49 protein-coding genes and 1 riboswitch are annotated in these 52,285 nt (G+C 71.2%); of the genes, 18 read left to right on the forward strand and 31 right to left on the reverse strand.

What is annotated here, in order from left to right; genetic code table 11:
• Positions 1 to 57 precede the first annotated feature (57 nt).
• The 6 genes from M5362_RS19290 to M5362_RS19315 all read right to left on the reverse strand — a co-directional run bounded on the left by M5362_RS19290 (position 58) and on the right by M5362_RS19315 (position 4,843).
• On the reverse strand, positions 58 to 801 hold the full coding sequence (locus M5362_RS19290; RefSeq protein WP_260228837.1) for an endonuclease/exonuclease/phosphatase family protein: 744 nt from the start codon (positions 799 to 801) through the stop codon (positions 58 to 60).
• Between the two features lie 72 nt (positions 802 to 873).
• A complete protein-coding gene (locus M5362_RS19295) occupies positions 874 to 1,815 on the reverse strand; it encodes an ROK family glucokinase (protein WP_260228838.1) in 942 nt (313 codons plus the stop codon).
• A gap of 66 nt (positions 1,816 to 1,881) precedes the next feature.
• Entirely contained in the window at positions 1,882 to 2,325 is a 444-nt protein-coding gene (locus tag M5362_RS19300; protein ID WP_260228840.1) for a DUF5304 domain-containing protein, read from the reverse strand.
• A 41-nt stretch (positions 2,326 to 2,366) separates the two neighbouring features.
• A complete protein-coding gene (locus tag M5362_RS19305) occupies positions 2,367 to 3,509 on the reverse strand; it encodes an ArsA-related P-loop ATPase (RefSeq protein WP_260228841.1) in 1,143 nt (380 codons plus the stop codon).
• A gap of 32 nt (positions 3,510 to 3,541) precedes the next feature.
• Positions 3,542 to 3,985 (reverse strand): SRPBCC family protein, encoded by a 444-nt coding sequence (locus tag M5362_RS19310; protein ID WP_260228842.1) that lies wholly within the window; start codon positions 3,983 to 3,985, stop codon positions 3,542 to 3,544.
• A gap of 90 nt (positions 3,986 to 4,075) precedes the next feature.
• Positions 4,076 to 4,843: a metallophosphoesterase gene (locus tag M5362_RS19315; protein WP_260228843.1), complete on the reverse strand. Its 768-nt coding sequence runs from the start codon at positions 4,841 to 4,843 to the stop codon at positions 4,076 to 4,078.
• A 256-nt stretch (positions 4,844 to 5,099) separates the two neighbouring features.
• Here M5362_RS19315 and M5362_RS19320 point away from each other — a divergent pair, with 256 nt between their 5' ends.
• Complete coding sequence (locus tag M5362_RS19320) at positions 5,100 to 6,896, forward strand: long-chain fatty acid--CoA ligase (protein ID WP_260228844.1); 1,797 nt, start codon at positions 5,100 to 5,102, stop codon at positions 6,894 to 6,896.
• Positions 6,897 to 6,986: 90 nt separating this feature from the next.
• On the opposite strand, the gene M5362_RS19325 is transcribed toward M5362_RS19320, so the two are convergent.
• Positions 6,987 to 8,129, reverse strand: coding sequence for a glycosyltransferase family 4 protein (locus tag M5362_RS19325; RefSeq protein WP_260228845.1), 1,143 nt, complete (start codon positions 8,127 to 8,129; stop codon positions 6,987 to 6,989).
• A gap of 95 nt (positions 8,130 to 8,224) precedes the next feature.
• Here M5362_RS19325 and M5362_RS19330 point away from each other — a divergent pair, with 95 nt between their 5' ends.
• A complete protein-coding gene (locus tag M5362_RS19330; RefSeq protein WP_260228846.1) occupies positions 8,225 to 9,496 on the forward strand; it encodes a glycosyltransferase family 87 protein in 1,272 nt (423 codons plus the stop codon).
• 41 nt (positions 9,497 to 9,537) lie between these two features.
• On the opposite strand, the gene M5362_RS19335 is transcribed toward M5362_RS19330, so the two are convergent.
• The 5 genes from M5362_RS19335 to M5362_RS19355 form a co-directional block, all read right to left on the reverse strand.
• Positions 9,538 to 10,767: a hypothetical protein gene (locus M5362_RS19335; RefSeq protein ID WP_260228847.1), complete on the reverse strand. Its 1,230-nt coding sequence runs from the start codon at positions 10,765 to 10,767 to the stop codon at positions 9,538 to 9,540.
• A 40-nt stretch (positions 10,768 to 10,807) separates the two neighbouring features.
• On the reverse strand, positions 10,808 to 11,827 hold the full coding sequence (locus tag M5362_RS19340; RefSeq protein ID WP_260228848.1) for an NlpC/P60 family protein: 1,020 nt from the start codon (positions 11,825 to 11,827) through the stop codon (positions 10,808 to 10,810).
• 194 nt (positions 11,828 to 12,021) lie between these two features.
• Complete coding sequence (locus M5362_RS19345) at positions 12,022 to 13,050, reverse strand: C40 family peptidase (protein WP_260228849.1); 1,029 nt, start codon at positions 13,048 to 13,050, stop codon at positions 12,022 to 12,024.
• 256 nt (positions 13,051 to 13,306) lie between these two features.
• Entirely contained in the window at positions 13,307 to 14,671 is a 1,365-nt protein-coding gene (locus M5362_RS19350) for an NYN domain-containing protein (protein ID WP_260228850.1), read from the reverse strand.
• Positions 14,672 to 14,706: 35 nt separating this feature from the next.
• Positions 14,707 to 14,949 (reverse strand): hypothetical protein, encoded by a 243-nt coding sequence (locus M5362_RS19355; RefSeq protein WP_260228851.1) that lies wholly within the window; start codon positions 14,947 to 14,949, stop codon positions 14,707 to 14,709.
• A gap of 157 nt (positions 14,950 to 15,106) precedes the next feature.
• On the opposite strand from M5362_RS19355, the gene M5362_RS19360 reads away from it, so the two are divergent.
• Entirely contained in the window at positions 15,107 to 15,856 is a 750-nt protein-coding gene (locus tag M5362_RS19360; protein ID WP_260228852.1) for a rhomboid family intramembrane serine protease, read from the forward strand.
• Positions 15,853 to 16,134, forward strand: a complete 282-nt coding sequence (locus M5362_RS19365) for an Lrp/AsnC family transcriptional regulator (protein WP_260228853.1) — start codon at positions 15,853 to 15,855, stop codon at positions 16,132 to 16,134. Before M5362_RS19360 ends, M5362_RS19365 begins: the two co-directional genes overlap by 4 nt.
• A gap of 48 nt (positions 16,135 to 16,182) precedes the next feature.
• On the opposite strand, the gene M5362_RS19370 is transcribed toward M5362_RS19365, so the two are convergent.
• From M5362_RS19370 to M5362_RS19395, 6 genes are all read right to left on the reverse strand, one after another.
• Positions 16,183 to 17,577, reverse strand: a complete 1,395-nt coding sequence (locus M5362_RS19370) for an aminotransferase class V-fold PLP-dependent enzyme (protein WP_260228854.1) — start codon at positions 17,575 to 17,577, stop codon at positions 16,183 to 16,185.
• Positions 17,578 to 17,765: 188 nt separating this feature from the next.
• A riboswitch (SAM riboswitch) is annotated at positions 17,766 to 17,882 on the reverse strand.
• A 109-nt stretch (positions 17,883 to 17,991) separates the two neighbouring features.
• Positions 17,992 to 19,056, reverse strand: coding sequence for an anthranilate phosphoribosyltransferase (gene trpD / locus M5362_RS19375; protein WP_260228855.1), 1,065 nt, complete (start codon positions 19,054 to 19,056; stop codon positions 17,992 to 17,994).
• 129 nt (positions 19,057 to 19,185) lie between these two features.
• Complete coding sequence (locus M5362_RS19380) at positions 19,186 to 20,811, reverse strand: cytochrome bc complex cytochrome b subunit (RefSeq protein ID WP_260228856.1); 1,626 nt, start codon at positions 20,809 to 20,811, stop codon at positions 19,186 to 19,188.
• A complete protein-coding gene (locus tag M5362_RS19385; protein WP_260228857.1) occupies positions 20,808 to 21,860 on the reverse strand; it encodes a Rieske (2Fe-2S) protein in 1,053 nt (350 codons plus the stop codon). The genes M5362_RS19380 and M5362_RS19385 overlap by 4 nt, the downstream gene beginning before the upstream one ends.
• Positions 21,857 to 22,666: a c-type cytochrome gene (locus tag M5362_RS19390; protein ID WP_260228858.1), complete on the reverse strand. Its 810-nt coding sequence runs from the start codon at positions 22,664 to 22,666 to the stop codon at positions 21,857 to 21,859. The genes M5362_RS19385 and M5362_RS19390 overlap by 4 nt, the downstream gene beginning before the upstream one ends.
• A 67-nt stretch (positions 22,667 to 22,733) precedes the next feature.
• Positions 22,734 to 23,354 carry a heme-copper oxidase subunit III gene (locus M5362_RS19395; RefSeq protein ID WP_260228859.1) on the reverse strand — a complete coding sequence of 207 codons (621 nt, stop codon included), beginning with the start codon at positions 23,352 to 23,354 and terminating at the stop codon, positions 22,734 to 22,736.
• 177 nt (positions 23,355 to 23,531) lie between these two features.
• Here M5362_RS19395 and M5362_RS19400 point away from each other — a divergent pair, with 177 nt between their 5' ends.
• Entirely contained in the window at positions 23,532 to 23,933 is a 402-nt protein-coding gene (locus M5362_RS19400) for a hypothetical protein (protein WP_260228860.1), read from the forward strand.
• 3 nt (positions 23,934 to 23,936) lie between these two features.
• On the opposite strand, the gene M5362_RS19405 is transcribed toward M5362_RS19400, so the two are convergent.
• The 4 genes from M5362_RS19405 to coxB form a co-directional block, all read right to left on the reverse strand.
• A complete protein-coding gene (locus tag M5362_RS19405) occupies positions 23,937 to 25,190 on the reverse strand; it encodes an Ig-like domain-containing protein (protein ID WP_260228861.1) in 1,254 nt (417 codons plus the stop codon).
• Positions 25,191 to 25,303: 113 nt separating this feature from the next.
• Positions 25,304 to 25,702, reverse strand: a complete 399-nt coding sequence (locus tag M5362_RS19410) for a cytochrome c oxidase subunit 4 (protein ID WP_260228862.1) — start codon at positions 25,700 to 25,702, stop codon at positions 25,304 to 25,306.
• The gene (gene ctaD / locus M5362_RS19415) at positions 25,699 to 27,435 is read right to left on the reverse strand and encodes a cytochrome c oxidase subunit I (RefSeq protein WP_260228863.1); all 1,737 of its coding nucleotides are present in this window, start codon (positions 27,433 to 27,435) and stop codon (positions 25,699 to 25,701) included. Before ctaD ends, M5362_RS19410 begins: the two co-directional genes overlap by 4 nt.
• Complete coding sequence (gene coxB, locus M5362_RS19420) at positions 27,432 to 28,427, reverse strand: cytochrome c oxidase subunit II (protein ID WP_374214492.1); 996 nt, start codon at positions 28,425 to 28,427, stop codon at positions 27,432 to 27,434. Before coxB ends, ctaD begins: the two co-directional genes overlap by 4 nt.
• Positions 28,428 to 28,712: 285 nt before the next feature.
• Between coxB and M5362_RS19425 the strand changes: the two genes are divergently transcribed.
• Positions 28,713 to 30,095: a cysteine desulfurase/sulfurtransferase TusA family protein gene (locus M5362_RS19425; RefSeq protein WP_260228865.1), complete on the forward strand. Its 1,383-nt coding sequence runs from the start codon at positions 28,713 to 28,715 to the stop codon at positions 30,093 to 30,095.
• A gap of 30 nt (positions 30,096 to 30,125) precedes the next feature.
• Here the strand turns inward: M5362_RS19425 and M5362_RS19430 are convergent, their stop codons facing one another.
• Positions 30,126 to 31,100 (reverse strand): carbohydrate kinase family protein, encoded by a 975-nt coding sequence (locus tag M5362_RS19430; RefSeq protein ID WP_260228866.1) that lies wholly within the window; start codon positions 31,098 to 31,100, stop codon positions 30,126 to 30,128.
• A 133-nt stretch (positions 31,101 to 31,233) separates the two neighbouring features.
• Between M5362_RS19430 and M5362_RS19435 the strand changes: the two genes are divergently transcribed.
• Positions 31,234 to 31,440, forward strand: coding sequence for a hypothetical protein (locus tag M5362_RS19435; RefSeq protein ID WP_260228867.1), 207 nt, complete (start codon positions 31,234 to 31,236; stop codon positions 31,438 to 31,440).
• An 86-nt stretch (positions 31,441 to 31,526) separates the two neighbouring features.
• A complete protein-coding gene (locus tag M5362_RS19440; RefSeq protein ID WP_260228868.1) occupies positions 31,527 to 32,978 on the forward strand; it encodes a hypothetical protein in 1,452 nt (483 codons plus the stop codon).
• A gap of 82 nt (positions 32,979 to 33,060) precedes the next feature.
• On the opposite strand, the gene M5362_RS19445 is transcribed toward M5362_RS19440, so the two are convergent.
• Positions 33,061 to 33,417 carry an iron-sulfur cluster assembly accessory protein gene (locus tag M5362_RS19445; protein ID WP_018848827.1) on the reverse strand — a complete coding sequence of 119 codons (357 nt, stop codon included), beginning with the start codon at positions 33,415 to 33,417 and terminating at the stop codon, positions 33,061 to 33,063.
• Between the two features lie 261 nt (positions 33,418 to 33,678).
• On the opposite strand from M5362_RS19445, the gene nadA reads away from it, so the two are divergent.
• On the forward strand, positions 33,679 to 34,860 hold the full coding sequence (gene nadA, locus M5362_RS19450) for a quinolinate synthase NadA (protein WP_260228870.1): 1,182 nt from the start codon (positions 33,679 to 33,681) through the stop codon (positions 34,858 to 34,860).
• A 67-nt stretch (positions 34,861 to 34,927) separates the two neighbouring features.
• Here nadA and M5362_RS19455 read toward each other — a convergent pair whose 3' ends face one another.
• The 5 genes from M5362_RS19455 to M5362_RS19475 form a co-directional block, all read right to left on the reverse strand.
• The gene (locus tag M5362_RS19455) at positions 34,928 to 38,086 is read right to left on the reverse strand and encodes an efflux RND transporter permease subunit (protein ID WP_260228871.1); all 3,159 of its coding nucleotides are present in this window, start codon (positions 38,084 to 38,086) and stop codon (positions 34,928 to 34,930) included.
• Positions 38,087 to 38,234: 148 nt separating this feature from the next.
• Complete coding sequence (locus tag M5362_RS19460) at positions 38,235 to 38,927, reverse strand: response regulator transcription factor (RefSeq protein WP_260228872.1); 693 nt, start codon at positions 38,925 to 38,927, stop codon at positions 38,235 to 38,237.
• Positions 38,924 to 40,150, reverse strand: a complete 1,227-nt coding sequence (locus M5362_RS19465) for a sensor histidine kinase (RefSeq protein WP_260228873.1) — start codon at positions 40,148 to 40,150, stop codon at positions 38,924 to 38,926. The genes M5362_RS19460 and M5362_RS19465 overlap by 4 nt, the downstream gene beginning before the upstream one ends.
• A gap of 87 nt (positions 40,151 to 40,237) precedes the next feature.
• Positions 40,238 to 40,516 (reverse strand): hypothetical protein, encoded by a 279-nt coding sequence (locus tag M5362_RS19470; RefSeq protein ID WP_260228874.1) that lies wholly within the window; start codon positions 40,514 to 40,516, stop codon positions 40,238 to 40,240.
• A gap of 28 nt (positions 40,517 to 40,544) precedes the next feature.
• Positions 40,545 to 41,342, reverse strand: a complete 798-nt coding sequence (locus tag M5362_RS19475; protein WP_260228875.1) for a PspA/IM30 family protein — start codon at positions 41,340 to 41,342, stop codon at positions 40,545 to 40,547.
• 269 nt (positions 41,343 to 41,611) lie between these two features.
• On the opposite strand from M5362_RS19475, the gene M5362_RS19480 reads away from it, so the two are divergent.
• The 3 genes from M5362_RS19480 to M5362_RS19490 all read left to right on the forward strand — a co-directional run bounded on the left by M5362_RS19480 (position 41,612) and on the right by M5362_RS19490 (position 44,164).
• Complete coding sequence (locus tag M5362_RS19480) at positions 41,612 to 42,208, forward strand: DUF3043 domain-containing protein (RefSeq protein ID WP_260228876.1); 597 nt, start codon at positions 41,612 to 41,614, stop codon at positions 42,206 to 42,208.
• Between the two features lie 44 nt (positions 42,209 to 42,252).
• Entirely contained in the window at positions 42,253 to 43,029 is a 777-nt protein-coding gene (locus tag M5362_RS19485) for a methyltransferase domain-containing protein (protein WP_260228877.1), read from the forward strand.
• Between the two features lie 76 nt (positions 43,030 to 43,105).
• On the forward strand, positions 43,106 to 44,164 hold the full coding sequence (locus M5362_RS19490) for a S1C family serine protease (RefSeq protein WP_260228879.1): 1,059 nt from the start codon (positions 43,106 to 43,108) through the stop codon (positions 44,162 to 44,164).
• 51 nt (positions 44,165 to 44,215) lie between these two features.
• On the opposite strand, the gene M5362_RS19495 is transcribed toward M5362_RS19490, so the two are convergent.
• Positions 44,216 to 44,425 carry a hypothetical protein gene (locus tag M5362_RS19495; RefSeq protein WP_260228880.1) on the reverse strand — a complete coding sequence of 70 codons (210 nt, stop codon included), beginning with the start codon at positions 44,423 to 44,425 and terminating at the stop codon, positions 44,216 to 44,218.
• 91 nt (positions 44,426 to 44,516) lie between these two features.
• Here M5362_RS19495 and M5362_RS19500 point away from each other — a divergent pair, with 91 nt between their 5' ends.
• From M5362_RS19500 to M5362_RS19515, 4 genes are all read left to right on the forward strand, one after another.
• Positions 44,517 to 45,722 carry a bifunctional adenosylcobinamide kinase/adenosylcobinamide-phosphate guanylyltransferase gene (locus M5362_RS19500; RefSeq protein ID WP_260228881.1) on the forward strand — a complete coding sequence of 402 codons (1,206 nt, stop codon included), beginning with the start codon at positions 44,517 to 44,519 and terminating at the stop codon, positions 45,720 to 45,722.
• Between the two features lie 42 nt (positions 45,723 to 45,764).
• Positions 45,765 to 46,853, forward strand: a complete 1,089-nt coding sequence (gene cobT, locus M5362_RS19505; protein ID WP_260228882.1) for a nicotinate-nucleotide--dimethylbenzimidazole phosphoribosyltransferase — start codon at positions 45,765 to 45,767, stop codon at positions 46,851 to 46,853.
• Positions 46,854 to 46,970: 117 nt separating this feature from the next.
• Positions 46,971 to 48,746, forward strand: a complete 1,776-nt coding sequence (locus tag M5362_RS19510; RefSeq protein WP_260228883.1) for a phosphatidylglycerol lysyltransferase domain-containing protein — start codon at positions 46,971 to 46,973, stop codon at positions 48,744 to 48,746.
• On the forward strand, positions 48,743 to 49,468 hold the full coding sequence (locus tag M5362_RS19515) for a hypothetical protein (protein ID WP_260228884.1): 726 nt from the start codon (positions 48,743 to 48,745) through the stop codon (positions 49,466 to 49,468). Before M5362_RS19510 ends, M5362_RS19515 begins: the two co-directional genes overlap by 4 nt.
• On the opposite strand, the gene M5362_RS19520 is transcribed toward M5362_RS19515, so the two are convergent.
• Positions 49,393 to 50,175 carry a hypothetical protein gene (locus tag M5362_RS19520; protein ID WP_260228885.1) on the reverse strand — a complete coding sequence of 261 codons (783 nt, stop codon included), beginning with the start codon at positions 50,173 to 50,175 and terminating at the stop codon, positions 49,393 to 49,395. The genes M5362_RS19515 and M5362_RS19520 overlap by 76 nt on opposite strands.
• A 67-nt stretch (positions 50,176 to 50,242) precedes the next feature.
• Between M5362_RS19520 and cobS the strand changes: the two genes are divergently transcribed.
• Together cobS and M5362_RS33180 are read left to right on the forward strand one after the other, a co-directional pair.
• Positions 50,243 to 51,007 (forward strand): adenosylcobinamide-GDP ribazoletransferase, encoded by a 765-nt coding sequence (gene cobS / locus M5362_RS19525; protein WP_260228886.1) that lies wholly within the window; start codon positions 50,243 to 50,245, stop codon positions 51,005 to 51,007.
• 56 nt (positions 51,008 to 51,063) lie between these two features.
• Positions 51,064 to 52,284: a septum formation family protein gene (locus M5362_RS33180; protein ID WP_260228887.1), complete on the forward strand. Its 1,221-nt coding sequence runs from the start codon at positions 51,064 to 51,066 to the stop codon at positions 52,282 to 52,284.
• The last annotated feature ends 1 nt before the right edge of the window (position 52,285 follow it).

The following is a 52,285-nucleotide window of genomic DNA, read 5'->3' on the forward strand; positions in this document are numbered from 1 at the left end:
GCCGCGGCGCGGTGGTGTAGGCACCCCTGCGCGTGCCGCGGCGCGGTGGTGAGCCGTTCAGGTCGCCGGGATCCTGACGGCCGCGAGGACCGGCAGGTGGTCCGTCGCCGCTCTCAGGTCCGCCGGGTCGAGGTCCTGCGGTACGCCGCAGCCCAGGAACTCCACCCCCTGCGTGGCCAGGATCGCGTCGATGCGCTGGTGCGGGTCGGCGGGCGTCGAGGTGTACTCGCCGCCCCAGGGGCTGACCGCCCAGCCGTCCTGGAGCTCCTTCGCCAGCCGGGTGAAACTCCGGCCGCCGGGGCGCTCGTTGAGGTCTCCGGCCACGATGGTGTGCGGGGCGTCCAGGCCGGCCACCCGGTCGAGGACCATCCCGGCCTGGGCGTACCGCTCCTCGCTCCGCAGGCTCAGGTGACAGCTGATCAGGCCGACCCGGGCGCCCCTGAACCGTACGACGGCGGTGGCGAGACCCCGCCGGTGGAGGCCGGGGCTCAGGGGCAGGAGCACGTCCTCCGTGCGCTCCACGGTCGCCCGCAGCGAGCACATCAGCAGCGGCCCGGCCGCCGTCGCGCCGCCGCTGAGCATGACGAGCTCGCTCTTGGCGGCGAGCCGTGCGGCGTGCTTGCGCCAGCGGAAGAACCGCGGCGCCTCCTGGACGAAGACGAGGTCGGGCGCGCACGCCCGGATGACCCGGGCGAGGGCGTCCTCGTCGTCCCGCATCGAGCGGACGTTGTAGCAGAGGACCCGGACGACGGCCGAACCGTCCGCCTCGGTGCGGGAGTTGGGCAGCGGAGTGATCGCCATGCCAGCAACATACGACACCCGCCCGCCGGTCCCGGAAGGACGCGGCGGGCGGGTGGCGGTGTGCTGTGAAAGCTAGCCCTGGCGGGCCAGGTCGGCCGCGCCGACCAGGCCGGCCTTGCCGCCGAGCTGGGCGGCGAGGACCTGGGCGTGCGGTCGCCACTGGCCGCCGATCAGCCAGCGGCGGAAGGACTTCCGGATCGGCTCCAGGACCAGTTCGCCCTCGTCGGAGACTCCGCCGCCGACGATGAAGGCGGAGGGGTCGAAGAGGGATGCCAGGTCGGCGAGACCGGCGCCGGCCCAGCGGGCCAGCTCGCGGAACGAGTCCACGGCCACCGGGTCCCCGGCGCGCGCCGCCTGGCTGATGTGCTTGCCCTCGATGCCCCCGACGGTGCCGTCGCCGAGACCGAGGAGGACCTCGGCACGCTCGGGCGTGGCGTTGGCGCGCTGCTTGGCGTACCGGACGAGCGCCCGACCGGAGGCGTACTGCTCCCAGCAGCCCTGGCTGCCGCAGCCGCACAGCAGACCGTCCGGGACGACCCGGATGTGGCCGAACTCCGCCGCCACGCCGAAGCGTCCGCGGCGCAGCTTGTTGCCGATGATGATGCCGCCGCCGAGGCCGGTGCCCAGCGTGATGCAGATGACGTCCTCGTGGCCCTTGCCCGCGCCGAACTTGTACTCGCCCCAGGCCGCCGCGTTCGCGTCGTTCTCGACGACGACGGGCAGGCCGACCCGCTGCTCGACCTTGTCCTTCAGCGGCTCGTGCCGCCAGTCGATGTTCGGCGCGAAGAGGACGGTGGCGCGCTTGTCGTCGACGTAGCCCGCGGCACCGATGCCGACAGCCTCGATCTCGTGTCCCTTGCCGGCCTCGGAGACCGCGGCGCAGATCGCGTCGACGATGCCTTCGGGGGTCGGCGGGGTGGGCACCTTGTGCGTGTCGAGGATGTTGCCCTCCTCGTCGACCACGCCGGCCGCGATCTTCGTGCCGCCGATGTCGACGCCGATGGTGAGTCCCATGTGTCCCTCAGTTTTCGGTCGAGCCCCGCTAGGGCCAACCGTACCCGAGGGGGGCGGCCGTCCTGGTCAGTCCAGGTCGATGTGCTGCCCGGTTCCGGGCCCCTCGTCGTCCCTCTTCGGGTCCTCCGGCCGGTCCCGCCGGGCTTCCTTGCGCGGGTCGTCCGGCTCGTCGCGCGTCCAGCGCGTCTCGTGGCCCTCGACCGCGGAGCGGTACGCGGCGAGCAGCTCGTTCCCGGCCGCCGCGAGGTGGTCGAAGACCTGCGGGTTGCGCTCGACGATCGGCTCGACGGCCGCCTTCGCCTGGTTGACGAACTGCTGCACGGTGCCCTGGGCGGCCATGCCCATCAGCGGGTTCCGCAGCGTGGAGACCTTCTCGGCGACGGCGTCGAAGAGCTTGCGGAACTCCTCGGCGGCCGACCCGGGCTCGGCTCCGGCATCGGCGCGGCGGCGGGCCTTCTCGGCCTCCAGGTCCTCGGCGCACGCCTTGGCCCAGGCATCCGAATCGCTCATGGCGTACTCCTTACGGCTTATACCGTCGACGGTACACGCCGTCACGGGGTCTTCGGGGGCTTCGCCGTCTTCGACGCCTTCGGCCAGAGACCGGAGTCCGGGGCGAACCTGACCCGGAGGTCGCCGTCGACGAGGGCGGCGCCGGCGACCGTGCAGCGGCGCAGGGCCGGCGGCAGGGGGACGTTGCGGCGGAACGGTCCGACGGCGAGCAGGAGTTCGTCGCCGCGGCGGACGAGGGACAGCTCGTTCTTGACGGCGCCGGGCAGGGGGATGTGCCAGACGAGGATGCCGTCCTCGGCGCGGCGGTCCTCGACGGTCCACTCGGGGGCGGCCGCGGGCTTCGCGTCGACCGCGAGCAGGGCGAGGTCCTCGGGGCCGCGCGGGTCCCGGCCGAGGTGCGGGAGTGCGTGGACGGCTCCGTCGTGCCCGGTGCGGAGCAGGGTCAGGTGTTCGTGCTGCTGGGCGGTGAGCGCGGCGAACCAGGGGTCGCGCGACTCGGCGGGGAGCAGCTTGTTGGCGACGACGCTCTCGAGGACGAGACCGTGGAGCGCGAGCCCGAGGCGGGCGGTGCGCAGGGTCTCGGCGGCGGCGGGTCCCGGCTCGACGACGAGGGCCACGCCGGTGGTGGGGGCGTCGACGACGGCCTGGACGGCGGCGAGCTCGGCCTCCCAGCGGGCGGTCGTCTCGTAGAGCCACTGCGCGGGCATGGGCACGCCGGCGAGCTGGGCCAGCATGGGGCGCAGGGCGCGGGCGGCCTGCCGTTCGGGCGGCAGAACCCGGCGGAGGTAGCGGCGCAGCTGCTCGGGCAGGGCGAGGAGCGCGAGCGCGTCGGCGAGCGGGGGCAGGTCGACGACGACGAGGTCCCGGTCCTGCGCGGCGGCGTCGCGCAGGGCGCGGAGCAGGGCGAAGGGGGCGCTGCCGGGGAGCTCGGTGAGCTCGGCTTCCTCGAAGGGGGTGGCGCCGAGGAGGTCGAGGGCGGTGGCGGAGCGCTCCTGCAGGGCGAGGAACTCCCGCCGGAAGTCGGCGGCGGGGGTCGGCCGGAGGACGTCCACCCCGAGTCCCTCGTCGGCCTCGCCGGAGACGAGCAGTACGTTCCGCCCCGCCCGGGCCTGGGCGAGGGCGGCGGCGGTGGCGACGGTGGTCCGGCCGGCACCACCGGCGCCGGTGACAAGCATGATCCCCATGGCCGGGAACGTTACCCCCCGCCGCGGGGCGGCTACGCGCCCGATTCGACGCGCTTCTTCAGGCCGGCGAGGGCCCGGTCGATGATGACCTTCTCCGCCTTGCGCTTGATCATGCCGAGCATCGGGATCTTGACGTCCACCGTCAGCTGGTACGTCACCTCGGTGCGGTCGCCGCCGGCCGCGGGGGCCAGTCGGTAGGAGCCGTCGAGCGAGCGGAGCATCTGGGACTTGACCAGCGTCCAGGAGACCTCGTCGTCGCCGGTCCAGGTGTACGCCAGCGTGTGGTCGTCCTTGATCGCGCCCGCGTCGAGCAGCAGCCGGACCTTCTCGGCGCGGCCGGCCTCGTCCTTCTCCAGGACCTCGGCCTCCTTCACCTCGCCCGTCCACTCCGGGTAGCGCGCGAAGTCGGCGATGACGCTCATGACGTCGGCCGGTGCCGCCTCGATGGTGATGCTCGAGCTGGTGTGTTCGGCCATCGTGGTGGTTCCTCCACTGTGCGGTCCGGCGGAAGTCGTGACGGCACGAACGTGCCGACCGAAGGCTATCGCGCCCTCACCGGGGCCCCGTCACCACTCCAGCGTCCACGGCCTGCCCGTCGACGCGGAGTGGCCCACGTTCACGCATTCCGTGGCGCCGATCCGCATGCGCCGGGCCAGCGGCTGGTGGACGTGACCGAAGAGGGCGTACCGCGGCCTCGTGCGCCGGACGGCGTCGAGCAGGGCCCGGCTGCCGCGCTCGAAGCGCCGAGCGACCGTGTCGTACGTCAGCTCCGGCACGTCCGGCGGGATGTGACTGCACAGCACGTCGACCTCGCCGAGCGCCTCGACCTTCGCCGCGTACTCCTCGTCGGAGATCTCGTACGGCGTCCGCATCGGGCTCCGCAGCCCGCCGCCCACGAAGCCGAAGACCAGTCCGCCGAGTTCGACCCGCTCACCGTCCAGGACCGTCGTGCCGGGGCGGGCGTACTCGCTCCACAGCCCCGGGATGTCGACGTTCCCGTAGGTCGCGTACGTCGGGGTCGGGAAGGCCGCGAAGAGCTCTTCGTACTGGCGCCGTACCGCGGACTCGATCGCGGTGTCGCGGTCGACCGCGAGCTCGGCCCAGAGGCGTCGTCCCAGGTCACGGGCTTCGTCGAAGCGGCGGGCGGTGCGCAGTTCGACGATTCTGTCGGCGTTCTCGACGCCGAAGAGGTCGGGGAAGATGCCGCGGCTGTGGTCGGCGTAGTCGAGGAAGAGCACCAGGTCACCGAGACAGACGAGGGCGTCGGCACCCTGTCCCGCCTTGGCGAGGGCCCCGCTGTTCCCGTGTACGTCGCTGACCACGTTGATCCTCATGCGGTTCAGCGTAGGGCGTCGGACCTGCGGTTACTTCCGAGTCCTGAAAGCTGTGGACTACTGTGCGCGAAGCATCGCCACAGCTGTGTGACGCATGGAACATCTGACCAGGACCCCCTATCGGGAACCCAGTACTGATGGGTAACGTCCGGGCAGTCCAGTTGTGCTCACCCCACTGAGCACCTGCCCGATCTTGGACCGCACCGGTGCATTCACACAGAGCCGTGGCGCCGGCGCCCGATGAGGAGCAGCAGTCTTGCGCGAGTTCAGCCTTCCGGCCCTGTACGAGGTCCCCTCGGACGGCAACCTGACGGATCTCATCCGCCGCAACGCCACTCAGCACCCAGACACCGCCGTGATGGGACGCAAGGTGGCCGGCGTCTGGACGGACGTCACCGCCAAGCAGTTCCTCGCCGAGGTCCGCGGGGCCGCGAAGGGTCTGATCGCCGCGGGCGTGGAGCCGGGCGACCGGGTCGCCCTGCTGTCCCGGACGCGGTACGAGTGGGTGCTCCTCGACTTCGCGATCTGGAGCGCGGGCGCCGTGACGGTGCCGGTGTACGAGACGAGCTCGCCGGAGCAGATCCAGTGGATCCTCGGTGACTCGGGCGCCTCCCTCGTCCTCGTCGAGTCCGCGGCCCACCAGGAGTCGGTGGAGTCGGTACGGGCGAACCTGCCGGGCCTCAAGGGCATCCGGCAGATCGAGGCGGACGCCGTCGCGCAGCTCACCGCGGCCGGCGAGGACGTCTCGGACGAGCTCCTCGACGAGCGGATGTCGACCGCGCACGCCGACGACCCGGCGACGATCGTCTACACCTCGGGCACCACCGGCCGCCCCAAGGGCTGTGTGCTGACGCACCGGGCGTTCTTCGCGGAGTGCGGCAACGTGGTGGAGCGCCTGAAGCCGCTCTTCCGTACCGGCGAGTGCTCGGTCCTGCTGTTCCTCCCCGCCGCGCACGTCTTCGGGCGGCTTGTCGAGGTGGCGTCGGTGATGGCGCCGATCAAGCTGGGCTGTGTCCCGGACATCAAGAACCTCACGGACGAGCTGGCGTCGTTCCGGCCCACGCTGATCCTGGGTGTGCCGCGGGTCTTCGAGAAGGTCTACAACTCGGCGCGTGCGAAGGCCCAGGCCGACGGCAAGGGCAAGGTCTTCGACAAGGCGGCGCACACGGCGATCGCGTACAGCCGGGCGATCGGCACGCCGCAGGGTCCGTCCCTCGGTCTGAAGCTCAAGCACAAGGTCTTCGACAAGCTGGTCTTCTCCAAGCTGCGCGCGGTGCTCGGCGGGCGCGGCGAGTACGCGATCTCGGGCGGCGCGCCGCTGGGTGAGCGTCTGGGCCACTTCTTCCGCGGCATCGGCTTCACGGTGCTGGAGGGCTACGGCCTGACGGAGTCGTGCGCGGCGACCGCGTTCAACCCGTGGGACCGGCAGAAGATCGGCACGGTCGGTCAGCCGCTGCCGGGCTCGGTGGTGCGGATCGCCGACGACGGCGAGGTGCTGCTGCACGGCGAGCACATCTTCTCGGGCTACTGGCAGAACGAGGCGGCGACGGCCGAGGCGCTGGCGGACGGCTGGTTCCACACCGGCGACATCGGCACCCTCGACGAGGACGGCTATCTCGCGATCACCGGCCGGAAGAAGGAGATCCTGGTGACGGCGGGCGGCAAGAACGTCGCCCCAGCGGTCATCGAGGACCGGATCCGGGCGCACGCGCTGGTCGCGGAGTGCATGGTGGTGGGCGACGGCCGGCCGTTCGTGGGCGCGCTGGTCACGCTGGACGAGGAGTTCCTCGGCCGCTGGGCGAGCGAGCACGGCAAGCCGGCGGACTCGACCGCGGCGACGCTGCGTGACGACGCGGAGCTGCTCGCGGAGGTCCAGCGGGCGGTGGACGACGGCAACGCGGCGGTGTCCAAGGCCGAGTCGGTCCGGAAGTTCCGCGTCCTGCCGGCCCAGTTCACCGAGGAGGCGGGCCACATCACGCCGTCGCTGAAGCTGAAGCGGAACGTGGTGGCGAAGGACTTCGCGGACGAGATCGAGGCGATCTACCGCGCCTAGGCGGCGCGGTCGTCACCATGGCCTTCTGTGGTTCGGGCCCCTCACCGCGTGCGGTGAGGGGCCCGAACCGCGGGTGCCGGTGGGCGGCCTCTACAGCAGTTCCCTGAGGCGCTCCGCGAGGAGGTCCCAGCGCCAGCGCTCCTCGACCCAGTCGCGGCCACGGGCCCCCATGCGGGCGCGCAGCTCGGGGTCGAGCAGGAGGGTCGCGATGCGGTCGGCCGACTCCTCGGGGGCGTCGCCCCGCACCACCCAGCCCGTCTCGCCGTCCAGGACGGCGTCCGGCGCACCGCCCGAGTCGCCCGCGACGACCGGGAGGCCGGTCGCCGAGGCCTCCAGGTACACGATGCCGAGGCCCTCGACGTCCAGGCCCCCGCGGCGGGTGCGGCAGGGCATCGCGAAGACGTCTCCGGCGCCGTAGTGGGCCGGCAGCTCCTCCCACGGCACGGCGCCGGTGAAGCGTACGGAATCGGCCACCCCGGTCGTCGCCGCGAGCCGCCGCAGGTCCTTCTCGTACGGTCCGCCGCCGACGATCAGCAGCACCGTGCCGGGCACCCGGCGGAGGATCTCCGGCAGGGCGCGGATCAGCGTGTCCTGGCCCTTGCGCGGGACGAGCCGCGAGACGCACACCACCACGGGCCGGTCGGTGAGCCCGAGCCGTTCCCGTACGGCGTCGCCGCCCGAGCCCGGATGGAAGGTCTTCTCGTCCACACCCGGCGGGAGCTGCACCATCCGCCCGGCCGCGGCCGGGGTCAGCGCGGCGGCGATCCGCGAACGCGTGTACTCGCCGAGGTATGTGATCGTGTCCGTGCCCTCGCCGATCCGGCGCAGCAGCTGCCGGGAGCCGGGGAGCTGGGCCCATCCCGCCTCGTGCCCGTGCGTCGTCGCGACGAGCCGTCGCGCGCCGGCCCGGCGCAGAGCGGGCGCCATCAGGCCGAGGGGCGCCGCGGCCCCGAACCAGACCGCTTCGCAGCCGTGCTCGCGCAGCAGCGAGGTCGCCCGCGCGGTGACCCGAGGTGTGGGCAACAGCATGGTGGTGCTGTCCCGCACGACCGTGAAAGGCTGCTCGGCGTCGAACGCGGCGGTCGCCTCGATCCCCTCGCGGCTGCGCTTCCACGTGGAGGCGTAGACCACGATCCGCTCGGGATCGAGACGCAGCGCCATGTTGTGCAGGAACGCCTGGATTCCACCGGGCCGGGGCGGGAAGTCGTTGGTTACGATCAGGGTCTTGTGCATCGTCGCCGAATGTACGTGACGGCACCCCCCGCCCGGCAACACCACCCGTCCGCGGACGCGGACCGAACAGACCGACAGGATGGGACGAGGTAGGCATGACGGGCGTACTGGGTACGGCTGCCGAGCGCGCGAGACGAAACCCCATACTCCTCTGGGGACTCACCCGGATCGTTCTGCTCCTGTGTGTCTTCAAGGTCGTCACGGTCCCGGGGCCGGACATCACCAGTGACATCGAGCAGATCTACCAGGGCTGGTTCGAGGTCCTGAAGACCGGCACGTACCCGCTGGACGACGTGACCTGGCAGTACCCGCCGCTCGCCGCCCTCGCGATCCTCTCCCCCGCGGTCCTGCCGTTCCTGGAGTACTCCGCGGCCTTCTTCGTCCTCGCCTTCCTGTGCGACGCGCTCGTCTTCGGCCTGCTGATGCGCACGGGGCGGCGGCGCGGCCGGCGTCCGCACGGCGCCTGGATCTGGATCGCGGGCGTGCCGCTGCTCGGCCCGACCGCGTACGCCCGCTACGACCTGATGGTCACGGCGGTCGCGGTGGCCGGGCTGCTCGCCGGGGTGACCCGGCCGCGCGTGCTCGGTGCCCTGGCGGGCTTCGGGGCGATGCTGAAGGTCTGGCCGGCGCTGCTGCTCGTCGGCACCCCCCGCGGCCGTGCCACGTTCCGCTCGTGGTCGACGGCGGCCGGCGCGGCGGCCGGGCTGCTGCTGCTGTGTGTGCTCGCGGCCCCCGGGGCGCTGGCGTTCCTGACGTACCAGCGCGACCGGGGCCTGGAGCTCGAGTCCCTGGGAGCGATGGTCTTCCATGTGGCCCGGCACCTCGGCTGGGACGGCGTGGCCCAGATGAACTACGGCTCGATCGAGTTCCTCGGCCCGTACGTCTCCACCGTCGCCACGGCCGCGATGGCCCTGACCATCGGCGCGTTCTGCTGGCTGCTGGTGTGGCGGATCCGCGCCCGGGCGTTCACGACCTCGACCCCGGCGGACGCGGCGTTCGTGGCGGTGCTGCTGTTCACCACCACGAGCCGGGTGATCAGCCCCCAGTACATGCTCTGGCTCGTCGGGCTGGCGGCCGTCTGCATGGCCTACCGGACGAGCCGGATGCGCCGGCCGGCGCACCTGGTGGTGTGGGCGACCGCGGTGACGCAGTTCGAGTTCCCGGTGTGGTTCTCGCATGTGACGGACAGCGACCCGCTGGGCATCGCGCTGCTGCTCATACGGAACGGGCTGCTGGTCGTCGCGTCGGTCTCGGCCTGCCGCGTCCTCTGGCAGCAGACGGTGACCGAGCCGCGGCTCACCCCGGTCAGGATCCCGGCCCAGGCGGAGCCGGAGCGGGAGCGCGCACGGAGCCTGCCGGTCGGCTGAGCAGCGCCCGTACGGCAGTGCGGGGGCCCAAGGGGCCTCCCCTACGCCAGCCGTCCCCGCAAGTGGTCCCGCCAGTCCGCGGTGAACGCCTCCGGGGTCGTGGAGAGGACCTCGGCGAGCGCCTTCTCCACCGCGCCCTCGCGCTGCGGATGGGCCCCCACCGCGCGGTAGAACGCGATGAGCTTCGGCTCGCCCCAGCGCTCCGCGATCAGGCCGCAAGCCAGCCAGCCGCCCTCGTACGCGCGGGCCAGGGCTTCCGCGTCGCTGCCGAAGGCGAAGGCCTTGTCGTCCGGGAGGGCCCAGGGGACGTCGCCCTCACGGACCGCGCGGCGCAGCTCCGGGGCCGCCTGGGCGGCGGTACGGCCGGTGTCGCGGTACGCCACCCAGTCGGCGAAGCCCTCGGACAGCCAGACCGGGGTGGAGGCGGAGGTGGCGGCGCGGGTCGCCACATGGGTGGTCTCGTGGGTGAGGACGATCTGCTGCCCGAACTCCCCGAGGACTCCGTACGCCTCGGGGTTGACGATCACCCGGTCCGCGGGCGCGTCCGGCCCGCCGCCGACCTCCCCGGTCGTGACGGCCGCTATCCCCCGGTACGAGGCCGCCGGCGCCCCGAGCAGCCCGCCCATCCCCTTCAGCGAGGCGGGGACGAGGACGACGACCCGGTCCGCCCACTTCTCCGGCCAGGCCGCCGAGACCGCGGGGACCGCCCGGTCCGCCGCCGCGGCGATCGCCTTCAGCCGCTCCTCCGGCTGCCCGACGCCGAGGACGAGGCTGCGCCCTCCCCGTACCGCCTCCACCTCGCCCTGCTCCCACAGCTGCTGGGCGGCGCCCTCGGCCGGCCGGTCGCCGGTCACGTACCACCGGCCGTCCCGCTCGGCCAGCTCCAGGACGCGTTCGGTGGTGACGGGTCCGGAGTCGTGGCCGGCGACCCGGTGGCTCAGTTCGGCGCGGACGGTCGCCCGGCCTTCGCCGCCCCCGTCCCCGCCCTGCCGCTCGACGGCCTTGAGCCGGTAGCCCCACGAGGCGAGCGGCACCTCGGCCAGCCGGTCGAACTCCCGGAGCGCGGTGGGCGCGAACGCGGGATCGAGCCCCACGGCGTAGGCCGCCTCGTCGCGGGCGAGCAGCGCCCGCGCGTGCCTGTCGAGGAGCGTCCGGATCTCCTGGGGCGCGGGATCGACCGGTCCCGGAGCCGCGCACCCGGCGAGGGCGAGCAGCGCGAGCAGCAGACAGGCCGCCGCCCTCCGCACCGCTCCGCACCCCTGACCTGCCACGCTCCCGATCGTACGGGCAGTCGAGCGGACAGGTGTCCGGTCAGACCCGCGTCACCGTCACGTGGGACATCATCCCGACCGGGTCGTAGCGCACCCGCGCGCCGGGATAGGGGGCGTGGATGACCTGTCCGCCGCCCGCGTAGATCCCGACATGGCTGGCGTCGCCGCGGTACGTCACGAGGTCGCCCGGCTGCGCCTGTGAGAGCGGCACCTGCCGTCCCGCGTACCGCTGCGCCGCCGAGGTACGCGGCAGGCTGATCCCGGCCTGCCGGTACGACCAGACCATGAGGCCCGAGCAGTCGAAGGCGGACGGTCCGGTCGCGCCCCACACGTAGGGCTTGCCGATGGCGCTGCGCGCGGCGATCACCGCGGCGGCGGCCCGCGAGGAGGCCGGGCCGAGGTCGGCGAGGGGCGGCAGCTCCGCGTCGAGTCCGCCACGGTCCGAACGGGAGGCCCGGCCCTCGAAGTCCGCCCGCTCCTCGTCGGTCAGCGACTGCAGCAGCCGGCGGGCCTCGGCGAGCTTCCGCTCGACGGTGCGCTTGTGGCGGGCGACCTGGGTCCGGCTCCGCTCCAGCTCGACGAGGAGCCGGCCGGCCTCGGTCCGCTCCTGGTGCAGCCGGCGCTGCTCGTGCTGGAGTTGGCCGAGGGCGACACCCTGCCGGGCGGCCACCCGGTCGAGGACGGACGCCCGGTCGAGGTACGTGTCGGGGTCGGAGGAGAGCAGCAGCGCGAGGGCCGGGTCGATCCCGCCGGAGCGGTACTGGGCGCCGGCCACCGAACCGAGCGCGCCCCGCATGCGGTTGATGCGCTCCTGGCCGCGCGCCACGCTGTCCTTCGCCCGGGAGACCGTGACCCGGAGCTCGTCCGCCCGCTCGTCGGCCTTGTTGTAGCCCTCCGTGGCCCGTTCGGCCTCCTCGAAGAGCCGGTCGACCGTGGCGCGGGTCGTCTCCGGGGTGCCGCTCGGGTCGGCGCTCGCGGGGACGGCGCCGAAGGCCGCGGCCGCGGTGGCCGCGGCGGCGGTCAGGACGGTGACCCTCGCAGGTCGTCGGTGGGACGCCACGTATCGCGCTCCGTTCGGTGTTACCCAGACTGGCGCGGCAGACAGTAGCGGGTGATCACTCCCCGTCCAACGAAGCTGTCGGCCACGCAAAGTGACGCCCCGCCGGAGACCACAGGTCACCAGCGGGGCGTCACGTCAGCGAAGGATGCGACATTCCACCCGATTGGGCGTCATGTCGGAGCGCGGCGGATACGTCAGATGCGCACGCCGAACTGGAAGGTGCCCATGTAGCTCATCGACTCGTAGCGGACCGAGGCGCCCGGCTTGGGGGCGTGCAGGATCGTGTTGTTGCCCGCGTACAGACCCACGTGCGAAAGGCCGTTGAAGAAGACCAGGTCGCCCGGCTTGAGCTGGCTGCGGCCGATCTTCACACCGTCGTTCTGCTGCGTGTAGGTGGTGCGGGTGAGCCTGACGCCGGCCTGGCGGTACGCCCACTGCGTCAGACCGGAGCAGTCGTACGAGTTGGGGCCCTCGGCGCCGGAGACGTACGGCTTGCCGATCTGGGTGGCGGCGGCGCTGAGCGCGGCGGCACCGCGCTGCGAGGCCGGGACCTCGTTGCCGAGGTCGACGCGGTCGCCGGCGGCGCGGCTGGCGCGCTGCTCCTCGTCCTGCATCTTGGCGCGCTCGGCGGCGGTGAGGGTGTTGAGCAGCTTCCGCGCCTCGGCGAGCTTGCCCTGGAAGGTCTTCTTCTTCTCACCGAGGGTCTTGCGGACGTCCTCGAGGTCGGAGAGCTTCGTCGTCGCCTCGGCGCGCTGCTGGGCGAGGGTCCGCTGCTTGGCCTGGATCGACTGGAGCACGTCGGCCTGCTTGGCGCCGAGCTGGTCGATCGCGGACGCCTTGTCGAGGTAGGTGTCCGGGTCGGCGGAGAGGAAGAGCTGGAGGGCGGGGTCGATGCCACCGGAGCGGTACTGCGCGCTGGCGACCGAACCGATGTTGTTCCGCAGGGTGTTGAGCTCCTGCTGGCCGCGCGCCACCTTGTCCTGGAGGGTGCCGATCTCCTCCTGCAGCTTGCCGCGGCGCTCCTCGGCCAGGTTGTACTGCTCCGTGGCCTCCTCGGCCTCGTGGTGCAGCTTGTCGACCTTCGACTTCACGTCGTCGATCTTCGGCTTCGGAGCCGCCTGGGCGCCGGACTGGACGGAGAGCGCGACGGCCGCGGCGGCGGTCGCGGTGAGCACGGTCACACGGGTGCGGCTCGGCTGCTTGGGACGACGGTGGGACGCCACGAAGGCGAGCTCCTTCTTCCTCGAGCCGCCCAACCAGGCTGCGGCAGGCGGTTCCTCCGCTGCCATCCCGGATGGATGATCAACCGTGCGAAGGTTCGAGGCCTGACCCTAGTGACCATCTTGTGATCAGTTCAAATCCTCATGAGCAAAATCTCGCGCACACGGCACTTTATTTACACACATCACACGGGCAGTGACCGGCACTTGACCGTGCGCCCTCCAGGATTCGGGCATTACGCCCAGGAGTTGCAAGCCGTCACGACATGCGCGAAAGCCGCTTGAGCAACAATGCGGACGCGACCGGCCGCGCACCCGCCTTGGCGACTCCGTCGGCCACCTCGCGGTCGGTGGAGACCACGACGACCGGGCGGCCCGGCGGCTCGGCGCGCACCAGCTGACGGATCAACTCGTCGGCCGTCACACCGGGCTTGGAGAACAGCACCCGCACACCGCGCGGCGGTGCGAGGAGCACCGGCGCGGCGAGCTCCGCCCCGTCGAAGACACAGGTGACCTCGGCGCCCGAGCGGGCCGCCAGCGCGGAGAGCCCGCCGAGCAGCCGCAGCCGCTGCTTCTCCAGCGGCATCGTCGGATAGCCGGTCTTGGTGACGTTGTAGCCGTCCACGACCAGATGCGTCTGCGGCAGCGCCAGGAGCTGGTCCAGGAGCGCGGGGTCGGTCTCGGAGAGCGCGCGGGCCGCGATGTCCTTCGGCGACATCCGGCCGGGCTCCACCGCGTCGACGGTGTCGGCGGGGTGGACGGAGACGGGCGGCAGGGCCAGTTCGCGCCGCAGCCCCTGCGCGGCGTCGAGCACCGTGTCGAGCAGCAGCCGCAGCCGCATGTCCTCCACCGAGCGCCCCTCACGGGCGGCGCGACGGCTGGTCTCCAGCGCGGCCTCGACCTCGCCGAGCCGGGCCTTCAGACGGCGGGTCTCGCTCTCGGCGGCCGAAACCTGCGCCGCCGCCTCCGCCTTGACCGTGTCGATCTCGGCGTGGCTGCGGCGCAGCGCGGCCTCCCCGCGCTTCACGTCGCTCTGCGCGCTGCGCAGTTTGCGGTGAAGCGATTCCGCTTCCTTGCGGGCCGCCTCCAGGTCGTGGCGCAGCTCCTCGGTCTCCGCGCGGCCGCGCTCCCTGGCGGTGGCGACCTCCTCGCGCAACCGCTCGAGCTCGCGACGGCCGGCCTCGTCGGCCCGCTCGGCGTCCGCCCGCTGGGCCTCCTCGCCCGCGGCGGCGACCAGCTTCACCCAGCCGGCCGGGCGCAGCACGTAGGCGGCCGCGGCGACGTCGACGGGGTCGGCCGCGGCGGGTGGGGCGCCGGACTCGACGGCGCCCGCCAGCTCCGGCTCCGCCTCCTTGAACCGCTCGCCGATCCGCTGCCGGAACAGCGGATCGCTCTCCAGGGCGGCGGCCATGGCGTTGCCCGCGAACTTGGCCCGCCGGCTCGCGGTGAAGCGGGCGTACTGCCTCAGAGGTGCCGGAAGCTCGGCGACGGTGAGCCCGCCGAAGGCGTCAGAGACCAGCGCGACGACCCTGCGCCGCACACCGTCCGGCAGCGGGCGGTCGAGCGCCTCGGCAGCGTCACCTGCCGCGCCGGCCGGTTCACCACCGTGCGCGGGCTGCTCCACGTTGCGTCACCCCATCGTGTTGCGCACCGCCGCCGTCAGGAAGCGGTGCCGGGCCTGTCCACCAGTTCGATCTGATCCACCGCGTTGCACCAGCGGCAGCGGACCGACTCGATGGTCTCACTGACCACCTCGCGCTCCTCGACCTTCGGCTCTCCCGCGAGATCCAGATGGACGTACTCGACGACCTTGGAGGAGCGGGTGACATCGAACCGGGTCAGGTTGCCGCACAGGGTGCAGCGCCAGCGGGTCTCGGCGGTCGGCAGGGGAACCGTCGTCATCGTGCCGTCCTCTTTCGTGTGCGTGATGCGGGGTGCGGGTGCCGCGGTGCGCCGTTGAACTGCGGAGGTACTGCCCGTAACCCTACGGCCTCGCGGGTACCCCGTGTCGCGGCGAGGCACTCTGTCCAGGTCGGCCCTGGTACGCCATGATCTGTCCATGATCGACAGGCGGCGGATCGACTGGCGGGGAGCGGTGCTCGGGGCGTGGCGGGGCACCTGGAGCGGCCCCACGGTGACGTACGCCCTGATCGCCGCCTGCTGCTTCACCTTCGTGATCAGCCCGGTCTCGGGCCTCAATCCGGTCTACGGGACCGGGGACACGGCCCTCGCGGCGCAGAGCGCGTACTTCCACCGCTGGGGAGTCGTACCGGCCGAGCTGATGACCAGTGAGCCGCGCACCCTGCTCACCCCGCTGACCGCCCTCTTCGTCCACGGCTCCTGGCTGCACCTGCTCGGGAACATGCTCTTCCTCTTCGTCTTCGGCGCCATGGCGGAGGAGCGGATGGGGCCATTCGCTTTCGCCCTCTTCTATCTGGGCTGCGGCTATCTGGCGCTGCTCGGCTACGCGGCGGCGCACGCGAGCAGCGAGCAGACGCTGGTGGGGGCGTCGGGGGCGATCTCGGGGGTCCTCGGGGCGTTCCTGTATCTCTTCCCGCGCTCCCGGGTGACCAGCCTGTTCCCCTTCCTCTTCTTCCTGCCGCTGCGGTTTCCCGCCTGGATCGTGCTGGTCTTCTGGTTCGTCCTGCAGTGGCTCGCGGCCCGCTCGGCCGGGGCGGGGCCCGGTGTCGCCTACCTGGCGCACGTGGTGGGGTTCGCCGTCGGCTTCCTCTACGCCTGGGGCCGCTACCGGGGTGGGGATACAGTGAAGTCCCCAGCCGCGGCGACCGAGGGAGAAAGCCAGCCGTGATCACCGCGATCGTGCTCATCAAGACCAGCGTGGACCGCATCCCCGAGATCGCGGAGTCGATCGCCGCGCTCGACAGCGTCAGCGAGGTCTTCTCGGTGACCGGCACGTACGACCTGATCGCCATGGTCCGCGTGCCCCGGCACGACGACCTGGCGGACGTCATCCCCGGCAAGATCAGCAAGATCCCCGGTGTGGAGGCGACGGACACGCACGTGGCGTTCCGTACGTACTCCCAGCACGACCTGGAAGCGGCCTTCGCCATCGGCCTGGAGTCCTGACGAAGGGGGCCCCGACAGGAGGCCCCCTTCACCCGTACGAGTGGGTACTCAGCCGCGGTCCGGCACGCAACGGCCGTCCTCGGTGCGGTACTTCCACTGCGCGCCGTCGCGGACGAGCTCCTTCACGGCCCGCACGAAACGCTCCACGTGCTCGTCGGGCGTACCGGCGCCGAAGCTGACGCGGATGGCGTTGAGGGACTTCTCGCCGGGCGCGGCCTCGGGGGCGCCGCACTCGCCCTGGGTCTGCGGGTCGCTGCCGAGCAGGGTGCGGACCAGCGGGTGGGCGCAGAAGAGGCCGTCGCGGACACCGATGCCGTACTCGGCGGAGAGCGCGGCGGCGAAGTGGGAGCTGTTCCAGCCCTCGACGACGAAGGAGATGACGCCGACGCGCGGGGAGTCGTCGCCGAAGAGCGAGAGCACCTTCACCTCGGGGACTTCGGCGAGGCCCTCCCGGACCGTGTCGATCAGGTGCCTCTCACGGGCGACGAGGGTGTCGAACCCGGCCTCGGTGAGCGCCTTGCAGGCGGAGGCGATGGAGTAGACGCCGATGACGTTCGGCGAACCGGCCTCGTGGCGGGCGGCGGTGGTGTGCCACTCGACGTCGACACCGCCGTCGGCGCGGCGGGCGACCTTCTTGGAAGCGCCGCCGCCGGCGAGGTACGGCTCGGCCTCCTGGAGCCAGTCGGCGCGGCCGGCGAGGACGCCGGAGCCGAACGGGGCGTACAGCTTGTGACCGGAGAAGGCGACCCAGTCGACGTCCAACTCCCGTACGGACACGGCGTGGTGGGGCGCGAGCTGGGCGGCGTCGAGGACGATCCGGGCGCCGTGCGCGTGCGCGGCGGCGGCCAGTTCCTTCACCGGCCACAGCTCGCCGGTGACGTTGGAAGCGCCCGTGACACAGACGAGGGCGGGGCCGTAAGGGTCGCGGTCGGCGAGGGCGCGCTCCAGGGTCTCGACGGCCTGGGCGTGTGTGCGCGGGGCGTTGAGGTAGGTGACCCGGGCGTCCTTCCACGGCAGGAGCGAGGCGTGGTGCTCGGTCTCGAAGACGAAGACCTCGCAACCGGCGGGGATCACGGCGGCGAGCAGGTTGAGCGAGTCGGTGGTGGAGCGGGTGAAGACGACCTGGTCGCCGGGGCGGCAGTCGAGGAACTCGGAGACGGTGACCCGGCTGCTCTCGAAGAGGTCGGTGGAGAGCTGCGAGAGGTACCCGGCGCCGCGGTGGACGCTGCCGTAGTACGGGGCGTACGCGGCGACGTCGTCCCAGACCCGCTGCAGGGCCGGCGCGCTGGCGGCGTAGTCGAGCGCGGCGTAGGTGACCTCGCCCCCGGTCACGAGCGGAACGGTGACGTCCCGCCCGAGGACCGGGAGCGGGGCGGCACAGCAGGGGTCGGCGGCCTCGGAGTCGGTGACGGTGGCGGCAGCGGCGTTCGGGTACGCGGACATGGCGGTATCTCCTGGCAGGAAGGGCAGCGAAGGGCCCGCAGGGCAGCGCGAAGTGGGGTGCCGCATACGGGTGTGGCCTCGACGCACGGTGTTCGTGCGGAGGATGGGAAAGGGGGCCGAAGGCCCTAGCGCATTCGCTTGCTCACGAGACTGCTCCCTTGAGGACCAGGACCCCAGGGTGTCTCAGGGGTCCGCGCTTGCCGTAGACCTCGCTGCCTACGGCCTGGTCTTCACCCGGGGCACCCCGCCACGGACGGAGGGTTGCCGGACAGCAAGCCGGGGCTTCGTAGCTGTCACTCATGACCTGCCCAGAAGCTATGCCACGTGATCGCGTCGGCGCAACCCGTGTCCGGAATCCGGGACGTGAAAAGGGCCCGACATCTGTCGGGCCCCTCCCTGCGCGCGCCGGGCGCGCTACGCGTTGCTGGCCGTGATCCAGCGCTCCAGCGCCTTCCGCGCCGCCCCGGAGTCGATCGACTCCGCGGCCCGTGCGATTCCCTCGCGCAGTTGCTCCACCAGGGTGCCCTGCCCCGGGTGGAGCGCCACGAGCGCCGCCGCCGAGTTCAGCAGCACCGCGTCCCGTACCGGACCGGTCTCGCCCGCGAGCAGCCGGCGGGCCACGTCGGCGTTGTACGAGGCGTCGGCGCCGCGCAGCGCCTCCACCGGTACGAGTTCGATGCCGACGTCTCTCGGGTCGAAGGCCTCCTCGCGCACCTGTCCGCCCCGTACCACCCACACCCGCGAGGTGGCGGTGGTCGTCAGCTCGTCCAGGCCGTCGTCCCCGCGGAAGACCAGCGCGGAGGAGCCGCGCGCGGCGAGCACGCCCGCCATGATCGGCGCCATCCGGGCGTCGGCGACGCCGGTCGCCTGGGCCCTGACCCGGGCCGGGTTGGTGAGCGGACCGAGGAAGTTGAAGGTGGTCCGGATACCGAGCTCCTTGCGGGCGGCCGCCACATGGCGCAGCGCCGGGTGGAACTTCACCGCGAAGCAGAAGGTGATCCCGGCCTCCTCCGCGACCTCGACCACCCGCTGCGGGGTCAGCTGGAGATTGACGCCCAGCTTCTCCAGGACGTCCGAGGCGCCGCTGGCGCTGGACGCGGCGCGGTTGCCGTGCTTGACGACCTTGGCGCCCGTGCCGGCCACGACGATCGCCGACATCGTGGAGATGTTGACGGTCTTGGCGCCGTCGCCGCCGGTGCCGACGATGTCCACGGACGGGCCGGGGACCTCGATCACATGGGCGTGCTCGTACATCGTCTCGACGAGACCGGAGATCTCCTCGACGGTCTCGCCCTTGGCGCGCAGGGCCACGGCGAAGCCGGCGATCTGGGCGTCGGTGGCCTCGCCCCGCAGGATGCGGTCCATCGCCCAGGCGGTGTCCTCGGCGCTCTGGTCGCGGCCGGTCAGCAGCCCTTCCAGCACGACGGGCCAGGAGCGGCCCGCCGACGTAGGTCCTCCAGCGGGGGTCGCAGCGCTCATGGCAGCTCCTGGTCAGTGTGTGACGGATACGGCACCACCCTATCGACCCACGGGGACGGCAAAGAGCCCCGTCCATCGAATGGACGGGGCTCCCGCTGTGGCGACCTTCAGGTCAGGTGGATCAGGTGATCAGTGGTGGCCGTGGCCGCTGGTGATCTCCTTGTACTCCTCCGCGGTCGGCTTGGCGATCTGGCTGTCCTCGCCGTAGTAGCTCTTGTTGAGCTTGACGCGGAGCTTCTCCATGGGGCCGACCTTGCGCTCGACGCCGTTCTCGTCGACCAGCGGGCCGATCTCGGCCGGCTGGTTCTGCTCGTGCGCCGTGAGCTTGTACAGCTCGCCCTGACTGAGCGGCTGGTGGACCTCGACGAACTCACCGTGCGGCAGGCGCTTGATGATGCCGGACTCGCGTCCGTGCAGCACCTTGTCCTTGTCGCGGCGCTGCAGGCCGAGACAGATCCGCTTGGTGACGATGAACGCGATGACCGGCCCGAGGAAGAAGAAGATCCGGACGAACCAGGTGATCGAGTTGATCGACAGGTGGAAGTGGGTGGCCCAGAGGTCGTTTCCACCACCGACGAGCATGATCATGTACGCGGTGATCCAGGCGACACCGAAGGCGGTGCGCGTCGGAGCGTTGCGCGGGCGCTGCGCGATGTGGTGCTCGCGCTTGTCGCCGGTGATCCAGGACTCGATGAACGGGTAGACCGCGATGGCCGCGAGGACCGCCGGGAAGATCGCCAGCGGGATCATCACGCCCAGGACGAGCGTGTGGCCCCAGAGGTTGATCTCCCAGCCCGGCATGACACGGATCAGGCCTTCGGCGAAGCCCATGTACCAGTCGGGCTGGGCGCCGGTGGACACCTGGTCCGGGCGGTACGGGCCGAGCGCCCAGATCGGGTTGATCGAGGCGATCGCCGCGATGACCGCGATGACACCGAAGACCAGGAAGAAGAAGCCTCCGGCCTTGGCCATGTAGACCGGCAGCAGCGGCATGCCCACGACGTTCTTGTTCGTACGGCCGGGGCCCTCGAACTGCGTGTGCTTGTGGTAGAAGACCAGGATCAGGTGGGCGACCACCAGACCCAGCATGATGCCGGGCAGCAGCAGGACGTGCGCCGAGTAGAACCGGGCCACGAAGTCGCCGCCGGGGAACTCCCCGCCGAACAGGAACATCGACAGGTACGTGCCGATGACCGGGACGGACAGGATCGCGCCCTGCATGAAGCGGACACCGGTGCCGGAGAGCAGGTCGTCCGGGAGCGAGTAACCGGTGAAGCCGGTGAACATGCCCAGGAAGAACAGCAGGAAGCCGAACAGCCAGTTGATCTCACGCGGCTTGCGGAACGCACCCGTGAAGAACACGCGCATCATGTGCACGAACATGCCGGCGAGGAAGATCAGCGCCGCCCAGTGGTGGATCTGCCGGATGAGCAGACCACCGCGCACATCGAAGGAGATGTGCATGGTCGAGTTGAACGCCTCGGACATCAGCTGTCCCTGGAGCGGGACGTAGCTGCCGTGGTACTCCACCTCGTTCATCGACGGGTGGAAGAACAGCGTCAGGTAGACGCCCGTCAGGATGATGATGAGGAAGCTGTAGAGGCAGATCTCACCGAGCATGAAGGACCAGTGGTCCGGGAAGATCTTCCGCATGTTGGCCTTGGCCAGGGAGTAGATCCCCAGGCGGCCGTCGGCCCAGTCGGCCACCCGCTCGCCGGCGGGTGCCTTCTTCTTCGAATCGGTCACAGTGCTCATCCGCGCTCCCAGAAGGCAGGGCCGACGGGCTCGTCGAAGTCGCCGAGCGCCTCAAGGTTGCCCTTGTCGTTCACACCGATCCGCAGCTGCGGAAGGGCGTGACCGGCCGGGCCGAAGATGACGCGGGCGCCGTCGGAGAGGTCGAAGGTGGACTGGTGGCACGGGCAGAGCACGTGGTGCGTCTGCTGCTCGTACAGCGAGATCGGGCAGCCCACGTGGGTGCAGATCTTCGAGAAGGCGACGATGCCCTCGTGCGACCACTCCAGCTCGCGCTTGTCCTTGATGTCGTCCGGCTGGATCCGGACGATCATCAGGGCGGCCTTGGCGATCTGGACCTGGAAGTCGTGGTCGTGCTCCGACAGACCCTCGGGCATCGCGAAGGTCAGCGAACCGACCGCGACGTCCTCGGGACGCAGCGGCTCGTGCGTGTTCATGTTGATGAGCTGCTTGCCGTTGGCCCACAGAGTGGTCCGGAGCTTCTTCTCGGGCAGCGGGCCCATGTCACGCAGCAGCACGAGACCGGAGAGCGGTACGAGCGACAGCGCGCCGAACATCGTGTTGCGGATCAGCTTCCGGCGGCCCATGCCGGACTCGGCGGCACCGGCCGCGAAGTCCGCCATGACCTTCGCCTTGGTCTCCGGCGACGCTTGGATCGGGTGACGCTCGTCGGCGATCTCCACGTCGGACATCAGGGTGCGGGCCCAGTGGACCGCGCCCGCGCCGATGAAGAAGAGCGCCGCGCCGAGGGTGAGACCCAGGGCGAAGTTGAGCGCGCTCACCCGGCCGAACGGCCAGATGTAGACGATCTTGTCGACCGGGAAGATCACGTACGAGGCGATGAAGCCGACGGTGGCCAGCATCGACAGCGTGAACATGAAGGCGACCGCACGCTCGGACCGCCGGGCGGCCCGCTCGTCGATGTCCTGGATGCGCGGCTTGTGGGGCGGAAGGCCCGGGTCCGCGAACGGGTCGTCGAGGACCTTCACCGCGCCGTGCGCGGTGTCCTGCTCAGCGGGCAGGTTCTCTTCTGGAATCTCTTGGCTACTCATGACTTCTTGGCCTTAGCGGTGTGGGCCGCGACCCAGACGGCAACTGCGATCAGCGCACCCAGACCGAACACCCATGCGAACAGACCCTCGCTGACCGGGCCGAGGCCGCCGAGCGAGAGCCCGCCGGGGCTGTCGGCCTTTTCGCCGTTGACGGCCTGGACGTACGCGATGATGTCCTTCTTCTCCTTCTCCGGCATGGTCGTGTCCGGGAAGGAGGGCATGTTCTGCGGGCCGGTCTGCATGGCCTCGTACAGGTGCTTCGGGCTCACGCCTTCGAGGTTCGGGGCGTACTTGCCGTGCGTCAGCGCGCCGCCCTCACCGGTGAAGTTGTGGCACTGGGCACAGTTGGAACGGAACAGGTCGCCACCCCGGGCGATGTCGGCACCGTCGGGGCTGTACTGGCTCGCCTTCGGAGTGATCGGGCCGGCGCCGAGGGAGGAGATGTACGCCGCGAGCTGATCGATCTCAGCCTGCGTGTAGATGACCTTCTTCTTCGGCACCTGGGCGCCCGGCTGCTGGGCCGGCATGCGGCCCGTGCCGACCTGGAAGTCCACGGCGGCCGAGCCGACGCCTACCAGGGACGGGCCGTCAGAGGTGCCCTGACCGCCGGTTCCGTGGCAGCTTGCGCAGCCGACGGCGTAGAGCTTCTGGCCCTCCTCGATGGCGAGGGACTGGGCGGTTTCATCGGCCTTCGCCGTGCCCGCGGGCGCGAACGCGGCGTACAGCCCCCCGGTGGCCGCCAGCGCGAGGAGTAGGACGACGACCGCCGCCAACGGATGGCGTCGTCGTGCGGAGAGCTTTTTCACGGATTACCCCGGTGTCAGGATCTTCTGCGTCGATGCTTGCTGGATGTGCTCGGGTCCCGGGACCCGATTACTTGATCATGTAGATCGTGGCGAAGAGGCCGATCCAGACGACATCGACGAAGTGCCAGTAGTAGGACACGACGATGGCGGCGGTTGCCTGCTCGTGAGTGAACCTCTTTGCGGCGTACGTCCGGCCCAGGACCAGCAGGAAGGCGATGAGACCGCCCGTCACGTGCAGGCCGTGGAAGCCGGTGGTCAGGTAGAACACCGAGCCGTACGGGTCCGACGAGAGCGAGAGCCCCTCGTGCTTGACCAGCTCGGTGTACTCGAAGACCTGGCCGCCGATGAAGATCGCACCCATCACGAACGTGATGATGAACCACGTCCGGAGCTTCTTCACATCGCCCCGCTCGGCGGCGAAGACGCCGAGCTGGCAGGTGAGGGAGGAGAGCACCAGGATCGTGGTGTTGGTCGCCGAGAACGGGAAGTTCAAGGCGTCGGCCTTTTCCGCCCAGAACTCGGGACCGGTCACCGATCGCAGGGTGAAGTACATCGCGAAGAGGGCCGCGAAGAACATCAGCTCGGAACTCAGCCAGATGATGGTTCCGACGCTGGTGAGGTTCGGTCGATTGACCGACGGGTGCGCGTGCCCGGTATCTACTGTCGTTACTGTCGCCACGACCGACATTATGTCGGTCGCTTATCCCGCCCTCACTCCCGGGGGTGCCGTTCGGAGTGTCAGGGGCCTCTGTCCAGCCCGAACGGCCCATCGAAGTGGCCTCCCAACCGGTGTCGTACCGGTGTTGACGGGGTGTGGGACGGAGTAGCATCCCGCGCATCGGTTGATGACCTTCACGGAGGAACGATGCAGTCGAGCGCCACGGTCCTGGTCTACAGCGACGACGCCAACACGCGGGAACAGGTGCGGCTGGCAACGGGTCGCAGGCCCGCGGCCGACGTTCCGCCGGTCGAGTTCATCGAGTGCGCGACACTCCCGGCCGTGCTCAAGCGGCTCGAGGAGGGCGGTGTCGACGCCTGCGTCCTGGACGGCGAGGCGGTGCCGGCGGGCGGCATGGGGGTGTGCCGGCAGATCAAGGACGAGGTCTTCCGCTGCCCGCCGGTGCTGCTCCTGATCGGCCGCCCGCAGGACGCGTGGCTGGCCACCTGGAGCCGCGCGGACGCCGCCGTCACTCTTCCGGTGGAACCGGTCGAGTTCGCGGCGTCCCTGGCGGCCCTCCTCCGCTCGCGCCTGTCCATCGACGCCTGAGGGCTAGATAGAGGGCTGTAGGCGGGTCGGGTCGGGCTGGTGGGCGGCGCTCTTGGTGTCGGCCACCAGGGCGCTGCCCTGGCGCCATTCCGCCCACTCCAGGTTCCAGTCGCCGAAGCCGTTCCCGAACGGGTCCATCGTGTCGCCGATGCTGTTGACGGTCTTCACGATGTCGCCGGGACGCACGGTCTCGAAGAACCAGGCCGCGTTCCCCGTCGACATGCCGACACAGCCGTGGCTGACGTTCGCGAACCCCTGCGAGCCCACGGACCAGGGCGCGGCGTGGACGTACTCACCGCTCCAGGTGACCCGTGTCGCGTAGTAGACGGGTAGGTCGTACGACTCCGAGCTGCCCTCCGCGATGCCGACGCTGGTGCCCCGCATCCGGACGTAGTACTCCTTGCCGAGCACGACCTTGATGCCGTTACGGGTGGAGAAGCCCGGTTTGCCGGTGGTCACCGGCATGGTCTTGATCACTTCTCCGTTGCGCCGCACGGTCATGGAGTACGAGCCCGCGTCCGCGACGGCCTCGATCCGGTCGCCGATCGTCAGCTTCAGCGGCTTCGAGTCCCCGCCGTAGAGCTTGTCGCCGACCTTGACGCCCGCGAGGTTGCCGGTGACCGAGATCGACGCGCCCGCGGGCCAGTACTCCTTCGGGCGGAAGTGCAGCTTCTTGTCGTCCACCCAGTGCCAGGAGCCCTCGACGGCCGGCGTGGAGCGCACCTTCAGCGCCCGTTCGACGACCTGCCGGGCGGCCCGGTCCTTGACCGGGAGGCTGAGGTCGGCCGTGATGGGCTGCCCGACGCCGTACTTGCCGGCCTCCGGGCCGAACGCGACCGTCAGGGCCCGCTTGGCCGGGGCGGTCTCGAAGGTGAACGTACGGGTGCCCGGAGCACCGTCCTGGTCCTCCGTGGACACCTTGACGGTGTAGACGGCACCCGCCGTCAGGGAGCCCGTGGAGCGCCAGAGGAGGCCGTCCGCGGTGAGTTCGCCCGCCAGGTGGTGCCCGGAGGCGTCGACGGCCGTGACATCGGTGATGCGGCCGTCGGCGCCCTTGGCCGTGATCTCCAGCGCCTTGTCGGGGTCGGCCTTCCTGCCTTCGCCCGGGGCGCTGAAGGAGACCTGATCCGCGGCGTCGTAGGGCTTCGTCGAGAGCGGGTGGCCGTCGGTGCCCGCGCAGGCACCGGCGCCGGCGGTGACCAAGAGGGCCAGAAGAGTGCAGCTCAGAACAGTCCGAATGCGCGGCGTGTCGTTCATGACATCACCGTAAGAACATTCCTCGCGCCCAGCGCGCCGAGTGCTGCAAACGAGGGGCCCGGCCACTTCGGGTGACGAAGTGTCCGGGCCCCTCGGGGTGTTACGGGGTACTGCTACTGGTTCTGGTTCTCACCGCGGTAGAACTCGAACACCCAGCCGAACAGACCGACCAGGATCAGCGGAGCCGAGAAGTACAGGATCCACCAGCCCATCGCGACGGCGAGGAAGGCGAGCGCACCACCGAAGGCAAGCGAGAGCGGCTGCCAGCTGTGGGGGGCGAAGAAGCCCACCTCGCCGGCCTCGTCCGCGACGTCGGCCTCCTTGTCGTCCTGCGCCATGGCGTCGACCCGCCGGGCCGTGAAGGCCAGGTAGTAGCCGATCATGATGGCGAGGCCGAAGGCCAGGAAGAGCGCCGTGGTGCCGACCGGCTCCTTCGACCACACGCCATAGAGGATCGCCATGGCGAGGATGAAGACGCTCAGCCAGATGAACATCTTGCCCTGGATCTTCACTTGCCGGCCTCCTTGCTGCCGGTGAGGGCCTCGGCCTCGTGCGGCTTGTTCTCGAGCTGGTCGAGAGCGGCGATCTCAGGGTGGTGCAGGTCGAACGCCGGGGATTCGGAGCGGATCCGCGGCAGGGTGAGGAAGTTGTGCCGCGGGGGCGGGCAGGAGGTGGCCCACTCCAGCGAACGGCCGTAACCCCACGGGTCGTCGACCTCGATCTTCTTGCCGTACTTGGCGGTCTTCCAGACGTTGTACATGAACGGCAGGATCGACAGACCGAGCAGGAACGAGGAGATCGTCGAGATCGTGTTCAGCGCGGTGAAGCCGTCGGCGTCGAGGTAGTCCGCGTAGCGACGCGGCATGCCCTCGGCACCCAGCCAGTGCTGCACCAGGAACGTGCCGTGGAAGCCGATGAACAGCGTCCAGAAGGTGATCTTGCCGAGCCGCTCGTCCAGCATCTTGCCGGTGAACTTCGGCCACCAGAAGTGGAAGCCGGCGAACATCGCGAAGACCACGGTGCCGAAGACGACGTAGTGGAAGTGCGCGACGACGAAGTACGAGTCGGAGACGTGGAAGTCCATCGGCGGCGAGGCCAGGATGACGCCGGTCAGACCACCGAAGGTGAAGGTGACCAGGAAGCCGATCGTCCAGAGCATCGGTGTCTCGAAGGACAGCGAGCCCTTCCACATCGTTCCGATCCAGTTGAAGAACTTCACACCGGTCGGTACGGCGATGAGGAACGTCATGAAGGAGAAGAACGGCAACAGCACGCCGCCCGTGACGTACATGTGGTGGGCCCACACGGTCACGGAGAGACCGGCGATCGCGATGGTCGCGGCCACCAGACCGATGTAGCCGAACATCGGCTTGCGGCTGAAGACCGGGATCACTTCGGAGACGATGCCGAAGAACGGCAGCGCGATGATGTACACCTCTGGGTGGCCGAAGAACCAGAAGAGGTGTTGCCACAGCAGCGCGCCGCCGTTGGACGCGTCGAAGATGTGCGAGCCGAACTTACGGTCGGCCTCCAGCGCGAAGAGCGCGGCGGCGAGGACCGGGAAGGCGAGCAGGACCAGCACACCGGTCAGCAGCACGTTCCAGGTGAAGATCGGCATGCGGAACATCGTCATGCCCGGAGCGCGCATGCAGATGATCGTGGTGATGAAGTTGACCGAGCCGAGGATCGTGCCGAAGCCGGAGAAGGCCAGACCCATGATCCAGAGGTCGGCGCCGACACCCGGCGAGCGGACGGCGTCCGACAGCGGGGAGTAGGCGAACCAGCCGAAGTCGGCCGCACCCTGCGGGGTGAGGAAGCCACCCACGGCGATGAGCGAGCCGAAGAGGTACAGCCAGTACGCGAACATGTTCAGCCGCGGGAACGCCACGTCGGGCGCGCCGATCTGCAGCGGCATGATCCAGTTCGCGAATCCGGCGAACAGCGGCGTCGCGAACATCAGCAGCATGACGGTGCCATGCATCGTGAACGCCTGGTTGAACTGCTCGTTCGACATGATCTGCGTGCCCGGACGGGCCAGCTCGGCGCGCATGAAGAGCGCCATCACACCGCCGATGCAGAAGAAGAGGAACGACGTGACCAGGTACATCGTGCCGATCGTCTTGTGGTCGGTGGTGGTCAGCCACTTGATCACGACGCTGCCGGGCTGCTTGCGGCGTACCGGGAGCTCGTTCTCGTACGAGTCCTCGGCCGCGGCTGCACCCTGGGGTTCGTTGAGGATGCTCACAGTTGGTTCTTCTCCGCATTCCTGGCCGGGTCCGTCTGCTCAATGCCAGACGGGATGTAGCCGGTCTGCCCCTTCTCCGCCAGCTCCTTCAGGTGCTGCTGGTAGCGCTCCGGAGAGACCACCTTGACGTTGAAGAGCATCCGGGAGTGGTCGACACCGCACAGCTCGGCGCACTTTCCGAGGAAGGTGCCCTCCTGGTTCGGGGTCACCTCGAAGGCGTTGGTGTGCCCCGGGATGACGTCCTGCTTCATCAGGAAGGGGACCACCCAGAAGGAGTGGATGACGTCACGGGAGGTCAGGACGAACCGGACCTTCTCGCCCTTGGGCAGCCACAGGGTCGGACCCGGGTTGCCGGTCTGCGGGTTCCGGTCACCGGGGATACCGGCGTCGTAGACACCGCCGGCGTTGGCCGGGAAGTCGTCCTGGAACTTGTCCGGAATGGCGTCGAGGTTCGGGGCCGTCTGCGCGTCACCCTCCACCCCGGGCACGTTCTCGATGTAGTTGAAGCCCCAGCTCCACTGGTAGCCGACCACGTTGATCGTGTGGGCCGGCTTGTCGGCGAGCGACAGGAGCTTCGACTCGTCACGTGCGGTGAAGTAGAAGAGCACCGACACGATGATGAGTGGAGTAACCGTGTACAGCGCCTCGATGGGCATGTTGTACCGCGTCTGAGGAGGTACCTCGACCTTGGTGCGGCTGCGCCGGTGGAACATGACGGACCACAGGATCAGCCCCCACACCAGCACGCCCGTGACGAGCGCGGCCGCCCACGATCCCTGCCAGAGGGAGAGGATCGTGGGAGCCTCCTCCGTGACGGGGGTGGGCATACCAAGGCGGGGGAAGTCTTCCCAGTTGTACGAGCAGCCGGTGGCTGTCGCCAGGATCAGGCCCGCAGTCAGCACCTGCGGCAGCTTCCGCCGCATCGGGCGCCGAGACGTGGGGGTACCACCCGCGCCTTGGCTGCGGGGGAGGTCGGAGCCGTTGGGACTCACGTAGCGCCTTCCCGAGAGTCTCGGCCCGCGCTGGTCGGCTACGGCCGCCTCGCTGGTCGGTCGCCGCCCCGGCCGCGGGCAGGGGTTTGGATGTTTATGCGGACCAAACCCTACTGGACGCTATTTGGGGTCGCGCGGGGAGGGTGCCCAACGCGCCGTCCGACTCCCCGAAGGGGTGGACTCCTGGCCTCCGGAGGCGGGTCGCGACCCTCCGGACGTGCGGCGATCGACGGTTCGGGCGGGGCATCTGACGGGGGATTACGGATCGCGGGCTAGCGTATTCGAGTGCCCTACTTCGACGCCGCCTCCTCCGCCCCGCTCCACCCCGTCGCCCGCCAGGCGCTGCTTGCCTCCCTGGACGAGGGCTGGGCCGACCCGGCCCGGCTGTACCGCGAGGGGCGGCGGGCCAGGATGCTGCTCGACGCGGCGCGTGAGGCCGCGGCGGAGGCCGTGGGCTGCCGCCCCGACGAGCTGGTGTTCACTCCTTCGGGGACGCGGGCGGTGCACTCCGGAATTTCCGGCGCGCTCGCGGGGCGTCGGCGTGTCGGGACCCGGCTGGTGGTCTCGGCGGTCGAGCACTCCTCCGTACTGCACGCCGGCGAGGCCCACGCCGCTGCGGGCGGGTCGCTGACGGAGGTGCCGGTGGGCCGGTCCGGAGCGGTGGAGGCCGCCGCCTTCGCGGCGGCCCTGGAGCCGGGCACGGCGCTGGCGTGTCTGCAGTCCGCGAACCACGAGGTGGGGACGGAGCAGCCGGTGGCGGAGGCCGCGGAGGCGTGCGGGGCGGCGCGGGTTCCGCTGCTCGTGGACGCGGCGCAGTCGCTGGCGTGGGGGCCGGTCGAGGGGGCCTGGTCGCTGCTGGCGGCGAGTGCGCACAAATGGGGCGGTCCGGCGGGGGTGGGCCTGCTGGCGGTCCGCAAGGGTGTCCGCTTCTCCCCCCAAGGCCCGGCGGACGAGCGGGAGTCGGGGCGGGCGGCCGGGTTCGAGAACCTGCCGGCGATCGTGGCCGCCGCGGCGTCGCTGCGGGCCGTGCGGGCGGAGGCGGAGGCCGAGGGGGCGCGGCTGCGGGGGCTTGTGGACCGGATCCGGGCGCGGGTGCCGGAGTTGGTGCCCGATGTGGAGGTCGTGGGCGACCCGGTGCGCCGGCTCCCCCACCTCGTCACCTTCTCCTGTCTCTATGTCGACGGAGAGACGTTGCTGCACGAGCTGGACCGGGAGGGTTTCTCCGTTTCGTCCGGTTCGTCGTGCACGAGCTCGACGCTGACGCCCAGCCATGTGCTGCGCGCGATGGGCGTGCTGAGCGAGGGGAACGTCCGGGTGTCCCTGCCGACGGGCACGTCGGAGGAGGACGTGGACCGTTTCCTGACGGTGCTGCCGGGGGTGGTCGCGCAGGTACGGGAGCGGCTCGGGGCGCCGGAGGCGGTGACGTCCCCGGGCGGCTCGGGGTCGCTCGTGGTCGACGCCCTGGGCAAGCGCTGCCCGATCCCGGTGATCGAACTGGCGAAGGTGATCGGCGACGTGCCGCTGGGCGGCACGGTCACGGTCCTGGCCGACGACGAGGCGGCCCGCCTGGACATCCCGGCCTGGTGCGAGATGCGCGGCCAGGAGTACGTGGGCGAGGAGCCGTCCCCGAAGGGCGGGTCGGCGTACGTCGTGCGCCGGGTGGCGTAGGGGCTCCGCCGCGGGCGGAGCCCCCGTGGCTCAGCCCAGGTGCGTCTGGACCTCGGCCGCGGCCTCGTCCCCGTACGCCTTGGTGAAGCGCTCCATGAAGTTCGCGCGGCGCAGCGTGTACTCCTGGGTGCCCAGGGTCTCGATCACCAGCGTGGCGAGCATGCAGCCGACCTGGGCCGCCCGCTCCAGGCCGACGCCCCACGACAGGCCCGTCAGGAAGCCGGCGCGGAACGCGTCGCCGACGCCCGTCGGGTCGACCTTGGCGTCCTCCTCGGCGCAGCCGACCTCGATGGTCTCCCCGCCCGCGCTCTCGATGCGCACACCGCGCGAGCCGAGGGTGGTGACCCGGTGGCCGACCCGGCCCAGGATCTCCTCGTCGGTCCAGCCCGTCTTGGACTCGATGAGGCCCTTCTCGTACTCGTTGGAGAAGAGGTACGTGGCCCCGTCCAGGAGCGTGCGGATCTCCTGGCCGTCCATCCGGGCGATCTGCTGGGAGAAGTCCGCCGCGAACGCGATGCCCCGCGCCTTGCACTCCTCCGTGTGGCGCAGCATCGCCTCGGGGTCGTCGGCGCCGATCAGGACGAGGTCGAGGCCGCCCACGCGGTCGGCGACGGCCTTCAGCTCGATCTGCCGGGCCTCGCTCATCGCGCCCGTGTAGAAGGAGCCGATCTGGTTGTGGTCCCTGTCCGTGGTGCACACGAAGCGGGCGGTGTGCAGGACCTCGGAGATCCGCACCGATCCGGTGTCCACGCCGTGCCGGTCGAGCCAGGCGCGGTACTCGTCGAAGTCGTAGCCGGCCGCACCCACGAGGATCGGGTTGCCGCCGAGCTGGCCCATGCCGAAGCAGATGTTCGGGCCCACGCCTCCCCGCCGGATGTCGAGGTTGTCGACGAGGAAGGAGAGGGAGACCGTGTGCAGCTGGTCCGCTACGAGCTGGTCTGCGAACCGGCCGGGGAAGGTCATGAGGTGGTCGGTGGCGATGGAGCCGGTGACTGCGATACGCACGGCTGGGCGCTCCTGGCGGGACGGAAAGGGGTTGACAGTTCACGCTACCGGCTGGGAGGGCCACTGCCGAACAGTGGAAACTACCCCAGAGTAGGTCTTTTCCCCGGAGCCATGACGTGCATACGGTGCGCGTATGTCCACGTACCCCGCTCCTCGTGAGCATCAGGAGTCCGAGTTCAGCCTGGCCCAGCTGTGTGGCGACAGTGCGCGGATGGCCCCCCACTGGGTGGTTCCCGCGGCGGCCGCCCCGGCCCCGGTCTCCCCCGCACGCATCCACGGCGTGGTCGTGCCGCCCGCTTCGGCGCGGCTGATCGACGCCACGTCCGAATACGGCGTCTGAGGGACGGAACCACCCGCTCGCCCATTCCGTCCCAATGATGTCTCCCGGGGAGATGTCTTCCGGGTCAGGGACGAAGGAGCGATGCGGTGAGCGGTACGGAGAACCGGCGGATGCGGCACCGGCCGCTGCTCGTGGCCTCGGTGGCGGCGAGCGTCCTGCTGGCCGGCGGCGGCGGGGTCTATCTCGCGACCGCGGCGTCGTCCGAGGGCGACGCCCGGCCCTCGGGCGCGGCCGCTCCCCCGCCGCTGCGCCTCGACGGAAAGAGCGGCGCGGCGGGCACGGGGGGCACGGACGGCGGGCCCGGCATCGCGCCGGGCGAGCCCGACCCCAACGGCGGCAGGGCCGTGTACAAGGCCGAGGGCCCCCTTCCCGACGGGCCCTCCTCGGCCGCGGTCCACCGGCCCGAGGGGCGGGTCACCGCCGCGGAGGTGACCCGGCTGGCCAAGGCCCTGGGCATCGCGGGCGCGCCGCGGCTGGAGGGCGAGGTCTGGAAGATCGCGCCGGAGAAGGACGGGTCCGGGCTGCGGCTCGACGTGGCCGCCGAGGCCCCGGGCAGCTGGACCTTCTCGCGGTACGACGGGGGTCCGGCCGGCGACACCTGTCTCAAGGGCAAGGCGTGTCCGCCGCCGGGCGAGGTGAAGCCCCCGAGCGGCGGGCCGGTGAGCGAGGCGGCGGCGCGCGCGGCGGCCACGCCGGTGCTGAAGGCGATCGGCCAGGAGGACGCGAAGCTGGACACCGGCCAGCTGATGGGGTCGGTACGGGTCGTCAACGCCGATCCGGTCGTGGGCGGGCTGCCGACGTACGGCTGGTCGACCGGGCTCCATGTCGGCCCCGGCGGTGAACTGGTCGCGGGCAGCGGGCAGCTGAAGGAGCCGGCGAAAGGCGCCGTCTATCCGGTGATCGGCGCCGAGAAGGCCCTCGAGGAGCTGAACAAGGCGTCGGCGGGTCCGGGCTCGATCGGTATCGGCGGCTGCGCGACGGCCCCGCCGGCCGGCACGGAGGACGGCTCGGACGCTCCGTCGACGACCTGCAAGCCGGAGACCGAGCCGAAGGAGCTGGCGGTCACGGGGGCGGTCCTGGGGCTCGCGTCGCAGTTCGTGGACGGCGAGCGGGCGCTCGTGCCGTCGTGGCTGTTCCAGGTCGAGGCGGAGCCGGGGGCGAAGCCCCACACGGTCGCGACGACGGCGGTGGCGCCGGAGCACCTGGCGCCCCCGGCGAAGCCGAGCCCCACGCCCACCCCGACGCCGGACCCGGACCGGGGCACGGAGCCCGTGCGGCAGCTCCAGTCGTACCGCGTCGACGGCACCGGCACGAAGCTGTCGGTGACCTTCTGGGGCGGCGTGTGCAACGAGTACACGGCGACGGCCGCGGAGAGCGCCGACAAGGTCACCGTGCGGGTGACGGAGAAGCCGATGGACCCGGGCAGGGCGTGCATCGCCATCGCGGTGGAGGTGACCCGGACGGTGACCCTTCAGCAGCCGCTGGGCGGCCGGACGGTCGTGGACGCGCCGAGCGGGGAGCCCGTCCCCCGCACCTGAGCACGGCGGCGCCCCAGCACGTACGAAGGCGGCCGCCCCGGAGATCCGGGGCGGCCGCCTTCGTACGTACGGCTGACGCGACTCAGCTGAACGAGTCGCCGCAGGCGCAGGAACCCGTGGCGTTCGGGTTGTCGATCGTGAAGCCCTGCTTCTCGATGGTGTCGACGAAGTCGATCGAGGCGCCGCCCAGGTACGGGGCGCTCATGCGGTCGGTGACGACCTTGACACCGTCGAAGTCCTTGACGACGTCGCCGTCGAGCGAACGCTCGTCGAAGAAGAGCTGGTAGCGCAGGCCGGAGCAGCCGCCGGGCTGTACGGCGACGCGCAGCGCGAGGTCGTCGCGGCCTTCCTGGTCGAGCAGGGCCTTGACCTTGGCCGCGGCGGCGTCAGACAGGAGGATGCCGTCGCTGACAGTGGTCTTCTCGTCCGATACGGACATCTGCTTCTCTCCCGGGTTGTACGGAGACTGCTTGCCGACGGTTCCAACCGGCGGGACCCGGGATTCATTCCGGGGCAGGGCTCGGCTTCACGTCTTTTCCCCTTCATGCTCGCACACCCGCTCCCGGACCGGCGAACGGCAAGATCCGATCCGTGGACCGCGAATTCGTCACATCGACACTATGGACATCGTCAAACTGACGTGAAGCGGTTATGATAGATAGTGTCATTTAGACGAAAAGGTCTTCCGTAGAAAGAAAGGGTGCGTGACGTGACCACCGCCCAGCCCCTGGACGTCCAGCCGACGCCGCTCGCCCTCCTGCTGCTCGGCCGCGAGGCCGACCCCAAGAGCGAGCGCGGAGTGGAGTGTCCCGGCGACCTTCCGTCGCCCTCCGACCCGGACCTGGTGGAGCGCGCCCGCGCCGCCAAGGAGAAGCTCGGGGACAAGGTCTTCGTCCTCGGCCACCACTACCAGCGCGACGAGGTCATCCAGTTCGCCGACGTCACGGGCGACTCCTTCAAGCTCGCCCGCGACGCCGCCGCGCGCCCGGAGGCCGAGTACATCGTCTTCTGCGGTGTGCACTTCATGGCCGAATCGGCCGACATCCTCACCACGGACGACCAGAAGGTCGTCCTGCCGGACCTCGCGGCCGGCTGCTCGATGGCCGACATGGCCACCGCCGAGCAGGTCGCGGAGTGCTGGGACGTCCTGACCGAGGCCGGGATAGCCGAGCAGGTCGTGCCCGTCTCGTACATGAACTCCTCGGCCGACATCAAGGCTTTCACAGGCAAGCACGGGGGCACGATCTGCACCTCGTCCAACGCCAAGCGCGCCCTCGACTGGGCCTTCGAGCAGGGCGAGAAGGTCCTGTTCCTGCCCGACCAGCACCTGGGCCGGAACACGGCCGTGCGGGAGATGGGCATGACGCTGGACGACTGCGTCCTGTACAACCCGCACAAGCCGAACGGCGGCCTCACCGTCGAGCAGCTGCGGGACGCCAAGATGATCCTGTGGCGGGGTCACTGCTCGGTGCACGGCCGGTTCTCGCTGGACTCGGTCGAGGACGTCCGCGCGCGGATCCCGGGCGTGAACGTGCTGGTGCACCCGGAGTGCAAGCACGAGGTCGTGGCCGCCGCGGACTACGTCGGCTCGACGGAGTACATCATCAAGACGCTGGAGGCGGCCCCGGCCGGCTCGAAGTGGGCGATCGGCACGGAGCTGAACCTGGTCCGCCGCGTGGCCGCCGCTCACCCGGACAAGGAGGTCGTCTTCCTCGACAAGACGGTCTGCTTCTGCTCGACGATGAACCGGATCGACCTGCCGCACCTGGTGTGGGCGCTGGAGTCGCTGGCCGAGGGCAACCTGGTCAACCGGATCCAGGTCGACAAGGAGACGGAGAGCTTCGCGAAGCTGGCGCTGGAGCGGATGCTCGCGCTGCCGTAAGGCACGCCACCTGGCCGCACGAAGGGCGCCCCGCGGACTCGCGGGGCGCCCTTCGTGCGTGTGGGCGTCAGATGTCGAGCGCGTCCAGCAGCGTCGCGTCCGCGGGGGTCGTGTCCGGCTGCTCCGGGTTGTCGAGCGTGCCGTCCCGCTTCGCCTTCCTCGCCGCCTTCTTCGCCGCCTTCTTCTTCGCACGGCGCTCCTTGCGGAGCTCCACCATCGCGTAGAGCGTCGGGACGAGCAGCAGCGTCAGCAGCGTCGAGGTGATCAGACCGCCGATCACCACCACCGCCAGCGGCTGGGCGATGAAACCGCCCTCGCCGGTGATGCCGAGCGCCATCGGAAGCAGCGCGAAGATCGTCGCCAGGGCCGTCATCAGGATCGGGCGCAGACGGTGGCGGCCGCCCTCGACGACCGCCTCGACGATGCCCAGGCCCTGCGAGCGGTACTGGTTGATCAGGTCGATCAGGACGATCGCGTTGGTGACCACGATGCCGATGAGCATCAGCATGCCGATCATCGCCGGGACGCCCATCGCCGTGCCCGTGAGCACGAGCAGACCGATCGCGCCGGTCGCCGCGAACGGGATCGACACCAGCAGGATCAGCGGCTGGACCAGGGACCTGAAGGTCGCGACCAGGAGCATGAAGACGATCGCGATCGCCGCGAGCATCGCCAGGCCCAGGTTGACGAACGCCTCGGACTGGTCCTCGGAGACACCGCCGATGGACGCGGTCGCGCCCTCCGGGAGGTCGAGCGCGTTGATCTTCGACTGGAGCGCCGTGCTGACCGCGCCGGTGTTGTCACCGGTCGGCTTGGCCGTGATCGTCGCGGCCCGCGAGCCGTCGATCCGGGTCATCGAGACCGGGCCCGGGACGAGCTTCACCTCGGCGATGTCGCCGAGCTTGACCGGGCCGAGCGGCAGCGCCTTCAGGCCCGCCATGGTGGTGGCCCGGTTCGCCGAGGTCAGGACGATGTCCCGCTCGGTGTCGTCGAGGATCGCCTTGCCGGCCGGGGTGCCGCGGACCGCCTGCGCGACGGCCGTACCGAGCGTCGTGTCGTCGAAGCCGAGGTCCGCCGCCTTCGCGTTGGCCTTGACGGAGATCCGCGGCACGGACTGCGACAGGTCGCTCTGGACGTCGGTGACGTCGTCGAGCCCGGCGACCTCGGCCTTGACCGCCTCGGACGCCTTCTTCAGGGTGGCGGCGTCGGAGGCCTTGACCACGACGCTCAGGTCCTGGCTGCCGAAGCCGTCGCCCGCCGCGATCGTCGTGTCGCCGATGCCGTCGAGCGTGCCGAGGGCCTCGTCGATGGCGTCGCGGGTCTTCTCGTACGACGCCGAGTCCTCCAGCGTCACCTGGTACGAGGCCTGGTTGGCGCCGGTGCCGCCGCCGAAGGCGGCCATGAAGCCCGAGGAGCCGACGGTGACCTGGTAGTCCTTCACGCCGTCGGTGGTCGAGAGGACCTTCTCGACCTTCTGCGCGGCCTGGTCGGCCGCCGCGAGGCTGGTGCCCGGAGCCAGCTCCTGCTTGATGCTCAGGACCTCCTGCTCGCCCTGGTCGAAGAAGTTGGTCTTCAGGAGCGGGGCCATGCCGAAGGTGCCGAGCAGGACGACGATCGCGATCGCCACGCTGGTGAGGCGGCGACGGGTCGCGAAGCGCAGGACCGGGACGTACAGCCGCTGCAGCCGGCTCCTGTTCTCCTTCTCCTCGGCTCGGCGCCGGGCCTCGTCCGGGTCCTCGGACGTGCCCTTGGGGGCGCGCAGGAACCAGTACGAGAGGACCGGGACGACTGTGAGCGAGACCAGGAGCGAGGCGAGCAGGGCCGCGGTGACCGTCAGGCTGAACGAGCCGAACAGCTCGCCGACCATGCCGCCGACCAGACCGATGGGCAGGAAGACCGCGACGGTGGTGAGCGTGGAGGAGGTCACGGCGCCCGCGACCTCGCGGACCGCCGTGAGGATCGCCGCCTGGCGCTCCTCCCCGTAGCCGAGGTGCCGCTTGATGTTCTCCAGGACCACGATCGAGTCGTCGACGACCCGGCCGATGGCGATGGTGAGGGCGCCCAGCGTCAGCATGTTGAGCGAGAGGTCGCGGGTCCACAGCACGATCAGGGCCAGGACGACCGAGAGCGGGATGGAGACCGCGGTCACCAGGGTGGAGCGGATCGAGGCGAGGAAGACCAGGATCACCAGGACGGCCATGACGAGGCCGAGCGCGCCCTCCGTGGTCAGACCGGAGATCGACTTGGAGACGGCGGGTCCCTGGTCGGAGACGACGGTCAGCTCGGCGCCCGCGCCGAGGTCCTTGCGGAGGTCGGGCAGCTTGTCCTGGACCGCCTCGGAGATGGCGACGGCGCTGCCGTCGTTGTCCATGGTGGCCATCACGGCGAGGCTGGCCTTGCCGTTCGTACGGGTGATGGAGACCCGGGAGGACTCCTCCTGCCGCACGTCGGCCACGTCGGCGAGGCGGACGGCCCGGCCCTTCTCGGGCTTGATGCGCAGGTCCTGGATCTGCTGGAGCGAGGTGAAGCCGCCGCCGACCTGGACCGTACGGCTCTTGCCGTCCTCGGAGAAGGAACCGGCCGGTACCGTTCCGCCGCCGGAGCGGATGGCCTCGGCGACCTTCACGGTGCTGAGGCCCGCCTTGGCCAGCTCGGCGTCGTCGGGGGTGACCGAGACCTGGAGGTCCTGGACGCCGTCGACCGAGACCTGGCCGACGCCGTCGATGTCCTCCAGGGCGGGGACGACCGTGCGCTCCAGCTGGGCGGCGAGCGCCTGCTGGTCCTTGTCGGAGGTGACGGCGAGGACGACGGTCGGGATGTCGTCGGTGGAACCGGCGACGACCTGCGGGTCGACACCGTCCGGGAGCGCCACGCGCGCCCGGTTCACGGCCTGCTGGACGTCGGCGACGAGCTGCTTGGTGCCCTCGTCCCCGTAGTCGAAGGTGGCCATGATGACGGCGTTGCCCTCGGAGGCGGTGGAGGTGACCCCCTTGATGCCGTCGACCGCCTTGATCGTGGACTCGAGCGGCTCGACGACCTGCTTCTCGACCACGTCGGGAGACGCGCCCTGGTAGGGGGCGAGGACCGAGACCATCGGGAGCTCGATCGACGGCAGCAGTTGCTGCTTCAGCTGCGGGATGGCTATCGCCCCGAAGACGATGGCGACGATGGACATCAGCCCGATCAGGGCCCGTTGCGCGAGGCTGAATCTGGACAGCCAGGACATGGGGTCTCTCTTCTGTGGCGTGCTCGGCAGGCGGGCGGTGATGGCTGCCCGCCTACACCATCAGCCATGGGAAGCGCCGGATCCTCGGCCCCCGGGTCCAAATCCTTATCCCGCGCATACCGCGTCTGGAGTACGCCGACGTACTCCCTCACTCCACCCTTGGACGTACCAGCCCCGACTCGTAGGCCGTGACCACCAACTGGGCCCGGTCCCGCGCGCCCAGTTTCGCCATGGCCCGGTTGACATGGGTCTTCACCGTGAGGGGGCTGACCTCCAGGCGTTCGGCGATCTCGTCGTTGGAGTGCCCGCCGGCGACGAGGACGAGGACCTCGCGTTCGCGGGTGGTGAGGGCCGCGAGCCGCTCGGAGTACCCCGGTGCGTCCTCGCCGCCCGCCGGGTCCGAACTGCCGCCCTGTGCCAGGAACTTGGCGATCAGTCCTTTGGTCGCGACGGGCGAGAGCAGGGCGTCCCCGGCGGCGGCGATACGGATGGCGTTGAGCAGTTCCTCCGGCTCCGCCCCTTTTCCGAGGAAGCCGGAGGCCCCGGCCCGGAGCGACTGCACGACGTACTCGTCCACCTCGAAGGTGGTCAGCATGACGATCCGTACGTCGGACAGCTCCGGGTCCGCGGTGATCAGCCGGGTGGCGGCGAGCCCGTCCGTACCCGGCATCCGGATGTCCATCAGGACGACGTCGGCCCGGGTGGAGCGGGCGAGCGCGACGGCCTCGGCCCCGTCCGCGGCCTCGGCGACGACCTCCATGTCCGGTTCGGAGTTCACGAGCACCTTGAAGGCGCTGCGGAGCAGGGCCTGGTCGTCGGCGAGCAGCACCCGGATGGTCATGTGTCCTCCCCCGTACGGGCCGTTGCGGGCAGTATCGCCTGGACCCGGAAGCCTCCGCCGTAGCGGGGTGCCGCGGTCAGGGTGCCGCCGAGGGCGGTGACGCGCTCCCGCATGCCGATCAGCCCGTGGCCGCCGGTGTCGGCGGCCGGCTCCTGCTGCGGCACGCCGTCGTCGAGGACCGTGATCTCAACGGTCCGGCCCACCCGGACGACGCTCACCTCGGCCTTGGCGTCCGGGCCCGCGTGCTTCTGCACGTTGGTCAGCGCCTCCTGGATGATCCGGTACGCGGCGAGGTCGACGGCCGCGGGGAGCGCTGCGTCCTCGCCGGCGCGCGCCAGCTCGACCGGCAGCCCGGCGTGGCGGAAGGTGGCGAGGAGCTCGTCGAGGACGGTGAGACCGGGGGCCGGCTCGGTGGGGGCCTCGGGGTCGCCGGACTGGCGCAGCAGGCCGACCGTGGCGCGCAGCTCGTTGAGGGCGGACCGGCTGGCGTCCCGGACGTGGGCCAGGGCCTCCTTGGCCTGGTCGGGCCGCTTGTCCATGACGTGGGCGGCGACTCCGGCCTGGACGTTGACCAGCGCGATGTGGTGGGCGACGACGTCGTGCAGATCACGGGCGATCCGCAGGCGTTCCTCGGCGACCCGGCGCTTGGCCTCCTCGTCCCGGGTCCGCTCGGCGCGCTCGGCCCGCTCGCGTATGGCGTCGACGAAGGCGCGCCTGCTGCGGACGGCGTCGCCCGCGGCCGCGGCCATGCCGGTCCAGGCGAAGATGCCCAGGTTCTCCTGGGCGTACCAGGGGGTGGGCCCGAAGAGCATCGCGGCGCAGGTCAGCACGGCCATCGTGATGAGGCCGACGCGCCAGGTGGTGGGGCGGTCGGTGCGGGAGGCGACCGTGAAGAGCGCGATGACGGCGCTCATCGTGACGGGGGCGGGGCTGTTGTCGGTGATCAGCTCGACGAGGGTGACACCGCCCGTGAAGGCGAGGACGGCGAGGGGGTCGCGGCGCCGCAGGACGAGGGCGCCGGCGCCGAGCACCATGAGGAGCACGCTGCTCGCGTCGGGAGTGCGGTCGCCGAAGGTGGGGCCGTTGGGGCTGCCGTGCGGGTCGGCGAAGGAGGCCGTGATCATGCAGGCGAGCACGCCGAGAGCGAGGGCCCCGTCGAAGGCGAGGGGGTGCGCCCGCAGCCACTGCCGGGCCCGCTGGAAGCCGCTGTCGAGGGTGGTCACGACAGGCAACGGTACGGGGTGCGACGCGCCGGTGCCCCGCTCCCTCCGCGGAGGGGGCGGGGCACCGGCGTGTTGGAGTCGTGCGGCTCAGCCCGGGATCAGTCCGTCGTCGGAGAGCATCTCGCGCACCTCTTCGAGGGTCGCGTCCGGCGCCGGCAGGATCAGTTCGGAGGGCTCAAGGGCGTCGTCGGGGAGTGGCTCGCCGATCCGGCGGACCTCGTCGAGCAACGCGGACAGAGTCCGGTGAAAGCCCTCGTCGTCCCCCGACTCCATCTCCGCGAGCAGGTCGTCGTCCAGCCTGTTCAGCTCGACGACGTGGCTGTCGGCCAGCTTCCACTGGCCCTCCCCCATGATCCGTACGATCATGACGCGTCCTTCGGGCTCGTCCCGCTCGCTACTGCTTGTCGAAGCGGGGGTGGGACTGCTGCTGGTCCTGCGGCGCGGCCGCGCCGTTGCCGCCCTCGATGGCCTGCTTCGAGGCCGAGGGGCCACCGGCCAGCTCCGCCTTCATCCGCTGGAGCTCCAGCTCGACGTCCGTACCGCCGGACAGCCGGTCCAGCTCGGCCTGGATGTCGTCCTTGGCCAGGCCCGACTGGTCGTCGAGCGCGCCCGAGGCGAGCAGCTCGTCGATCGCGCCGGCCCGCGCCTGGAGCTGGGCCGTCTTGTCCTCGGCGCGCTGGATGGCCACGCCGACGTCGCTCATCTCCTCCGAGATGCCGGAGAAGGACTCGGCGATACGGGTCTGCGCCTGGGCAGCCGTGTACGTCGCCTTGATCGTCTCCTTCTTCGTGCGGAAGGCGTCCACCTTGGCCTGCAGGCGCTGCGCGGCCAGGGTGAGCTTCTCCTCCTCGCCCTGCAGCGTCTGGTGCTGCACCTCCAGGTCGCTCACCTGCTGCTGGAGCGCCGCCCGCCGGGACAGCGCCTCGCGGGCCAGGTCCTCGCGGCCGAGCGCCAGCGCCTTGCGGCCCTGGTCCTCCAGCTTCGCGGACTGGCCCTGGAGCTGGTTCAGCTGCAGTTCGAGCCGCTTGCGCGAGGTCGCCACGTCGGCGACACCCCGCCGGACCTTCTGCAGCAGCTCCAGCTGCTTCTGGTAGGAGTAATCGAGGGTCTCGCGCGGATCCTCGGCCCGGTCAAGGGCCTTGTTTGCCTTCGCGCGGAAGATCATCCCCATACGCTTCATGACACCGCTCATGGGCTTCGCGCGCCCCCTTCTGACGGACTCGGCTCAAGCACTCCAACAGGATCCACAGTACGGGCCCTGTCTCCATTGACGCACTGTTCGGGGGCGGATGTGCTCCTCCCCAAGGACGAGTGCGAACGAGCTCTCTCCGGCCCAGGGAGTAGATGGACCTCGGGGAGACCGTGCGTGTCGTCCCTACGTACCCCCACAGACGCGGGCCGATACCAGATCGTTCCCGGCCGCACTGGGGTCCACACCCCCCACCACGTACCCTGGGCTCTGTGTTCCGTAGCCGTTCCAAGGAAGAGAAGGCCCCCACCGACAAGGTGACGGCGGACCTCTCCAAGCAGCCCCGCGACCCCGAGGCCCCCAAGGGCCGCCCGACCCCGAAGCGGAGTGACGCGCAGACCCAGCGCCGTCGCGCCGCGACGGTGCCGACCGACCGCAAGGAGGCCGCCAAGCGCCAGCGCGAGGCCCGCCGCTCCGACCTGGCCCGCCAGCGCGAGGCGCTGGCCAGTGGTGACGAGCGTTATCTGCCGGCCCGCGACAAGGGTCCGGTCCGCCGCTTCGTGCGTGACTTCGTCGACTCGCGCTTCGCCATCGCCGAGTTCTTCCTGCCGATGGCCGTGGTGATCCTCGTGCTGTCGATGATCCGCGTCCCGGTGCTGCAGAACGTCTCTCTGCTGCTCTGGCTCGGTGTGATCGTGATGATCGTCATCGACTCGATCGGCATCTGGCTCCGTCTGAAGAAGCAGCTCGCCGAGCGCTTCCCGAACGAGCCGAAGCGCGGTGCCGTGGCCTACGGCCTGATGCGTACGCTCCAGATGCGCCGACTGCGACTGCCGAAGCCGCAGGTCAAGCGCGGAGAGCGGCCCTGAGCGCGGACAGCTCCGAGTCCGGAACGGGTACGGGTGGCGGTCCCTTGCCGCCCGCCACCTCCCCGTGGCCGAGCGGGTACGGCGGGCTGCGCGAGACCGTCCGCCAGGAGCTCGTCGCGCGCCAGCTCGACGAGCAGATAGCCGGCCGCTACCCGGTGGGGCAGCGGCTGCGGATCCTCGACGCGGGCATGGGGCAGGGCACCCAGGCGCTGCGGCTGGCCCGGGCCGGTCACACGGTGACCGGTCTGGAGTCCGATCCCGAGCTGCTCAAGGCCGCCCGTGAGTCGCTGGCCACCGAGCCGGCCGGGATCCGTGAGCGGGTCCGGCTGATCGAGGGCGACGGCCGCGAGACGGGCGTGCACTTCCTGCCGGGCAGCTTCGACGTCGTGCTCTGCCACGGCGTGCTGATGTACGCGGACGAGCCGGACGCTCTCCTCGCGGGCCTCGCCCGGATGCTGGCGCCCGGCGGTCTGCTCTCCCTGGTCGTACGGAACGCCGACGCGCTGGCCATGCGGCCGGGTCTGGCCGGGGACTGGTCGGAGGCGCTGACCGGCTTCGAGTCGGACACGTACACCGACGGCAACGGGGTCAAGGTGCGGGCCGACCGGCTCGACGCGCTGACCTCGACTCTGGCGGGGATCGCCGCCCCGCTGCACGCCTGGTACGGCGTGCGGGTCTTCACCGACGGGGTGCCGGGCGAGGTGGGACTGCCGGCCGCCGAGGAGCTGGAGCGGCTGCTCGCCGCCGAGGACCGGGCCGGACGGTCCGAGCCGTACCGCAGGGTCGCGGCGCTGCTGCACCTGTGCGGGGTCCGGGGCTGACGCGCCGCGCGTCCCGCGCCCCCTGATCGGCCGCCTCCACCGAGCCGCCGGATCGGACGAACCCGATACTCCGGACATGGATGTCTCCCGTGTCCGACGCCTCCTTGTCCCGCTCACGGCCGGCGCCTGCGCGGCGGCCCTCGTCGCGGGCTGCTCCTCCGGCGCCGCGCCGCGGGCGGAGCCCTCCACCCAGGCCGGGGCCCCGGTCGTCGCCAACGAGCTCCAGGACGACTACCGGGCCGTGATCAAGGACGTTCTGCCGTCGGTCGTCCAGATCGACGCCACGGACAGCCTCGGCTCGGGGGTGGTCTACGACGACAAGGGACACATCGTCACCAACGCGCATGTGATCGGCGAGGAGCGGGCCTTCCAGGTCACGGCGGCGACGGGCAAGGAACCGATGCCGGCGCGGCTGGTCGCCACCTACCCCGAGCAGGACCTGGCCGTCATCAGGCTGGACTCCGTGCCGCAGGGGCTGAAGCCGGCGACGTTCGGCGACTCGGCCGAGGTCGACATGGGGCACATCGTGCTCGCGATGGGATCCCCGCTGGGGCTCTCCGGCAGCGTCACCCAGGGCATCGTCTCCGCGACCGGCCGCACGGTCAGCGAGGGCCGTACGGGCGGCGGTACGGGGGCGACCATCGGGAACATGGTCCAGACGTCGGCCGCGATCAATCCGGGCAACAGCGGGGGCGCGCTGGTCAATCTGGACGGGGAGGTCATCGGGATCCCGACGCTCGCGGCCGTCGATCCTGGGCTGGGCGGGGGTTCGGTGCCGGGGATCGGCTTCGCGATCCCGGTGTCGATGGTGCGGACGGTCGTCGACCAGATCATCAAGGACGGCAAGGTGACCGACTCCGGCCGGGCCGCCCTGGACATCACGGGACGGACGGTCCTCGACGACGCGTACGAGCCGTCGGGCGTCGCGGTGGTGGAGGCGCCGGCCGGCGGGGCGGCGGGCCGGGCGGGGATCAGGCCCGGCGACGTGATCACCCGGATCGGGGACGCGCCGGTCACGACGATCACCTCGCTCCAGGAGGCGCTGGCGTCGATGAAGCCGGGCGACCGGGTGGCGGTGGTGTACGAGCGGGGCGGGACCGAGGCCACGGCGCGGGTCACGCTCGGGGAGATCTGAACGGGAGGCCCCGGACCCCGCGGGGTCCGGGGCGCCCGGGCGTTCGGGGGCTCAGGCCTCCGCGGCCGAGCGGAGGGACATCCGGTAGATCTCGGTGTCGTCCTCGAAGAGCGTGACGTGCTCCGCTCCGCCCTCCAGGAGCTCCTTCCAGACCTCGCCGATCCAGGATTCGGCGTCGCCCTGGGTCGTCCACTCCTCCGGCTCCACCGCGGGAGCCGTCTCCGTGCCGTCGGGCTTCTCGAACCGCCACGTCCATGCCATGTCCGCCTCCTGAGGCTCACCGGATGATCGGTTTCCTGCCCGCAGCGTAGCCGGGCGCGCACCCCTTGCGGCGACGCGGGAGGATCAAGGGGTGGAACTGACTCTGCTCGGCACCGGCGCCCCCCTCGGGCTCCCCCGCCCCGAATGCCCCTGCGCGGTGTGCGCGACCTCCCGTGGTGACCGGGCGCGGGCCGCCACCGCGCTCCTCGTGGACGAGGCGCTGCTGCTCGATCTGACTCCGGGCGCCGCGCTGGCGGCGGCCCGGTCCGGGCATTCGCTGGTCGGTGTACGGCAGGTGCTGCTCACCCATCCGCACGACGGGCCCGCGGTGGAGGTGCCGGCCGGGCTGCCCGCGGCGGGCCGGGTGCCGGACGGCCGGGAGCTCACGCTGATCAGCGGGCACACGGTGCGGGCGGTGGCGATGGACTCCCCCGGTACGGGGTACGAGGTGACCTCGCCGGAGGGCGAGCGGCTGCTCTACCTGCCGCCGGGCGGCTCCCCGGCCGGTCTGCCGGACGATCACCGCCCGCCGTACGACATGGTCGTCGCGGACGTCACGGGGCGGCCGGACGCGCTGGCGCGGCTGCGGGCGACCGGGGCGGTCGGGGCGAGCACCGACGTGATCGCCGTCCATCTCGACCACGGCGTGCCGAACGGTGCCGAGCTGGACCGGCGGCTGGCGGCGGCCGGGGTGCGGGCGGTGCCGGACGGCACGACCCTGTACGTCGGCGAGTACCACGCCGTGCCCGACGTACCGCGCCGCACGCTGGTGACCGGCGGGGCGCGGTCGGGCAAGTCGGTGGAGGCCGAGCGGCGTCTGGAGACCTTCCCCGAGGTGCTGTACGTGGCGACCGGCGGGACGCGGGAGGGCGACCCGGAGTGGGCGCAGCGGGTGGCGGTGCACCGGGACCGCCGGCCGGGTTCCTGGCGTACCGCCGAGACCTGCGACCTCGTCCCGCTCCTGGCGGAGGCCGAGGGCCCGGCGCTGTTGATCGACTGCCTGTCGCTGTGGCTGACGGACGCGATGGACCAGGTGGGCGCCTGGGACGACGAGCGGTGGGCGGACGGCGGGCAGGAGGCGCTGCGCGAGCGGGTCGAGGAGCTGGTGGCGGCGGTCCGCGCCACGTCCCGTACGGTCGTTGCGGTCACCAACGAGGTGGGGTCGGGGGTGGTGCCGGCGACCTCGGCGGGGCGGCGCTTCCGGGACGAGCTGGGACGGCTGAACGCGGCCTTCGGCGACGAGTGCGAGCAGGTGCTCCTGGTCGCCGCGGGACAGGCTGTCGTGCTGCGCGGGTAGGGTGCGATCACCCATGGCCGGCCGACGTCACGAGGAAGAGCCTTGAACCTGGACGACTTCTCCGATCTGATCGAGCGCCCCGACGGCGGGGTGCGGCGCGACGCCGAGGAACGCCGGGAGCGGCTGATCGTTCCGCCCGGTGCGCTCGGCCGGCTCGACGAACTCGGCGAGTGGCTCTCGGCGGCGCAGGGTTCGGTCAAGGTGCGGGCGATCGAGCAGCCGAAGGTGGTGCTCTTCGCGGGCGACCACGGGGTGGCCTCGCTCGGCGTGTCGGGCCGCCCGGCCGGCACCGCGCACGAGCTGGTCCGCTCGGTGCTCGACGGGGGGAGCCCGGTCGCGGTGCTCGCCCGCAGCGCGCGGGTGCCGGTTCGGGTGGTGGACGCCGGTCTGGACTGCGACCCGGAGCTGCTGCCCGCCGAGGTGGTACGGCACCGGGTGCGGCGCGGCAGCGGCCGGATCGACATCGAGAACGCGCTGACCTCCGAGGAGACCGAGGCGGCGATCCGGCTCGGTATGGCGATCGCCGACGAGGAGGCCGACTCGGGCACCGACCTGGTCGTGCTGGGCGATCTGAGCGTGGGCGGCACGACGCCGGCCTCGGCGCTGGTCGCGGCCCTGTGCGGGACGGACGCCTCGGTGGTCACCGGGCGGGGCGGCGCGGGCATCGACGATCTCGCCTGGATGCGCAAGTGCGCGGCGATCCGGGACTCGCTGCGGCGCGCCCGGCCGGTCCTGGGCGACCAGCTGGAGCTGCTCGCCGCGGTCGGCGGGGCGGATCTGGCGGCGATGACGGGCTTCCTGCTGCAGAGCGCCGTGCGCCGGATGCCGGTGGTCCTGGACGGTGTGGTGGCGGCGGCCTGTGCGCTGGTGGCGCAGCGGGCGGCGTTCCGGGCGCCGGACTGGTGGCTGGCGGGCCAGGTGAGCGGCGAGCCGGCGCAGGCGAAGGCGCTGGACCGGATGGCGCTCAACCCGCTGCTCGACCACGGCGTCACTGTGGGAGAGGGAACCGGGGCTCTGCTCGCTCTTCCCCTCGTCCAGGCCGCCGCCGCACTGGCCGCGGAGTTGCCCGAGCGACCGGAACCGACCATTCCGGAGGACGCTGCGGGCGGCGTTCCCGACGAGGAGAGCTAGACGGATCACGGCGCCGGAAGCGGCTTCTCCCCAGGGCTTCGTCCTGGGAGCCCATCGCACGGATGGCCGCTTCCGGCGCCCCGCCATGGCAAGCGACGCCCCATATGATCGCTTTTCATGGGAGAGGTCCGTTTGTCCACCGAAGGAACGCCCCGGGGCACCGTCCGTTCGCGGCGCAGCGCCGCGTTCGCCGTCTGGTACCTGCGCGCCGTCACGTTCATCAACTTCCTGAGCGCCGTCTGGGTCTCGCTGGGCCAGGACCTCCGGCGGCACAACACGGACGACTACTTCACGCCGTACCTGCTGACCGCGGGCTTCGCCTCGGGCGTCTTCACGCTCTTCCTGGCGATCACCATGCGCCGCCGCAAGCGCGCCGCATGGATCCTCAACATCGTCCTCAGCGGACTCTTCCTGCTGCTCTTCGCCGTGGCGATGGCCTTCCCGGAGATCCGGCAGCACGCGCAGAACTGGATCTCGCTCGTCCTGACCGCCGCGTTCGTCCTCGCGCTGGTCCTCGGCCGCAGGGAGTTCTACGCGAAGGGCGACCGCTCCAACCCGCTGCTCGCCGCCGCCGTCGCGGTCGGCGGCCTCCTGGTCACCTCGCTGATCGCCGCGTTCCTGGTCACCGTCACCAACACCTCGGCCGGGACCTCCACGTTCCTGGAGCGCTGGCGGTACGGCGTGATGCGGCTGATCACCCTGGCCGCCGACGACGCGCGCTTCGACGGCATCGCCACGCCCGGCTGGGTCGACGTCACCATCAACGTGCTGTCCACGCTGCTGATCATCGCCGTGCTGTACGCCGCGTTCCGCTCCCGGCGGGCCGTCGACCCGCTCACCGACGACGACGAGGAGAGGCTGCGGGCGCTCCTCGACAAGTACGGCGACCGCGACTCGCTCGGCTACTTCGCACTGCGCCGCGAGAAGAGCGTCGTGTGGTCCCCCAGCCAGAAGGCCGCCGTCGCCTACCGGGTCGTCGGCGGGGTCTCGCTCGCCTCCGGGGACCCCATCGGCGACCCCGAGGCCTGGCCCGGCGCCATCGAGCCGTGGCTCGCCGAGGCCCGCGAACACGGCTGGATCCCGGCCGTGATGGGCGCGAGCGAGGAGGCCGGCACCATCTACGCCCGGCACGGCCTTGACGCCCTGGAGCTGGGCGACGAGGCGATCGTGGAGACCGACGAGTTCACCCTCGACGGCCGGGCCATGCGGAGCGTCCGGCAGGCGTTCAACCGGGTCAAGCGGGCCGGGTACGAGGTGCGGATCCGGCGCCACGAGGACATCCCCGCCGACGAGATGGACGACCTCCTCCGCAAGGCCGACGACTGGCGCGACGGGGCCACCGAACGGGGATTCTCCATGGCCCTCGGCCGGCTCGGCGACCCGCGCGACGGCCGGTGCGTGATGCTGGAGTGCAGGGACGGCGGCGAAGGGGACGGTGGGGGCGAACTCCGCGCGGTGCTCTCCTTCGTCCCCTGGGGCCCCAAGGGGCTCTCGCTCGACCTGATGCGCCGTGACCGGGACTCCGAGAACGGCCTGATGGAGTTCATGGTCATCGAACTCCTCCAGCGCGCCGAGGAGATCGGGATCACTCAGGTCTCGCTGAACTTCGCGATGTTCCGGTCCGTCTTCGAACGCGGCTCGAAGCTCGGGGCGGGACCCGTGCTGCGGATGTGGCGTTCGCTGCTCAGCTTCTTCTCCCGCTGGTGGCAGATCGAGTCGCTGTACCGCGCCAACGCCAAGTACCGACCGATCTGGGAGCCCCGTTTCATGCTCTTCGAGAAGAGCGCCGACCTGCTGCGGATCGGCCTCGCCGCCGGGCGCGCCGAAGGCTTCCTGGAGGCCCCGGGCCTCCCGAAGTGGATGCACCGCAAACACCTGGAGGGCAAGCGGTGAGATCCGCCCTCAAGGAGTTCGCGCGCCGCGAGTGGGGGCCGCTGTACACCGCCGTACGGGCCGCGCTCGTCACGAAGAAGTGGAGGGCCGTCCCCCTGACCCTGGGCGCCGTCTGCCTCACGGCGCTCTTCCAGCTCGTGCAGAACCAGGACTGGGGCTACCAGCCGGTCCAGAACATCGGCTCGGTGCGCGCCGAGGACCCCCTGTGGCTCGCCCTGCTGCGCACCCCGCTCTCCCTCTTCGTACCCGCCCTCGACCTGCCGGTGTGGGGCGCGCTCGCGCAGATCCTGCTGGTCTTCGGCATCGCCGAGATCTGTCTGGGCCGGTGGCGGACGCTCGCCGTCGCCTATCTGTCGACGCTGGCCGGGACGCTGTACGCGCGGGTCGGCATCGCGCTCGGCCCGGACGGTCCGCTGGGACTGCCCGCCTCCGACGCGCAGGTCGTCGACACCGGACCGTCGGCGGCCGTGGTCGGCCTCGCCGTGTACGTCTGCCGGCGCTACCGGGCCCGGTGGACCGGGCTGCTCGTGGTCGTCGCGATGGTGGTGGAGGTGCTGGTCAAGCCCAATCTGGCGGGCAAGGAGCACCTCGCGGCGATCGCCGCCGTGCTGCTGCTCGTGGCGTTCACGGCGTGGCGCGAGCGCCGTCAGCCCCCGCCGCCGGACCCCGGGCCGGAACCGCGCCCGGGCACCCGCTCCTGGAAGCCGCCGATCAGGTCCTGAGACCGCCGGCGGATGCGGTCCCAGCGCCGGTCGTGGCGGTAGGTGCGCAGCCGGGACCTGGCGCGGGCCCGGTGGCGGCGGCGGTAGAGGCGCTTCGACCACCAGGAGCCGGGCCGGGCGAGCCGTACGGCCCCGATGATCGCGACGAAGGGCACCAGGGTCCCGAGCACCGCGAGCCGGAACTTCCCCTTCACCAGGGTGATCAGGACGAAGAGGAAGTTCACCACGAGGGTGAGGACGAGGGTCGCCCGGTTCTGGCGCTCGTCGGGGGTCAGTTCGTTGACGCCGAGCGGTGAGAAGCCGCCGAGGACCAGCATCACCAGGGCGGCGGTCAGGACGACGACCTCGACGCTCTTGCGGCCCTGGTCGCTCCAGTAGACGTCGTCGAGGTGGAGGATCAGCGCGAACTCGTCGAGGACGAGGCCCGCGCCCACCCCGAAGACCGCGGCGAAGACAGAGGCGGTGACGCCCTCCCGGCCGCTGGCGACCGCGCCGAAGCCGCCGACGACGGTGAGGACGACGCCCGGCACGACGTGGTGGATATGCAGCCCGCCGGCGGCCTTCACATTGCCGAACGGACCCTTCCCCGCCCGGATCATCCGGACGATCGTCCGCGTGACCAGGAAGGTCACCACGAAGGAGAACAGGGCGATGAGCAGCGGGAGCTTCCCGGGCTCGACGAAGTTGACGTAGAACCAGTGACCCATGCCACCCGCCTCCGATATGTACCTGATGCGCAATTTACAATGTCAGGCTCTGCCTTACCCTGCCCGGATGGACGGCCTGCGTTTCGCCTTCGGCACCCTCACGGTGCTCCCCGCCCGCATCACCCGCTGGGACAGGGACGCGGCGCGGGCCGGCATGCTCTGGGCGCCGTTCGCCGGCCTCGTCGTCGGGCTGCTCTCCGCCGCGCTCGGCGCGGCGCTCCTGCTGCTCGGCGCCGGTCCGCTGCTCGCGGCCGTCGCGACGGCGGCCGTACCGGCGCTGCTGACCCGCGGTCTGCACCTGGACGGACTCGCGGACACCGCGGACGGGCTCGGCAGCGCGAAGCCCGCCGAGGACGCGCTGCGCATCATGAAGCAGTCGGACATCGGCCCGTTCGGTGTGATCGTGCTGCTCTTCGTCCTGCTCGCCCAGGTGGCCGCGCTCTACCGGCTGTACGAGGAGGGCTGGGCGTACGGCACGGTCGCGGCCGTGCTCGCGGCGACCGTCGCCCGCCTCGCCCTCACCCACGCCTCCCGCGAGGGCATCCCGGCGGCCCGCCCGGAGGGTCTCGGCGCGATGGTCGCCTCCACGGTCCCGGCCCGCGACGCGGCCCTGGTCACCGCGGCCGTCCTGGTGACCTGCGCCGCGGCGGGCGCGCTGTTCTCCCCGTACGACGCCCTGCGCCACGTCCTCGCGGCGGGCGCGGGCCTCGCGGCGGCGGCGCTCCTGCTGCGCCGCTGTGTACGGAGGTTCGGCGGCGTGACCGGAGACGTGTTCGGGGCGGTGGAGGAGGCGACGGCCACGGTGGTGCTCGTCGCGCTGACGCTGGGGTGATCCATTCGTGACGCGCCGGAGGGCAACCATCCGCGCGTACGCCCGGTCATGAAGGCGTGATCCAACGCCGTTCCCGTACCGCCGCCGCGCTCGTCGCCGCCGCCTCCCTGCTCCTCACCGCCTGTGGCGGGGGTGACGAAGAGGGTGCCGCGCCGAAGCCGAAGCACCCGGTCTTCGACCAGCCGCTCGACCGCCAGGTCCTCCTGGCGCTGCGCCGGACGCAGGAGGCGGACGCGAGCTTCACCCAGACGCTCACCTTCGCGTCGAAGAAGGGCCGGGCCGTGCAGACGGTCACCGGCAAGCTCGACTTCGCGAAGGGCGTGGGCGAGGCGACGGTGACGTGGCGGATCCCCAAGGCGTTCGACGCGGAGGCGAAGGACGTCCTCCTCGGCCGGACACCCGGCCGCGCCTTCGGCGACACCTCGGGGAGCTATCTGATCGACCGCGACCGGATCCGCTACCGCGCCCGGTCCTCGGGGTACTGGATCACCTACAGCGCCGCCGACACCCTCGGGCTCGCCGGCTCCGACCGCGTCGCGCACCTGCGTGGCACCGAGAGCCCGGTCGGCGGCATGCTCCTGGAGGGTGTGAGCGGCGCGGAGGCGTCGGGGCAGCACGCCGTCGCAGGCGGCCGCACCTACCGGGCCCAGCTGCCGAACGCCGTGACACAGGACTTGTTCCCGAGCGACGTGAACCGCGCGCTGAGCACCCCCCTGGGCCGTACCGCCGTGCGCGAGGCCGGGCATCCCCTGACGGTGTCCGTGGACGCCGAGGGCCGGATCACGCACAGCCGGGCGGACCTCACCCGGCTCCTCGGGAAGGACGGGGTCTTCGCGGACATGACCTCGCTGACGATGGAGCTCGCCCTGAGCCGGCACGGCGCGTCGCGGCCCGCCACGGCCCCCAGGGGGAAGCTGGTCCGCTCCACCGACGCCGTGCTGCCCGTGGCCGAGGTGAAGACCGGCGGCTGCGTCGACTTCAACACCGGCCAGCGGGACATGGGCACGGTGGTGGCCGTGGACTGCGAGGAGCCCCACGACGGGCGCGTGTGGGCCCAGAAGTCGCTGGGTGAGCGCCGGTATCCGGGCGCGTCCGCCGCGCGCTCCGCGGCCCGCGCCGCCTGCCGCGGAGCCTACGACGCGGCGTCGTCCCGCTGGACGGACGAGTCCGTCGAGGACGACCGCTACTGGTACATGTGGTCGGGCGAGCGCGACTGGGACGAGGCCGGCGAGGGCCGTGTCACCTGCTACGTCGTCACCCGCAAGGGCGCGGTCTAGG

The organism is Streptomyces sp. Je 1-79, assembly GCF_025195125.1.
Lineage (GTDB): Bacteria > Actinomycetota > Actinomycetes > Streptomycetales > Streptomycetaceae > Streptomyces.

Bases quoted from the DNA above. Each gene is read 5' to 3' on its own strand.
- M5362_RS19330 (WP_260228846.1), top strand. From the start codon at position 8,225: ATGACGGGCGTACTGGGTACGGCTGCCGAGCGCGCGAGACGAAACCCC.
- M5362_RS19435 (WP_260228867.1), top strand. From the start codon at position 31,234: ATGTCCACGTACCCCGCTCCTCGTGAGCATCAGGAGTCCGAGTTCAGC.
- M5362_RS19460 (WP_260228872.1), bottom strand. From the start codon at position 38,927: ATGACCATCCGGGTGCTGCTCGCCGACGACCAGGCCCTGCTCCGCAGC.
- M5362_RS19380 (WP_260228856.1), bottom strand. From the start codon at position 20,811: ATGAGCACTGTGACCGATTCGAAGAAGAAGGCACCCGCCGGCGAGCGG.
- M5362_RS19325 (WP_260228845.1), bottom strand. From the start codon at position 8,129: ATGCACAAGACCCTGATCGTAACCAACGACTTCCCGCCCCGGCCCGGT.
- M5362_RS19360 (WP_260228852.1), top strand. From the start codon at position 15,107: ATGATCGACAGGCGGCGGATCGACTGGCGGGGAGCGGTGCTCGGGGCG.
- M5362_RS19315 (WP_260228843.1), bottom strand. From the start codon at position 4,843: ATGAGGATCAACGTGGTCAGCGACGTACACGGGAACAGCGGGGCCCTC.
- M5362_RS19305 (WP_260228841.1), bottom strand. From the start codon at position 3,509: ATGGGGATCATGCTTGTCACCGGCGCCGGTGGTGCCGGCCGGACCACC.
- M5362_RS19510 (WP_260228883.1), top strand. From the start codon at position 46,971: ATGGGAGAGGTCCGTTTGTCCACCGAAGGAACGCCCCGGGGCACCGTC.
- M5362_RS19355 (WP_260228851.1), bottom strand. From the start codon at position 14,949: ATGACGACGGTTCCCCTGCCGACCGCCGAGACCCGCTGGCGCTGCACC.
- M5362_RS19295 (WP_260228838.1), bottom strand. From the start codon at position 1,815: ATGGGACTCACCATCGGCGTCGACATCGGCGGCACGAAGATCGCGGCC.
- trpD (WP_260228855.1), bottom strand. From the start codon at position 19,056: ATGAGCGCTGCGACCCCCGCTGGAGGACCTACGTCGGCGGGCCGCTCC.
- M5362_RS19385 (WP_260228857.1), bottom strand. From the start codon at position 21,860: ATGAGTAGCCAAGAGATTCCAGAAGAGAACCTGCCCGCTGAGCAGGAC.
- M5362_RS19445 (WP_018848827.1), bottom strand. From the start codon at position 33,417: ATGTCCGTATCGGACGAGAAGACCACTGTCAGCGACGGCATCCTCCTG.
- M5362_RS19310 (WP_260228842.1), bottom strand. From the start codon at position 3,985: ATGGCCGAACACACCAGCTCGAGCATCACCATCGAGGCGGCACCGGCC.
- M5362_RS19475 (WP_260228875.1), bottom strand. From the start codon at position 41,342: ATGAGCGGTGTCATGAAGCGTATGGGGATGATCTTCCGCGCGAAGGCA.
- M5362_RS19495 (WP_260228880.1), bottom strand. From the start codon at position 44,425: ATGGCATGGACGTGGCGGTTCGAGAAGCCCGACGGCACGGAGACGGCT.
- cobS (WP_260228886.1), top strand. From the start codon at position 50,243: ATGGACGGCCTGCGTTTCGCCTTCGGCACCCTCACGGTGCTCCCCGCC.
- M5362_RS19290 (WP_260228837.1), bottom strand. From the start codon at position 801: ATGGCGATCACTCCGCTGCCCAACTCCCGCACCGAGGCGGACGGTTCG.
- M5362_RS19395 (WP_260228859.1), bottom strand. From the start codon at position 23,354: ATGTCGGTCGTGGCGACAGTAACGACAGTAGATACCGGGCACGCGCAC.
- M5362_RS19370 (WP_260228854.1), bottom strand. From the start codon at position 17,577: ATGTCCGCGTACCCGAACGCCGCTGCCGCCACCGTCACCGACTCCGAG.
- M5362_RS19455 (WP_260228871.1), bottom strand. From the start codon at position 38,086: ATGTCCTGGCTGTCCAGATTCAGCCTCGCGCAACGGGCCCTGATCGGG.
- M5362_RS19520 (WP_260228885.1), bottom strand. From the start codon at position 50,175: ATGGGTCACTGGTTCTACGTCAACTTCGTCGAGCCCGGGAAGCTCCCG.
- M5362_RS19490 (WP_260228879.1), top strand. From the start codon at position 43,106: ATGGATGTCTCCCGTGTCCGACGCCTCCTTGTCCCGCTCACGGCCGGC.
- M5362_RS19300 (WP_260228840.1), bottom strand. From the start codon at position 2,325: ATGAGCGATTCGGATGCCTGGGCCAAGGCGTGCGCCGAGGACCTGGAG.
- M5362_RS19400 (WP_260228860.1), top strand. From the start codon at position 23,532: ATGCAGTCGAGCGCCACGGTCCTGGTCTACAGCGACGACGCCAACACG.
- M5362_RS19405 (WP_260228861.1), bottom strand. From the start codon at position 25,190: ATGAACGACACGCCGCGCATTCGGACTGTTCTGAGCTGCACTCTTCTG.
- M5362_RS19470 (WP_260228874.1), bottom strand. From the start codon at position 40,516: ATGATCGTACGGATCATGGGGGAGGGCCAGTGGAAGCTGGCCGACAGC.